Raw genomic sequence first — 52,815 nt, 5'->3', positions numbered from 1 at the left:
CGTCGCCGACCAGCGCGAACAGTGCCATGCTCAATCCTCAGACCGTAAGAGTGACGCGGCCCGGCGAGCCGAAGCCGCCAGCCGCATTGCCGGACGAGCCGTTGCCGCCGATGCCGGGGGCCGTGGAGCTGTTGCCGGCCGCGCTGTAGTTCACCGTCGGCGTGCCACCCGAGCCGGGCGAGGCACCGCCAAGGCCGCCAAGGTAGGCGGTGCTGGTGATCGGGTAGCCAAGGCCGCCGCCGTCACCGCTATCGTTGATGTCGCCACCGGAGGCGACGCCGCCGAGACCGCCGTTGATTCCGCCCGACCCTGATGTGGAAGCAATCCCGCCGGTGCCGCCGGTGGCGGCGCAGAGCGTCTGGCCCGCACCGAAGGTCGTGCCGTTGGCATCGACCACGGAACCGCTCGCGACCGTCACCGACGTCGTTCCACCAGCTAGGCCGTTCTGTGGCGAGCCGCCACCCGCGCCGCCGGCACCGCCGGCTCCGACGACGATCGTCAGGACGGTATCGGCCGTGGTCGTGGCGACCTTCTGTGCATTCCCGCCGCCGCCGCCGCCGGAGGCCGCCGCCATGTTGGTGCTGGCGCCGCCGCCACCGCCGCCGGAGCCGCGGCATTCCCGAACGAGGAAGGTTCGGCTGGCCGGGATCGACAGCGAATAGGAGCCCGGCGTGAGATACTGCTTCGGCCGGCCGCCGGGGATAAAGAGGCTGTTGATGTATGTCGCGCTGCCGGCCCCGACCTGGGACAACACGAGGCCGACCACCTGAAGCCGTGTGCCGTCGTCGGACAGGATGAGTTCCTGCCCGGCGAGATAGTCGCCCTGCTTGAGCGCCGCGCCGTCGCCGCGCACGACCGTGCGAGAAGGCAGCCCGTTGATTACGGCCTGGGTCGGGCCCGGGCAGGTCTGCGCGACCTTGATGCCGTACCAGTAGCGGCCATGCGCCGTGATCGTCGGGATGACGCTGGCGACGATGGTACCGGCCGCATTCGACGTGTCGTCGCCGGTGTGCCAGAGCGCGGTAGGGGGCGGGGCGCCGGCCGCAACCGCTGCCAGGATCGCCTTCCACAGCATGGCGTCGTCGGCATTGTCGAGCGTGATGCCCGACGCTTTGAGCGCGTAGCGAACTTGGGCCAGAAGCCCATTTTGAAAGACGGCCTGAAGCTGGGTGCCATCCCGGCTGGACTGGCTCGTGCATGGCGCGAACCACGTCTCGTTCTGGCCGAACACACGCGTTTCGGACGGGCGCGCAGTAACGGCGCCCGGCGCGGAGGCCGGACCCAGAAGGTCGATATTCGCCATTTACGAAACTCCAGTCGGCGCGCGGATCGCGGCTACCGATTGACCGGGATGAGGGTGCCGTCCTCAGTCGTCACGGGGATCATCGCCTCAGTACCCAGGACTTCCTGCGGGTACGTCAGGGCGTAGATCAGCTCGACGTGGGCCGGGACGATGCGCTCGAGAAGGCATTGCAGCGGGCCGATGTCGGGATCGCAGCCGAACACGGCGTTGAGCACGTTGCAGTCCATGACCAGCGGGCCGTTCGCCGAGGCGACATAGGCCGGACTATCGTTGAGGTAGACCCGGAACGTCAGTCGGCTGTGATAGACCTCGCCACCGGTGACGGCGCAGTCCATCCGCATGAGATCCATCAGGCCACCGCAATCGGTGATCTCGTTCGAACACTCGATGCGCCACCCGGCTCGGGCCGCGACGGCCTCATAATATTCGCACTGCGTGCCGCCCAGCGCCGCAACCTTGGCGCAGAGATCCGGGAAAGGATCGCAAGCGTCCGGCAGTCCATATTCGACCAGCCACTCGTCGTAGAGTTCATCGACGCTCTGGCACCAGAACTGCCGCCTGATGTCACAGATCCGTTGGTGCGCGAACTGGATGGGATGCGCGACAGCGCGCCAGAAGCCCCAAAGGATGGCGGCCGGGTTGTAAGCCGCCTCCCAAGCCTTGCCCCGTGGCAGCAAGGCCCGGAGCTCGGCATGGCAGTCGTCGAGGTCTGGACAGTACTCCGGGTCGAGCGTCGAGAGGCAATCGCTCATCGTCGCCTCAGGCGAAGGTCACGGTGCCGAGCACGGGGATGCAGCCGTTCGGCACGACGACATCGGACAGCGGCGCGAGCATGATGTGACGCTCCTCGCCCTCCGCCTCCGAAATCGCCTGATCAAACCACGATGCCGACATGGTCAGGGGCGTCGTCAGGAAAGGCAGCGACGGGTGTCCCTCGTCTGTCCCCGACACGCGACCGCGGCGCGCGATCATGTCGGCAATTTCTTGCTGCGCCGCCGCCTTCACCGCCCCTGTCGCCGGCAAGATGTCCTGCGCGGCGACATTGATCGGAAAAGGCGTAGCCGCGAGCACGAAGACCTCAGCGTCCGAGGGCGCGTAGAGCGCGACATGATCGGCGATACGGGCGATGTCGGCATCGAGCGGGATTCCATTCGGCCGGTCATCGTCCATCATTGGGTAGACCGCGACCGTGCCCCGGCCGGCCGGTCGGCGCGCGACGAAGACCCGGGTGACGCCTGGAACCTCGGAGGCCCACGTGACGTAATCGGCAGGCGCGCCGCCGTGGATCGGGTTTCGCTTGCGGAACAGGACGCGCGCCCGCAGCGACGTGTCGATGTCTTCTGGATCCGCGCCGCCAGTCAGGCCTGGAGACACGACGACAGCGCTCTCGATCGCGCCGGAGGTGTTGTCGCCCGGGTCTAGATCGGCGTCTGCGGCGGTGTTGCCAGCAAGGCCGGCCACCGCAGCGCTCACCGGGATGCTGAAGGTTTCGGTGCCGATTGTCGTGTAGGCAATGGCGGCCAGAAACAGTGCACCGTCCGAGCGGACAAACGTCGCCCCCTTGGCGATGGTCGAGGGTCCAGAGGTCACGATGGTGATCGTTCCCGCAGCTGGCGCCGCTGGCTTCTGCGCCAACCCGAACTCAATCGCATGCTGAAGGACGCCATCCAGCCCGGCCGTGTGTGCGTGGATGTCGGCCCTGACGATGTCGAGCCTCTTGAACAGGCTCGAGACCGCGCCGCCGACGACCTTCGCGGTGACGTAGAGATTGTTCGGCCAGATTGAGGCATCCGACCCCTTGAGCTCAGAGCGGAAGCCAAGTCGGGTCCGGCGAACCGTGTCGAGGAGCGACGGGATCGTGAACGTCACGCCAGCTGGCCCCAGAGATTAGCGAAGCGCTGCGAATACATGGTCGCCCCGTCCTTGCCGTAGAGGTCGACCAGAAGCTCGATCCGGCCCTGGGCTTCGTTCAGCGTAGCCGCGGTCACGACCTTCGCGACCGCCTGCTGCTGTGTCAGCGGAGAGAGTGCGTCAAAGGCGATGGTCTCGACCCATCGGCGGATGTCTTCGGTCGCCGGCGCGCGCTCAAAGAGCCAGAGCAGCGAGCCGAGGTCGGCCTCCGCAGCGGATGCATCGACATCAATTGCATCGCCCCACCAGCCTCTCGGGTCGCTGTCGGCGAGATAGCGGAGCGGGTGGTCTTCCGGGCAGCGCCGATCGGTGAAGAGCGCCAAGATGACGGCCGAGACGATCCCAGCCTTCGCTTGGAGGCCGCCTCGATTGTCCGTTTCATCCGGACCCGCGAGCGCCCAGTCGCCGCCCTGCTCGGTCCCGGTCGTAAAACTCGGGTCGGTCAGCCAAACCGTATCGGGAACGAGGTAGGGGTTGCCGGAGCAGCCCTCAGCCTCGCGGATGCGAATGTCGATCATGCACAGTCATTCTCCGCTCGGCAGTCAGACCGCATAGACCTTGGACGCGGCGCCCTCGGCGGTGTCGCCGTCGCTGTCCTTGTCGCCCTTACGGTGGACGAGCTCGCCGCCCTCCCCGCCGAGGTGGACCTCGCCGTTCAGAATGATCTTGGGGGCGGTGAAGGTGATCGTCCCGCTCGAGACGTGCCGGATGTTCTTCTCGACGAGCGAGATCGCGTTGCCGTGGGCATCGTAGAGGACGGTGTCCCCGCCCTTCATCTTACGGGGCCGGTGGTCCTTGTGCTCGCCCTGATGGAACTGCATCCGGTCCGAGCGACCGCCGAGCGCCGTGACGTAGCCCTCCGATCCGACCGGAGGGACGGTGGAGAGGCCGTGCCCCTGCTGGCGGTAGATCTTGAACTCTTCGCCCTTCAGGCCGGTCGCGGTGACGATCTGCTGGGTGCCGTCGTCCTCGACCTTCTTGACAGAAGCTCGCCGGACCATGGTGGCGACCGCGTCGTCCTGATCGAAAAAGGACATTAGCCGTCGCTCGCTGCGTCGCTACCCTGGCTCCAATCCGAGCCCGACTTGTTGCCCTTGCCGCCCTTGCCGCCGAAGGCGCGCGGATCGCAGAGGTCGAGCCGGGCCAACGACCCGGAGCCGCCGCTCTGGCTGTAGGACACCGATTTGATGATCATGTCCTGCGCGATGCTGAGCGAGGCGCTCTCGACCCAGACCAGATGGCCTGGCTCCCAAAGCATGCCGCCCTCGTCGCGAAACCCCTGCGTGGTGATCGAAGCGGTGAGCGCGTTGCCGGCAGCCTTGTCGCGCCGGGTCTCCGCCCGCTTCTTGATCTTCTTGTCGTCGGTGTCGTCGCGCTGAATCACGATAATGGGGCGGAAGCGATTGACGCCGCTGTCCTTGGCGATGGCCTCAAGCTCCAGCGCGCTCTTCCCGTGCCCAGCCGCGCGCTGGCCCTTCACGGTGTACTCGCTGTGCCGGTTCGACCAGTCGTGATCGGCATCGCCGACCTTGATGTTGCGGCCCTCAAACAACCCGCCGGCGTGACGCTTCTGCCCCGCCTTCGTGACCTTCATGCCGCCGTCGGCGGTGCCAGTGACCGTGCAGCCCTGCGCCCGCGCCATCTTCTCGAGGCAGCGAAATACGGTCTCACCCGGGGTCACCTGATAGGCCTCGACCTTCTCAAGCTGCTGGTCGGTGGTGATATCGACGTTGATCCCCTGAGAGACCTCCTTGGCGATCTTTACCGGGTCCTTCTTCTCGATCCGGCCGGTCTTGTGTTTGGCGCTGGAGTCGATGGCGTCCTGTGATTTCGAGCGGCCGGACACGCCGATCGTGTACGTGTCGGGTCCGAGCGACGGCTTGAAGTGGTCGACATAGCCCTTGAGCAGCAAATCGCCGTTGGTTCGGATCTCAAGGGCCGCGCCAGCCTTGAAGACCGCAGCGGTGCCGGCTTTTCCAAACTCGGCCGCGATGGTGAGGTCGAACGATCGGGCCGCCTGGTCGAAGGCGGCCGTGACGGACATGGATTCGAAGGCCGAGTAATTCGTCCCGCCAACCGAGACCGTCACGAATTCGTCCGACATCAGGCAGCCAAAGCCTCGAACACGAGGGGTAGACGGCTCGGAACCCGCACGGCGTTCCTGTCCACGAGCTCGCCGGCCCGCGTCGGATCTTCATACAGGCGATACGCCATCACGACCGCCGGCAGTCGGATCCGCGTCTCGACCGTCACGACCGGGGCGAGGGTCGTGATCACACTCGACAGGTAGCCGATGACGCTGTTGCGCAGCCCCTCCAGCGCATCGAACAGGTCCGCATCGCTGCCGCCGTTGCAGGCCTCGAGCTCCGCGTCGAAGTACTCCGCCGTGTCAGCTCGGGCTGTGACGCCTTCAGGCCGGGACGAGAAGGTGCGGCGTGCCATGGCTTCGGCGTAGGCGGTGAGCGCGGCCACTCGAAGCAGCCGAGACGTGGCGTTCGCATTTGCCGCGGCTCGGCGCCGGTTCAGTGAAGCAGTGGCCGGAAGCTCGGAGGATGCGGCCGCTTCGACCACGGCCAGAAATACTGGGGCCGCCACGGCGGCATCAAGCCCGTCTCCCAGTGCTCTTGCCGAGATCACAACGCTCTCGCCAGCCGCGGCAGGGGTGTCCTCAATCAGGGACGAGGCCGCATTTGCGGTGTCGGCCAAAGCCACGCGCTGGTCGAGCGAGACCGCAGGGTCGATCGGGTTGTCGGTTCGCACGACGTCCAGCGTCGCTACAGCTGTCTCGAAACCCGCGACGGCAGAGGTGACCACGTACTCGGGAGCGTCGAAAATTAGCGATGCCGCAAAAGCCGAGCCGATGACGGACTGAACCACGTCGGCTGCTACGAAGATCAGGTTGGCGAGGCTCGCCGCCGAAGCCAGCGCGGTCGCAAATCCTTCCTGCACGCACGAGAGTGTGTAGGCGATGTATCCCAGCTTATCCCGCTCGCGGCTTCGCTTGAAATCCTCGGCCCGGACCAGAATGGGGCCGTGGGTCGGCAGGACGAGAAGGCCAGCGCCGCGGCGCGTGCAGATCGCCGTGAGCGCCGCCGCCTCGCCTGCCGCCGACATAGAGGCAAGGTAGGCGGTGACCTCATACTTGCGCGCTTTGGCGCCCAGATCCTCAACGAAGGGATCGTCGCGACCAGGGAACTCGTGGATGACGAGCCGACGCCCACCGCCTTCCTCGTCGTTCATGACGTAGAACGGCACGCCTCGGAATGAGGCCGGCCACAGCGCTAGGCTCGGATCGCAACTACCTGCCATGCCCGATCCTCAGTCCCGCCCGCCCTTGCCGGCATCTGGGCTACTTTTGCCCGTAGAGCCGGGGCCATTCGTGCCGACCTGCGAGAGCTTGCCAGACAGGCTGGTCAGCTTCGCGTCGATCCCATTCATGCGGGCCGTGAAGTTCGGCGACTCGGTCACTGTGACGGTCGCGGTCAGTGTGCCGGTGCCGGTGACTTCGCCAGTGACGTTGACGGGAATGGGCGTGTCGATCGTCGCCTTGATGCTGTCGAGCGAAGGCATCCGCTTGTCGCCACTCCCAAAGCCGGGAAGCGTCTGCGTCCGCATGTCCGGCCCATTCAAGAAGCGGCTGATCGCACCGCGTGGCGCCTCGTACCTCGTCGGATATCCGGCGCCGGACGATGCGCCGTCTGGCATCTGCAGGGCTCGGCCGCCCGGGTTCTGATAGCCGAGAGCGCCGGCTGCAAAATCCGACGCCCTGCTCTTCTTTGCCAGATCAGCAAGCGCGCGGGCCGAATCCGCGATGGTGCCGAATGCCTGCGTGCTGGCCTGATCGGCCAGGGCGCCGGCCAAGATACCGCCAGCGAGGATGGCCGGGCCTGCAACGCCGCCCGCTGTTGCGCCGGCCGCGGCACCGCCCGTTGTTTTGGCGGCATCGCTCATCTTGCCGGCGACGTCGGGGAGGCTGCCGCCGCCCAGCTTCAAGGCCGCCGCCGTCAGCGCTGCGGCCGAGCCGTCGAGAGCGACGGCAGAGGTGCCGAGAGCCGCCGCTCCGCCGCCAGCGCCGAAGATCGCGCCCATGAACTTCATGGCGCCGTAGATGCCACCGCCCGCTGCGGCCGTGCCGCCCATCAAGCTCAAGATCTGCTGCGACGTCGAAGACAGGTTGGAGAACGCGTCGGCTACCGACGAGATGCCATCTGCGGCAAACTTCACGAGGCCGGCGTTGGCATTTCCAATGTTGAGGACGAGCGTTTCGAACGAGCCTTTGAGGTTATCGATCGCGCCGCCCAGCCCCTCCGTCATGTACTTAGCTTTGTCGCCCGAGAAGCTCGGCTCGTTCGTCACGGCGTCCAAGGCCGCTTTATCTTGGCCGAACTGATCCATGTGCTGAGACAGGATGCCGGCTTTGCCGCCGTGCTTGTCCGTGAAGAAGGCGTTGCGGAGCGCTGCCGTCATCTTTGGGTTGGTCAGGATCTCGCGGAGCAGCCCCTCTGTGTCGACGCTCTCGGCCGACAGCTTGTGGAAATCGCCGACCATTTTGGCTATCTTCTGCGAGTCCTGCGCTCGCGTTTTGCCGGACTTGGTCTTGCCGAAGCCCTCTTCGACGATCTCAGAAACCTGCTTGGTGAACTCATCTCGGTTCGAGACGACATCGCCATTCTCGAGCAGATCCCGCAATCGTCCGCGCTGATCCTCGGTGAACCCCTTCCCGAACCGGCGCTTGCTCAGCCCCTCCAGATTGTCGGCACTGAGACCGCCGGGCATCGTGGAGAATTTGTTGTAGTCGACGCCGGCGACAGCGAGGGCATCCATGCCCTTCTGCGTCGGGGACACCAGCTTCGATGCGGCGGCCCGGGCGAACGTTCCAATCTCATCGCCGCGCAGGCCGCTGCGCCGGCCGACCGAGCCGAGGGCACCGAGCGTCGTATCCGACAACCCAGTCTGCGTGCCGGTGGGGAACCCATATTTGATGAACTGCTGGGCATCCTCGTTATTCATGCCCCCGAGCTTGGACATCTTGACGATGAGGTTCGTCGCGCGGGTCGCCTCGGCGACCGCTTTCTCCTTCGTCGAGATGTCCTTGTTCGTAGCCTGCAGGAACGACCGGATACCCTCCGCCGACTCCTTCATGTCGGCTTCCATGATGACGGCGTAGTTGCGCGCCTGATCAACGATGGATGCGCCAACCTCGGCCTTCATCCGAGGGTCCTGGAACGGGAGGCTCTGCATCGTGGCGGTCTGAGCCTTCACGACGTCGAGGTTCGAAAATTTGGTCTCCTGGCCGATCCGCTTAGCCTGCGGAATGAGAAGCTTCTGCTGATCCGCCTCGCTCACATCCGAGACGATGTGCTGGTAGCGTACGGCGTAATCGAAATCGGCGGCCGAGTTCACGGCCTCCAGGCCGATCTGCTTGCCCTTGTGAGCCGCGAGGACGCCGGCCGTCGCACCGACACCGGTCAGGGCGTCACGTCGCGCTTGCGACCGAACGGCGGACTTCTCGGTCATCTCCTGTCGGCGGCGCTCTTCCACCGCCTGCCTCCGCAGCGCCGTCGTGGTCTTCTCGACCGACGACCGCAGAGCATTCTCGTGCGCGACGAGGTTCGTGACCGGCACGCCAAAATCGGCGAAGGCGCGCTTGGCATCGCGAACCGCTGCGGCCTGCCGCTCGATGGCCCCTGCGGCTTGCGCTACGGCCCGCTGAGCGGTTCGGCTCTGTGCCGTGAGCGACGACACCGCCCCGGCGTCACCGGCCTTCTTGGCCGCTGCCAGCGCTGCTGTCAGTCTCTCTGCCTGCTCGCGGACCCCGAAGAGCCCCATCTTTGAACCGGTGAGGCGGGATTGGGCGGCGTTGATCCGGCCGAGGGCCTCTAGCTGACGCTTCGTGCCGTCGAGAGATTTGTTGAGACCGTCCAGATTGGCGCCAACCTTGACGCCTTTTCCGAAATCCCTGAACTTCTTGCCGATCCCGTCGAGGACCTTGGAAAGGCGGTCCTCGGCCGAGATAATGGCCTTGGCTTCGATGATCCTCGCCATAGGGCAGCCCGGCTCCTACGCTACTTGCGCTTTGAGCGCGCGACGGCGCGGGCATGCCACCACAGCATCTCGTAGATGGTCAGGCTGCCGATGGCGTCAGGGCCGAACCGGCACGAGAACACTAGGTCTTCGGCGACGTCTTCGAGGCCGCGGTCGCCTGCGCGGCGCGGAGGAAAAAACCCATGATCGCTTCGCGCACTTTCTGCGCGTCGGCGAGCCCGACCTGCGATTGGACGAGGCTGTATTCCTTCGGCTCGACCAGGCAGACCTCAGCGTAATGCTCGATCGCCTCATGGTTCTCGACGAGGAAGCGCTCGCCGTCCTTCGACGTGTGGACGGTATAGGCGTCACCGACAGCCATCACGTCCCGCCACACGGGTGAGCGATAGACGAGCTTGGTGATCGGAGGGCCGTGGCCCTCGATCGGCTCTTCCAGTTCGATGGTGACGTTCTTTGACATCGTTGCTTTCAGCGCCAAATCACGGAGAGGACAGGAGTGCGGTGGAAATGCTTCAAGCTATTCGGGCGGCGACGGTCGCGATGATCGCGTCAGGGCAGGCATTCGCGGCCCCAAGCTGCGGCGGCCTCGTCAATCAGGACAACTTTTTGCTGGTGAGGCGAGACGAGTCCCGGTGCGGATGGCCATTCAAGGTCGAAATGGTTGGGATCGCATGCATCCCAAATTCTTTCCTGGGCCAAAACGCAGTCTATGCAGTCGCGAAGGGCGCATCGTATCCACTGAATGGCGTGGCTAAAACTTCCAATGCAATTAAGGGCTTCCGGGCAGGCAATATCAAAGAGATCGCAGAGAGCGATAACAAGGCGGCCTCTTGGATCGGGCCGGGCTTAGAAATGTGCGAACGCGGCGGGACGAACTTTCCGTCGGCGGGCGGCAACTGATGCGCCTCGCCATCGCCCTAATCTTCCTCGCGACTCCGGCTCTTGCCGATCCCGTCGTCGGTCGGGCATCGGTCATTGACGGGGACACCATCGAGATCCGAGGCCAACGCTTTCGCCTGCAGGGCGTCGACACGCCTGAAAGCGCTCAGCTTTGTCAGGACGGCAACGGGAAGGACTATCGCTGCGGTCAGAAGGCTTCGCTGGCCCTCGCCGACAAGATCGGCGCCGGCAACGTTTCGTGCGATCCCATCACGACCGACCGCTACGGCCGGACGGTTGCAGTTTGCTCACTCGGTGCCCTGGACCTGAATGGTTGGCTCGTCGAGCAGGGGTTCGGAATGGCCTACCGGAAATACTCCATCGCCTACGTCGGACAGGAAGGCGAAGCCAAAGCCGCGAAGCGCGGGATCTGGCAGGGCGCCTTCACCCCGCCATGGGACTGGCGCAAGGGCGAGCGGATCGGACCCGAGGGCCAGACCGTGAAGCCGCCGGTCCACACGGCCGGTGCCTGCGATATCAAAGGCAACATCAGCCGCGGCGGCGAGCGGATCTATCACCTGCCAGGAACGCGCAGCTACGAGAAGACCACCATTACGGAGACGTCAGGCGAGCGCATGTTCTGCTCAGAGGGCGAGGCGAAAGCCGCCGGGTGGCGGCCGCCGCGCGGCTAGCGCCTTAGCTAGATACCCTCTTGTAGGTGCCGCCGGCCCAGGTCACGCCGGAGATCTCGCCGGTCGAGGTGTTGTACTTCGGGCGGCCGACCAGGCGGGTGCCAGTGTAGAGGTGCTGTCGGCCGTGGTCTTCCTCGTCGATCGTGATGTTGACGACGCAGCTCCGCATCCGATCTGCCCACGAGCCCGAGCACGTCTCGGTGAAGGACGCGTCGCCGCCCACCGGCATGTTCGCGGAGGTGTAATAGGTCGACTTGTCCTGGTTGGACGCGGCCGTGACTTCCGAGTCGACGATGTCGAGGGAAATCTCGCCGCGGGCGATCAGCTTCTCGTTACCGAGGGTGATCGTGATGCGGCCTCCGAAGGAATTGCAGCAATCGGCACTCATGGGTCGTCTCCGCCGCTCAGCGCGGTTTCGTTAAGGGTGGGCGGAAAGCAGCCTTAGGCCGCCTGCTGGTACTGGAGGTACGTGGTCAGGTTCGCAGCGAAGACGCGAAGCTGGTTGACCACGTCGACCGGGAGGTAGGCGTTGAGCCGGGTCGCGTCGTTGGGGTCGCGCTCGACGATGACGAACTGTGCGAACAGGTCCGGCTTCTCGAGCACGCCGAGGCCGACGAGCGCCTGATAAGCGTGGATCAGCGTGAGCTTCACCGCGTTCGGGGTCGTGATGGACTGGAGGTTGCCGGGATTGTCGTCGGCCAGCGCCTGGCGGCTGTGGTTGGCTGAGACCGCGGCGCGGAAGAAGCGCACTGCGAACATCATCTGCGCCAGGGTTTCGATGTCCCGGAAGGTCGAGTCCGGCACGCCGTTGACGTCGACCTGCTCCGTGGTGACGACGCGGTCGACGATCACGCGGCCGTCGCCGGTCACGCGGGACGCCGAGATGCCGTCGATGTAGAGCGCCTGTCGATCGGGCTGGGACCACCACAGCGAGCGATCATCGGGCGGAAGGTCGCCGACCATTTCGAGCGTCTGAAGCGGGCGGGACAGCTCCGGAGCATCGGTGAGGTGCGCTGCCGCGATCCCGCCGAGCATGCCGGCGCGCGTCCAGACCGGAAACGGAGCAGACTGCGAGCCGAGGATTGAGACATGCCGATCGTTGCGGGAATTGCCCAGGGTCACGACCGCCGATAGCGTGCCGTAGACCGCCGCGATGGCGTGGCCGAACAGCATCTTCGCCGGCGACCAGCGGCCCGAGATGTCGTTCAGGAACAGCCGGATCGCGTCGAGAGAGGGCGTGTCCGTGTACGGGTGGGCGATCCAGTCGAACTCATCGTCGCCGAGGTTCGCGAGCGGCAGCGTGAGGGAGGGAGCGCCGGCACCGCCGGTCAGCGCTACGACCGTGGCCTTGCCGAGCAGGGCATTCACTTCCTTGAACGGCAGCGAGACGTCGAGGCCGTTCGAGGTCGTGCCGAAGTGCCGGGCCGTGAGGTTGATCTTGGCGGTGTTGGTGCCGTCGACAGCAGCGGTGAGTGCGACGCCGGCCGCGTTGATGGCGGTGATCAGGCTCGTTGCGACTTGCGCCGCCGTATCGCTGGAAAGCACCTGAACGGTGACGCGAACACCGCAGACACGCACGACGGCCACGGAGGTGACGGCTGGCGCAGAGGTAATGGTGATGGAGCCGACGGCCTGCGAGCCGGCCGGCTCGGCAAGCGGCAGGATCCAGATCGGCTGGAACGGCGCATTGGCGCGGGCGCCGCGATACATATCGACGAGCATAGACCCGAAGCCGGCGAGACCGATGAGTTCGCGCTCGCTCTGGATCGGGCCGTACGGGACACCGGCCGGGGCCGCGCCAGACGAAAGCTTCTGCCCGACCAGCAGAAGTCGGGACTGGCCCTGATAGGGCGACCCGCCAGAGTTCACCTCGAAGTAGGCGAACGGGACGAGCAGGTTGCCCGGAATTGCATTGAACGAAACGCCAGCGGCCATGGCTTAGGGCTCCTTGGAGACGGAGGGGTCGGCCTCGGGAGCCGGGTCGGGTTTGATGGAATTGTCGGACTGGGGCGCCTCAGGCGCGGGAGCCGAGAGGTGCTCCGCATTCGCGGGGACCTTGGGGGCGGGCTCCTTGGCCTTGGCCTGGCGCGACGCACGCCTAGCCTTCTTCGCAGCCGGCTCGGCTTCGGGCTCGTCGGCCGCCGTTTCCGCGGAGGGGTCGTCGGCCTCGAACACGTCCTTGTCGCGGATCCGGCGCGCCCAGTACTCGTCCATCGGGACGCTGGCGCCGGTCGCGGGGAGCGGAGCAAAGGCGCGCTCGGGCATGCGAACGAGAGCCGGCTTGCCGTCGATGCGGTGCGGCTTCACGAAACCCATCTGCATGGCGGTCTATCCTGAAGAGAGCGGAAGGTCGGCGGCCAAGTCGGGAACGCCGTCCGGCAGTCCGTCGGCCGAGAAGTCGAAGCCCATGCCGATGCGCTGGAGAGCGGGCATCGGGTCAGGTTCAGACATCGCATCTGCGAGCGCCGCGACGGCGGCTCCGGCATAGGACTCGGGATCAAGCGCCTTTGCGACGTCCGAGAGCGGCTTGGGCAGGCGATCGAACCCTGTCGCGCCAGCCTGGGGCATCGGGCAGAAATCGTGGATCTTGCACTTGAAGGTCAGCACCCGCACCGCGGCGCGGTCGCCGTTTTCATCGGTGGCCTGCCGGTGCGACTCGTAGCGCATCAGCTTGGCGGTCTTGCGGAAGGCTCTGGCGATCGTACTCGGCGCGTAGGCCAGCGCCATCCAGACTTGCCATTCCAGGAAGTCGAGTTGGGCCTCGAGTTGAGCGTCCGTCACCGGGTAGCCGATGACGAAGCCACCGTCGCCATCATCGCCTCGAGCCACCATGGCGCATTCGATGACGAGATCGGTCATGCGCCAGAAGGGCGGGCCGCCGGCTGGCGAAACACCGTCCTTGCCGTCGGTCGGATCACCCTCGTCGTTGTCGGTCTGGACGATCAGGATAGGCTGAGCGTCCGTGACGTCCTTCGGATCAATGAAGGTGATGCGGCTGTCGAAGACCCGGTTCTCAGCGATGGTTGCGGGCTTGGCCTTGGTGCCGCTGAGTGTGGCGACGGCCGCCAGTCGCAGCGCGGTTCGTGCGAGGGTCATCGCTCGACCGTCACCGGAAGCCAGATCCAGCCCACGTCGTCAGGCTCGACCCGAACGACGCGATAGCACTGGCCGTTCTTGAGTCGCTGCGCCCGATCGCCGGCTTTGGGCTGCCAGAGCAGATTGCGGTCGAAGGCGACTAGCACGAGCTCGGCCCCCACCATCTTCTGCGCCGCGTTGGTCGCGGTGCCGCGTGCTGCGGGGAAGTAGTCCTTGCCCTGCTCATGAACGATCAGCGTCACCGGGTAGGTGATGCGCCGAGGGTCACGTTGAGCCGGGGCATTCACGTCCTCGCCGCGCTCGGCGTGGACCGTCGCCGGCGTGATCAGGAAGGGCTCCCCGAACTCGCCGTAGACGTCGATCTGCGCGTCGGCCCATTCGTCGACGAACGCCGAAGGCACGGGCTACTTGTCCGCCGCCTTGACCGTGTCGGCCTTCTTGACCTCCTTGGCCTCGACAGGCGCGGGGTCTGCGCCCCACGACCCGCCGTGGATCTCGGGGCCGGCCTCACCCGCTTCCTCGACCACCTCGTAGGCGCCCGACTGAAGGGCGGCCTGGGCCTGCCCGAAATCCATATGGACGATGCCCTCGTCCTTTTTGCTGCCCTTCTCGCGAAGTCGCATGTCGGCCTCCGTCAGTTCGAGGTGGTGCCGCGAACCAGAAGGTTCGGGCGCTTGCAGAGCGGGAGCGGGTTGGACTCGGTGTGAATGTCCATGCCCTTGCCGAACTTCATGCGCTCCAGCGGAGCGACGAAGACCTGGGCGTCGAGCCCAGGGGCGGTGTTGACTTCGTCGACGAAGTCCGGCGGCGCCCACCAGTTGGTGAAGGTCTCGCTGGTGCCGATCGGGAAGAAGCGCACGTCGCCGTCGGGGACGAAGCGGGTCACCGTCGAGGTGCTACCATCGGCGTTCATGAACGTCGCCGAGCCGCGGTACTCCTCGATGGTCACGCCCTGGAACGTGAAGCCGCGGCGGACGTCGTCGCGCAGCGGGTTCTGGACCGACGAGAAGAACTTGAAAGCGTCCTTCACGCTGGCGTGAGCCACGTATTTGGCGAACCACGACGGAGAGGCGAGGCCGTAGACACCGGTCATGGTGTCGCCAAGGAGGTTGTCCTCCATGTAGCCATGCACGTTCCGGAGGACAGAACCGACGTCGGTGTTGGCCGTGCCGAGCGTGAAGTCGAAGACCTGCTCGGTGATGCCGAACTCGTTGAAGAGGTCGATCAGCACCGTGCCGTCGTAGTCGAGGATGCGGCCCTTGATGGCGCCCATCCGCAGGTTCTCGAGCGTGATGGCGTGCTTGCGGCGCATCGTGATCAGCTTGCGGTTGACCGCGCCAATCACGCTTTCCAGGCCCATGTTCGGGGCGCGGGCGAGCATGTTCTGCACGTCGAGCGCGAGGACGGAGTCGTCGTGCGGGATATGCGGAACGACGAAGCTCTTCAGCTTCTGCCGCTCGCGGGTGCCGACCGACGCCGGGCCGCCGCGGGGGCGGGTCGGGAGCAGGTTGAGCACGCCGTTGGCGATGTCGATGGCCACCGACACGGTGCTCACCGGCTCGTTGTTGAACAAGCCGAGTTCGTTGAGCCGGCCGTAGCTGTTCGGCACGATGTTGACGCTGTCCGTCAGGGAGACGGCGCTGAACGCTTGGTTGTTGAAGATGTCGAGGATCTCGGGCATCGGTTACGCTCCTTCGCGCACGACGATGCCGAGAGCGGCGAGCTGGCCATTGGCAGCCGCGCGCTTGGTCGCATCGTTGATGGTGGGTCCGTAGGTGATGCCGGCATGGCTGACGTCCGCATGGCGGGTCAGGATGACGGCTTTCTGGTCGGCGCTCGTCGCGTCGACGGTGAGGTTGTCGAGGGCGCCGATGATCAGGATGGCCGAAGCCGTCTGAGAGCCGTCGGAACCGGTCGCTGCCGCCGGCACGTACTTGCCGGTCGCCACGACCTTAGCGAGCACGGTGCCCGAGACGAGGACGCCGCTGCCGGAGGCGATCGTGGCGGTGTCGCGGGAGTGGTAGCTGGGGCTCTCGTACTTGAGCCAGTCCGCCACGTAGACGGGGTTGAGCAGAACACTTGCCATGATCAAGCTCCCTTCTTGAGCAGACCGCTGCGCTCGAGCTGAGCGCGCATGTTGGATTTCGTGGCCTCGGGGCCGGCCGCAGCCTGTCGCTGCGGAGCCTGATGCGAGGTGACGACGGTCTCCTCGTCCCGGGCGACCATCTTGTCGAAGAGGGTGGCGCGGGCCTGATCGAGGGTCTTGCCCTCGGCGAGCATGGTCGAGGCGAAGGCTTCCGGGATGTCCGGATTGGTCCGGCGCGCTAGAGCGACCATGTCCTTGACCTGGCCGGCCATCTGGATCCGGCCCTTGGCCTGCTCGACGGTCGCGCCCTCGGCGAGAAGGCTGGCCGTCATCTCCGGCAGGCCGCCATCGTGGCAGAGCTTGGCGATCTCGGAGGCCTGCGCCCTCGGCATCGCGGTCGCGAGTGCTTCGGCTCGGCCTGCGGCGCGGGCCTCGTCGATCTGCACGACATTGCTCGCAGGGCTTGCCTGCGGTTCCGCGGACGTGCCCGCGGGCTTGGTTTCAGAGCCAGCCACGGGGGCCTCCTCGGTGTGTTTCGGTTTGGGCGAAAGCGCGGCCTTTGGAGCCGACGCGGTAGGACGAGCGCGGTTGGTCCACGCGCGCCGATCGGCCAGGGCGACGAGGCGCTCGGGCGGATGCTGGTAGAGGCGGAAATCGAATGCGGTCGGCTCGGGGCCGTCCATGTCATCGCCGGCTTCGGCGTCGACGACCGTGGTTCCGCCGGATGCACCGCTCTCGGCGACACGGCCCTGGATGCGATCGGCGTAGCCAGCCTCGACCGCTTCCTCCGGCGACATCCAGAGCTCGGCCTTCATGTCGGCGCGGGCCTCGTCGGACGTCTTGCCAGACCGTTCGGCGTAGATACCGGCCATCGCGGTCGCGAGCGATGTCAGCGCACGGATCTGAAGCTCGTGGTCGACGACCGTGCCAAAGGTGAAGCCGGACGGGTCGTGGATCATCATGATCGCGCCGAGCGCCATCACGATCTCGTCGCCGGCCATCGCAATTACGGACGCGGCCGATGCCGCGACGCCCTCGACGATGATAGTCTTGCGACCGCGATGAGCACAGAGGGCGGCATGGATCGCCGCGCCTTCGGTGGCGATGCCGCCGCCGCTGTTGAGGCGAATGACGACATCCTGGTCGCGCCCGACTTGAGCCAACGCCAAAATGACGTCGGCCGAGTCGAAGCAGTCGTCCCAATAGAGGTTGCCGACCGTGCCGCTGAGCACGATCTCGCTCCCACTGACCAATACGGCCATGGTTGCTCCTGACTGTTTCGAAGGGGCGAGGGTTCAGGCCGCCTGCGCGGCCGGCTCGACGGGGTTGGGATCATCAACGGTGCCGCCGTCGAGCCTCAGCCCGAGATTGTCGGCGCGGTCCTGGTCGGCCTTGCGGCGCGCGTCGACCTCTTCAGGATCTTCACCGCGCGCTTCGATGACGTCCGTGCGCGACGTGACGCCCATGAGAATGTCGAGCTGGTCGGCTTTGCGGTCCTTGAGCGGGTCGACCCAGTCCCACTTCGGGGTCTGCCACTTCACCGTGGAGAGCGCGCGCTGCTGGCGGGCGAACTCGCTGGCCGTCAGACCCTTGATGGATCCAGCCAGGGCGGCGGTCGCAATCCAGCGCGCCCACACGGCGCGGCATAGCTGGAACACCAGCACCTGATGCTGAAACTGCGAGACCCTGCGCTTGAACTCGAGTTCGATTGAGCGCTGAGACGAGAAGTTGCCCTTGCTCGGATCGCCGGTCATGGCGGCGTAGGGGACGCCAGTGCCTGCCGCGATTGCCAGCTGCGAGCGGTACTGGAACGCCTCGTAAGACCCGCCGACGTCGGCCGGTTCAGAGAACGTGATCTTCTCGCCAGGGTTGAGGACCTGAAGCGTGCCGGGCTCCAGATCAGCGATGGTCTGCTCGACCGTCAGATGGGGCTGCTCGACGGCTGCGCCTGACGCTGTCGATCCGAATGCGCCGTAGGTCGTGGTCCCTGGCGTGACCGGCAGCGGGTCGCCGATTGCGTTCTTCTCAATGAAGCCCGCGAACATCGCAGCGACGCGCTTCCGGTCGATCTCGGCGTCGTCGTAGGAGTCCAGCAGATGCAACCGCACCATGACGGGTGTGAGCTGCGACTGACCGCGGATCTGGCCGCCCTCCAAGGGGCGGTAGATGTGCAGAACCTCGGAAGCCGGAACCCGAACTCGGTCGCCGCTTTCCTGCCCGTAGGCATAGGCTCCGTCGCCTGGTCGGACCTTTAGGAAGTGATAGGCGACGCGCTTGCCGATCCGGTCGAACTCGATGCCGTGCCGGATCTCGTTGCCGGTGTCCGAGCGCTCGACATTATAACAGAGCGGCAGCTGCTCGGCCTCAATGAGCTGAAGCTGCAGCGGAACGCTGAGCCCGTCCGTCGGGCGGCGCGGCCGAAACCGGATGAAGCACTCGCCGGCCACGAAGACGGCGCGGGCCGCAAGGGCCTGCATCCCGTAGAAATCCGTCAGGCCGTCCGTGTCGGCCTCATCGGTCCAGGTCAGCCACGCATTCTTGATGGCCGTCTTTAGCGCCTTGTCCTCCAGTATCGGCGAGGGCGTGATGCCGTCGCCGACGGTCGAGCCGACCCAGGTATCGCAGGCCGAAGAGGCCAGCGCATTGTCGCGAGCCAACTGGCGGGTGCGCGCCCGCAGAACTTCGCCGCCCTGCGCCTGCAGCGCGTTGATGGACGCGCGCTCCGGCATCCAGCCGCGGAGACGGCGCGTGAAGCGTGAGCCCTCGTAGCCGAAGCCCGGGGCGAAATAAGCGGTAGCAGCCGAGCGCGAGGCCCCGCCGAAGAGGCGCGAGAACAGGCCCACGCTCAGTAGCCTTTCAGGCCGATCATGCGGACCTGTCGGATCCGGCCGGTTGCCTGGGGCGAGACAACGTCATCCAACGATCCGACCTCGGCCAGCAGTTCGTCGCGACGCCGATAGAGCGAAGTCAGGTCGCGCTTGACCATGTGGCCGCCGGCGTCACGGATCTCGGTCGTGCCTCGCTCCAGCATCCGGTTGATGCTCTCGATCGCGGCGACCTTGTCGGCTCGGACCTCAGCGGCCGTCTTCACGGGATAGGCCATGCTCACCGTCCCATGTAGCTGGAGCGCCTGACCTGCCGTGTCGGGGCCGCGGCCTGGGGAGCCTGTGCTCCGGCGCGTTCCTTCAGGCGTCTGGCGCGATCCTCGAAATCGGGTTGTGGCAGCGCGTAGCGTGCCGCGAAGGCGTAGACCGTAGCGTCGAGCGCTTCAGCGGGCTCGTTTTTGATCCGCTCGAACCTGCGAACCGGCCGACCGCCGACCCGGCGAATGACACGACGCTCCGAACAGAGCTGCGCGAACCACGACAGGGGCAGGCTCTTGGAGAACCGGATCTGGTCTGGGTACCGGGCGAGCTTCGTGACGAGGATCTGCTTGATCTCGTCGACTCCGACGATCCAGAGACGCCCTTCGCCGCCGAGCGATCCTCCCGAAACCCGGCCCCGCGACCGGTCAATGACCTTTTGCCGGCCGCCGAGGCCCTTGATCGGCAGGACGTTTCGGCCGAGCCGAGGCCAGCAAAAAGCATAGACCGCCTCGACCGTCCCGCCGTCACCGGAGTCGACGCAGGCGCATTCGATCCCGAGCGAGCCGCCGAGCGGATGCGCCCAGCGCTGGAGCAGAAGCTCGTCGAGCTCGCGCCAGACCGCCCCGTCCATCGCATCGCCCCAGAGGACGAAGTGCGCCATGGCGAAGGCGTTGCCTTGCGCATCCCAACCGTAGACGGAAGCCTCCAAGCGATCGTGCTGGACGTCGACCCCAGCCGTAAGCAGCAGGACGGCTTCCGGAAACTTGAGCTCGCCGTGCTCGGGCGTCGCGGTGTTGAGCCCGAAGGCCTCGGCCCTGGTCGACGTCTCGTCGGCCGTGATCGGGTCGACGCTCTCGGACCAAGCCTCGCCGAGTAGGGTGTTGCGGAACGTCTTGAGACGGTCCGGATCGTCGTGAACATCTAGATACTCGGCCGCCAGTGCGGCCCACGATGCGTTGACGTGCGGCGAGATCAGCGCCGAGAGCGCAAAGCCGGCATGGCCTTCAACTTCGGGGCGAGTCGCCCGCCACCGGCCGTTGGCGACCATCTCCGCCTTGAAGCGCTCGGAGATCAGGACGCCGCAGTTCGGGCAAGCCCAAGCCGCTGTCTTCGGATGGTGCGCCGTGACGTTGCCGCCCGCGTCCCGATCCTTCTGCCAGTCGATCTGGCTCCATTTCGGTTCGGCGAACTCGCCGCACTCGACGCAGCAGATTTCGTATACCCGCCGGTCGCTCGCCTCATACTCGCGGCAGATGGTCGAGGTGTCGGCGTCGGTCGGGGTCGAGCCCCGGATAATTTTGCGGTTCGGGAACGAGAGGGTGCGCTTGATCGCGAGATCGAGCGCGTCGCCTTCGTTCGTGACCTCCATGGCATCTTCCTCGTCGATGAGGAGGATGCGAACGGTGTGAGCTCTCAGATTGCGCGGCGACCGCGCGGCGACGATCTTGAGCGATCCCCCCGGGAAGCGCCGGTGGCGGATCGTGTTGCGGCCGGTGTCGTCAGCTGCCGTGGATAGGATGCCGGCTACGGTGGGGCTGGCGTCGAAAATCGGCTCCAGGTCGGAGACGATGTAGTTTCTGCAGTCATCCTCGGTCGGGAGGAGCGTCAGGATCGGCGCCGGCTCGTTGGCGACGTAGCTCGCGGTCGCTCCAGTGAGCAGCGTTGTGTAGCCCACGCGCACGCACTTGCGGACCGTGACCCTCTCGATGGTCGGGTCCGTGATCGCGTCGGCAATCTCCCTTTGAAAAGGCCAGAGCCGGACCGGCCCAGGCTTTGCGGCCAGCCCCTCCGGCAGCCGCACGTTGCGTTCGATCCAGGTCGACAGCGGCAGCCGCGGCGGCGGCTTCAGCTTTGCGAGTGCGCCGCCGATCGTCTCGTCAAGCAGCATCGGTGCCGGCGGCCTCTGCCATGGCATCTCGCACGATCCGGTCGACGACCGAGATCTCGTGCTTGGTCATGTGGCTCAGTTCCAGCGCGACATCGCCTGGGATGGCGAGCAGCCGAGCGCGAAGCTTCACGATCTCGTCCGCCCAGCGCCGCCCGGCTTCCTCCGCCGGGATCAGCTTCTTCTTCGCCTCATCGTGAAGCGTGTCCCGCTGCCAGACCTTCACGATGGTCTCGGCTGTTCGGGCGTGGTTGAAAGTCAGCGGGTCGTCGGCCGAAACCACGATCCCCTCGGCCTTCAAGATCTCGCGGACCCGCGTCGTCGCCAGCAAGGCGTCCTGCGAGGCCTGGGCGACAACCTCAGCGGAGGGTCCGGCGTTCTGCGCTGATCGTTCTCCGTTCTCTGGCCCGTGAACGGGCGTGAACGCATCAGGTTGGCGGCTCGGATCGGTGTTGGAGGCGATGGCCGAGCGCACCGCATCGAGATCGAATTTGCCGTCGGCCCGCTTCGGAATGAGCCCTCGAGCCGCCAGTTTGTGCAGGCCCGATTTGGCCCGCCCCATCTGCCGCGCAAGCTCGCTGAGGCTAAGTCCTTCTCCCATGGCTCAAATTGCCGTTCGCCTCAAAAACCGGAGTTGCAGGGAGGCGAAAGCCGGGGTGTCCTGCCCGCAGTGGGCCGGGTAGCCAGGGAGGACCCAAATGCAACAGCGTTGCGGATATGTTTGCAACTGTGTTGCCCAAAAGTAACATCAGGTTGGTGTAGACCGACTTGCGCGCAACCTAGATGCCCCGCCGCTCCACCGCTTCTACGGCACCAGCTTCGGCCGCCGGGCGATCCGCAGACCGCTCACCTTCAGCCCTTCTCCGGGCTCACCCTCAACCCGAAACCAGAGGACCAGCCCAAGCGGGCGGAGGATGTCGTCAATCAGAAAGGCGAAGTGGATCGGGAGCTTCATGCAGGGTCTCGCCTTACCGCCCGCCGATGACCTGCAGCAACTCGTGCGCGAGCCGGCTGGCCAAGTCCGTGTCCACCGATCCGTAGAAAGCTTCGGCGCTCGCACCCGTGACCATCTCATCCGGGATGAAGAGTCCGGACCGCACGACATGGAAGCGATCCATGCTGGCGGTCTTGCTGCCGGCTCGTTCGAAGACCTGCCCGTTCCAGTTCGACTTCGTGACCCGCTTGGGCCACCAGCCTGCCTTCATGAAGGTGTGCGGGTAGATGGTCCGCTTGTTCCAGGGGGCCGCGCTGACGCCGGCCCTGGTCTCGCGCGCGCCGAAGTATTTCAGCCGGATGTTGCCGCCCTTGGACTGGATCACGTAGGCGAGGCCGCCGGCTCCGGCCTTGGTGATGCGCAGCGCCTTTCGGGTGGTGCTGATCTTGAGGCCCGTCTGCCCGGCAAGGGCGCGGACCATCTTGGTTCTAGCCTTGTCGCCCGTGTGGTTGATTGCTCGAGCGAGAGCGAGGGGCGCCTTGTTGCCGGCCGCTCCGATCAGATTGCCGATCTTCTCCAGCGCCGAAGCGTCGAGCGTGATCGAGAGGCCGCCGCTCATCGGGTCAGGCGAATCCTTGCGGCGGCGACACGGCCGGCGAGCGCGGAACGAACGTCTTGGACCGAGGTCCGCGCAACGAAGCCGGCCTGAGCAGCAGCAGAGCGTGCATCACCGTTGGCGATGGCCCTGGTGGCGGTGACGATGGCGGATCGACGTTCGGCGCAGCGGCAGCCCATGGCGATCAGAGCCCCGATTTTAGTGCGGCGCCGACCTTGAACGCGATGCGCTTGCCAGCGGGAATGTCGATCTCGGCGCCGGTGGCGGGATTGCGACCCTTGCGAGCCTTGGTCTCGTGGACACGGAACGAGCCCATCCCATGCAGGACGGCTTCACCCTTGGTCTGAAGCTCGGCGTGCATGACCTTGGGTAGGGCAGCGAGGATCTTCTCGGCGTCCGCTGCGGACAGGCCGGGCGCTTCGTGGACGAGAGCCTTGGCGAGGTCGGAACGGTTCATGGATCAGCCTAACGGATAGCGCTCGACCGTTCCGTTGATACGGAAGACGGTGGCGTGGAAGGGTGAGGACTTCGGGGCGGGCTCGGGCTCACAAGTGATCGGCTTCGGTGTCTCGTCCTTCGCCGCGCTCAGGCGCTGGCAGAAGGCGATGGTGTTGCGGACTGCGAGATCGTCGGAGGGGTGAGCGATCATGTCGGGCGCCCTGGTCAATAGCCCACGTGGAGGCGGGAGTGATCGCCGGTGGGGCGGGCGAAGCCGAGGCGGATGAGGAGACGGCGCCAGAGCATTAGGCGGGCTCGTAACTATCGGCGAAGATAGGTGCCGGGCATGGATAAATATCGCCTCGAACGCCTCGGATGATTGCGTCGCCGGGATGGGCTTGTCTGGCACCCATGCGAGTGCCGATCCATAAGGTTTCAGCGTCAAGCCAAGCGTGGCCTAATGCTGGCTGACCGGGCCACTTTTCGTGGCCGACATCACGGCTAATTCGCGGCATCCAGTCGGGCAGTTCGGTGCTGCGACCGTCCCACTGAAAAGCGTCTACGATCAGCGGACGCTTACGGAACTTCATCCCGCATCCTCGCTCTGAGACGGCTCCGACGCCGGAAGGTGGAGGGGTTAGGCCGAGTTTATCCGCCGGGCAGGTAAACTGGGCTAAACTCGCTAAGGCCCTCGCCGTCTCAGGGGTATCGAAGGGGCCGGGCTCGAAACCGACTAAGGCAATTTGTTTCCTCAGGCCTCCCGCCGTGTCGTCCGGTGGAACCGAAGAACACAACGATCAGCAGCCATTTTGCCGGGGTGTCCGCACAATCGGCGGGTGATCGCCCTATCCCCGTTGGTTAGCGTGTCCTTCCACGCCGCCCTTCGATCTCTGTCCCCTCTCCGGGAGAGGCGAGGGGGAATAAAGCGCGAGGCAGCCAGTCAGACCGGAGCCTCGCGAGCCCGCAGCACGCTACGGGTGGGTGATCAAAATTGGTATGGGGCGGACGCTACGCTCCGGCTCACCCCATCTCGCCAGTCGTCAGGCCGTGGTTCCGAGCGACGCGCGAGGTTCGCTCTGGCCTTCGACCGGTGCGCGTCAGGGCGGCGGTCACTGACGACAGGTCTCTGATCTCTTCCCCCGGCGCGAGACGCGGTGCGGGGTGGAATTTGGGGGCAACTCTCCCGTCGCCTCGGTTCAAGCTCGTAGGGAGCGATCCGAGGCAACGATGACTGGCTCTGGCGGGGTTTCACCCTCGTAGGCCCGACATGCGTCTGAGGCTTTGCCTCGTGTCCGCGCATGCGATCGTGACGCGAACTATAGAGCCGGACGGTTTCGCGTCAAGCGCGCCTGAGTGCGATATTCTCCGGTCTCATGGGCCTGTCGAGGTTTTCAACGTCAGACAATGCGAGCTCTACCAGCCTCATCGCTCCCATAACCTCGGTCATGACGCGCACCTTGTTCTTTTCGTTGTCATTGACGGCGATGGTTTCGCGGCCAGCAAAGATGCCGCTGAGGACCGAGATGCGCTCGCCGGCGGCAATCGGCTTCATGGCCTTCAGCCGCTCAATCTCCGCCTCGCACTTCTCGTGATACGCCACGAGCGCCGGGCGCTTCCGATCGTCGAACCAGCCCTCCCGCTCATCGTCCGCGAGCGGGATCAGCCCTCCCGGCTTGTTGTCTGCAGTCTGGATACGGAGAGGCATCGGCGCCGGCACGCCGCGGCTGCCGAGGATGCGGAGAATGCCAACGGCGGATTGCCCCCAGGCGTCACGCTCGAACACCGGAGACCAGTCCGGCTTAAGCGTCGGGTAGCGACCCAACGGGCCGTCCCTCCATTCGGGGCTGCTGAGATGGGCGAAGACGTAGCCGCGGAAGAGCGGAGATTGCAGCTCGGTATTGTAGAGGTCCTTGCCCTTGCGGCGCTTCTCCCAGTGCGTATTCGTCGGCACGTAGGTCGCGATGCCGTGGTCCGACAGACTGTCGGCGCAGCGGTATTCATTCTGCGGGACCGTCACGAGGCAGAACCAGCCAGACCCCGGCGCCTTCTCAATCACAGGCGGATTTCGCCGCTCCTCAAATGGGATCGGGATCTCTCCGTTCTTATCGACCTTCGGCTTGTGGTTGTCATTGTCCGCAACCTTGCCGCTGCGGGAGCCGTACATTTTCGCGCCCATGTTGTTTCCCTATATTGATCGACGAAGGGCGGCCTCAGAGACGCCCACATACCAGCGCCAACGCGGCGCCGCGGTCCAAGCCTTTGAGTTTCCGCTCTTCACGTAGCCGCGCACGATCTCGTCGGGGTCCGCACCAATGCTCCGGCAGTAGGACCGGGCCTCGTCTTCTGCGGATCGGTTCGTCAATTCGAACAAGGCTCTCGTCCTCAAGCTATGCGAATGTCGGGTCAATTACCGGATAGACGCCTCAATGCGCTTTACAATACGATCGACTTGATCGACGCGTTTTAGAATTTCAGAGCCCTTGGCTGAAAGGGCCTCAATTTCTTTTCGAAAATCCTCTTTGTCTAATGTGAGAGCTTTTGCAGCCTCGATTGCGAGTTTTAGTTCCTCGCTGAAATTGGGTCCGAAGTTCTCATCCCTGATTGTTGAGACCCAGGCTCGCGGAATGCCAAGGTCAGCAGCTACTCGCTCATCCGTCCAGCCAGCAGAGTAACCCAATCGTTCGTCGAGGTAGACCTCTTCAAGTTTAAGAAATATAAGCCGGCGATGCTCTCGCGTCATTTCCCGAGGTGCATCAGCTGTATGCGTCGATGACTTTAGAGCATCGGGCCAAGAGCCACGCTCGGTTTTAGCTTCGCCGATTCGCCCGCTTGCTGTACTGGCTTTATTCACATCGGCCTCCTTTGTTGTAACGGCGTGTATCTTATTTCGGCGCGCCTCCTGCTCTCGATTCAGGCAGGCGGGACAAAGGTCGTCTCGACCATCATGTCGCTTCCCGACCCGCCAACCTTTGTCCTCGAACTTTTTCGGGACCTGTTCTTGGGCAATACCCGAACCGAAGTTCATTCGCCCAAGGGCTTCGCCGCAGCCGCAGGATCCGCAAGTCAAGCGGTAGCGCTGGGCGACCTGTCCCTCGTCACGGACGGTGACTTCGGCGAAGTGACGCTGGCTCATGCGAGGGCGAACTCCTCGGCGAGGCGCGCGAGGCCCTTCGGCGTAATGCGGACCTGGGTGCAGGTGCGCTCGGTGCTGTCGCCGCGGGTGATGACCTTGACCTTGTGCTCGAGGAGGCCGGTCTGCACTCGGTTCTGGTAGCCGAGGTAATCGGTGCAGCCGGTACGCTGGTAGATCCAGGCGTTCGACCGGAGGAACGAGAACAGTAGCTTCGGCTGGATCTGCAGGTTCTTCGCGGCGTCCGTGATGCAGAGCGAACCGTCAGCCTCGGCGATGCGGGCGTAGGCGTCGACCTTGGGCGCCTGGGCAGCGATGGTGCCGGCCTGCGCCTCGAGCTGCGCAGCCTGATCCGCCGCGAGGCGTAGGGCCTCGACAAAGTTCGTCGGGACCGCCGGCGCAACAGCCTTGGCGCGCCGCTCGCACGCGAGGAAGTACCGACGCGTCGCCCGGCCGATCTCGTTGTTCTCGACCATGGCGATCTCCTTCGCCATCTCGATCGACAGGGCGTACTCGGTCCGAGCGCCTCGATTTCCCGCTCCCCCGTTTTGGGGAGCGGCCTCAATGGTCACAAAGTCGACGTGTGGCGTGAAGTCGAAGCGCGCGATGCGGTCCTTGATCCATGTTGCGAAGTCGCGGCCGACCTCCAGGGTTCGATGAAGCTCGCGCGCATCGACGGTCTGGATCCGGTCGGCGCCGATGACGCCTTCGCGGATAACGGGGAAGCGGCTAGTCGTGGTGTCGGTCATCTCGCTGTCTCCGGATTGCTGGGGTGGTCCGAAGGCGATGGGGCTGGTGCTGCCAGGCTGTGGCCCCATCGCCGGCTTCATTGAGGGCGTCTCGGCCCTCGCATAATGAAGGGCCGGCCGGTGGGGGCGGGACGGTGAACACCCGCGCCCGATGCGCCGGGCACCACGACCCATGCGGATTCCCCGGCCCGATCGGCGCCGGCTCGCCGCAGAACAGGTGCCGACCGCCTTCCTCGGCGCAGGGCCACTTGCACTGGCCGGTCGAGCGCATATCGGCGAGCGTCCAGCGGCCGGAGCGCGGGTCGGTCGAGGTGGGCGCGGGCGGCGGCGTAACGTTCGGCGGCGCGCGGAACGGCAGGGCTTCGACGGGAGCCGACACCGGCGTCCGAGCGGCCAGCGTGGCCTTCGGTACAGTCGGAGCCCTGGTGCCGCCGCCTTGACCCGACAGGCCCATCCTCGCCAGCTTGCGCAGGATGGCGCGCCGCGTGATGGCCTGGCCGGTCTGCTGGCTCAGCGTCGTGGCGATAGCCTCGGCCGTCTGGCCTTCGGTGGTCCAGAGCGCGCGCAACCGGCTGACGATCGCAGGATCACGCCAGACGCCCCTGCCCTCGACCGCGACGTCTGCGGGCTTCGCGACCTGTACGCCGCCGAGTCCGACCAGCCCGAGGCGATTGATCTTCGACATGACGGCGCTTCGGGTGACGCGCTGGCCTGCGGTCTCGCTCAGGGCACCGGCGATTTCTCCACCGGTAGAGCCGGAGGCCCAGAGCTTCTGGAGGCGATCGGTGGCGCCGGCTGACCAAATGTCGGGCTGGGCCGCGGCGCGTGGCGGCGCGGTTTCGGCTTCGGAGATCGCGGCGTGGTCGTGCATGGGCGCGGCCTTGGTGGCGAGGGTTGTTGCGGGCATCAGGCGGCGGCCTCCGAATCCTGCTGGGCGTCGACGTCTGTGGTCGCTTCCTCGGCCTCGCGGATCTCCCGGCGCGCCTGGCGCGAGGCGAGGTCGGACACGGCGGCCGGGCTGATGGTGGGCTTCGGCGGTTCCGGTGCAGCCTTGGCCGGCATCCGTGCGCGCGCCGTAGTCTCGGCCACGAACTCGGCGTGCCGCGCCGCGATCTTGGCTTGGTCCGCTTCTGTCGGGCTCGCGTAGACCTCGGCGTCGAGGATGAGGGCGATGCGGCCGCGCTCGGCCAGGGTGTCGGCGATTACCAGCCGGCACTCGTGCGCCACCTCGGCCGGCATCGGCGCGTAGGTCCGGTTGCCGAGGCGGCCATCCATGAACCGCTGGCACACCCGCTCGACGACCGGCTCGGGGAAGGGCCGCAGGATGGAGATGTACCCCTTGATCGCGTCGTCACCGGCGTTGTTGGCGATGACGAGGTTGCCGCGCATCAGCTCCACCGCACGGACGATGGCCGCGTCGCGTGATGGGCTCAGCCACCGGTCGATGTCCTCGACGCGCGCCTGCAGCACGTCGCGCTCTTCGTCAGTGGGGGCGAGGCGGGAAGCCAAGGCGCGGCGGCGCCAGTCGGAGCCGTCCTCCAGGCGGTTCGTGAAGGTCCGAACGAGCGTGTCCGTTCTGGGGTCTGCTGGCGCCAAAGTGCCCTTCGGCGTCAGCTTCGCTAGGGTCCTGGTCATGCCTGTCCTCCGAAAGCTCGAGGTGCGCTTGCCGGGCGCGGTCGAGGGCGCGTTGCTGGGGCGATTGCGGCGGTCCGCCAGGGGAAGCGCGGGCCTGCTGGCGCTCGCGCTCCCGGATCGGGCTGTTCAGCCAGGTGCGCCAAGCCGCCGGCCAGTCTGCGAAGGCGCTGTCGAGCTTGAGGTGGTAGTCACGGAACCGCTGCCACTGAGCACGGATCTCCGCACCGTCGAGCCCTGCGGACTCCGCATCTGCAAGCTGCCGGTCGCTCGGCTGCGTGTCTTCGCTGATAGTCGTCCGAGGCTTGCTGCCTTTGCGGCTCGCGGCACGAAGGGGTTTACCCCCTGAGTGTTCTACCTCTTCTCTAATCTTCTCTTCTCTGCTTCGCGGCGTTGAAGCAATTGCTTCGCCCCGATCGTTATCCAGCAATGGCTTAGCGCGGCTCGCTCCGCTAGCGGTCCCGCCTCGCTCGCCTGCCGCTCGACGAGCGCTCGATACTCGCTCGCGATCCGCTAGCTCTTCGGTCACCCTTCGGTTGACCAGCGCTCCGCCGGATGTGACCGCGATCTTGCCCAGGCCGATAAGCTGATTGACCAGCGTCACTGCCTTCGTGTTTCCGCAGCGGAAGATGCTCTGCAGGAAGCGGGTCGAGTTCGGGACCGGGCCGCCGGCGTCGTACATCGCGTGGCAGAGGCGCAGGTAGGCCGCCTCCTGCTCCAGGGTGAGTTCGACAGTACCCAGGTTCCAGGCGCGGAAGTCCATCTTGTAGAATTCGCCCTTCATGGCTGGGCTACTCCGCAGCCTGGAGGGTGCGGAATTCGACTGGAGCGTCGAACTTGCCGACCTCGTTGCCGAAGGCGTCCCAGCCGGGGCGTTTCTCGCGCGCGAACATCTCGAGGCGCGGGCCGGGGATGCGGGCCTCGATCTCGGCGTGCAGATTCGGCGGCTTCCGACTGTGCTCGCGCCGAGGCTCGATCATCACACCCGGAAACGGCCTGCCCTTGATGCTGTGCGGCGTGCCGGATTTGAGGATGATGACGTATTCGGCGTTGCCGGCGACCTCGAGGCCCGTGCCGCGGGCGATCGACGACCGGCAGAAGAACAGCGGCTCACCCGACGACCACAGCTTGACCCAGGGGAAGCACGACGAGTAGCGCAGCCGGTACGCCCTACAGATCTCGTCGACCCGGCACATGTGCGGGGCTGACATCCAGATGAAGACGCGGGCGCCGTCGGGGTGCAGCAGGTCGCGCACCGGCAGGGCCAGGATCTCGGGCCACGTCATGCGCGGATAGTGCTGCGGGCGGCTCTTCGTGCCAGCGACAAACTTCGTCGGCGGATCGATGAGGACGACGCGGTAGTGTCGCTGCGGGTAGCCTGAAAGGCTGCTCAAGCGCGCGCCCTCCATTGCCGTACCCCGGCGACGGTCGCCGCGACGATCTCTTCAGCGGTAAAGCCGATGCGGCCGGCGACAGCGCACTCGTTGCAGCCGGCTCGGACGCGCCTCTTCCAGTTCGCAATGCGCGGCGGTCCGTCCGGGAAGCAGCACGAGCACCACAGGCCATTCCCCACGAGGAATCGGTCAGGCATCGGCTCGACCTCCCGCCTTTGGGTCCAGACGCAGGGCCTGCTGCTTGGCCAGGACGCGGCAGACGTCGGCTTCGCTCAGGATCTCGCCGCCCATGGTCAGGGCGACGGTGATGTCGATGGAGTCGAAGCCGTCGGCCCAGAGATCGGCGATCTCCTGCTCAAGGGCGGGATCGGTGTCGGCGGGGATTCGTGCGGCGGCCATCATCGACGCAGCCCCGCAATCATGGTCTCGACCTGTCCGACGGTCAGGCTGAGCTGTGCGGCGATGTAGGCGGGCGCCTGACCAGCCTTGGTGCGGAGCACGATCTCAGCCGCGTCGCCGTCCTCGACCGGGAGGGCGGTCAGGACCATGCGGATCTGCACGGCCTCGGTGCCGGGGAAGGCTTTGACGTTGCGGACGAAGCTCTGGCTGTCGTCGGCAATGATGCCGGCCTCGACCGCCGCATCGAGGCAGGGCTTGATGCGGTTGTCGGTGTCGCCCTTGAAGGGCGGCATGAAGATCTCGACGTCGCAAAGGCCTGCGATCCGGCCGGGCCGCGGGTTGGCGATGCTGATCCGCAGGACGGCGTCCTGGCGCCAAGCCCGGTACTTCGGAGTCTTGATGCGACGGCCGGACACGAAGGCGAACAGGGCGTTCGTCGTCGGCGGCAGCGGGAAGCGGAGCTCGACCTGCGGCACAATCCGGCGCTGCGCGTAGACCGGGCGCTGCTCCGGGCGCCGGTGGAGCGCCTCGGTGGCCTTCTGGCGCTTCTGGGCTGAGGGGGAGAGAGCCTGCATGGCTCAGATCTCGCCCAGAGCCTGAAGGTACATTTCGAGGATCGCCTCCTCCTCTTGGATCTCGGCGCGGTCCTTCTTTCTGCGACGCAGGATCGCCCGCACCGCTTTCACGTCGAAGCCTCGACCGCGGAGCTCCTGGAAGACCTCCTTGATGTCGCCGCCAATCCCCGTCTTCTCTTCTTCGAGGCGCTCAAGGCGCTCGATGAACTGGCGCAGCTCGTCGGCGGCGACGGCCTCAGACGTCGACGTGGCGGCTTGCTGATTTGCGGTGTTCGTGGTCATGTACTGGCGCTCCTGGCAGAGTGTTCTGCTGTGGCCGCCCGGTGCCTCGCTTTGCGGATGAGGCCCGGGCGGTTTTCGTTTGGGGGTTAGGCGGCGAGAGAGTTGCCGGCCGTGTCGGGCGCCGGGCCGCGGCCGCCGGGCACACCGAGGCCGGCGGCCTTCGCGAGCGCCGAGCGGGCCGCCGAATAGTTCGGCGCGACCATCGGGTAGTCGGACGGCAGGCCGTAGCGCTGGCGGTAGGTGTGCGGGTCGAGGCCGTGCGTGCCCAGGTGCCGCTTCATCGACTTGTAGGGCTTGCCGTCGACGAAGCTGATCAGCGCGTCGGGCGTGATCGACTTGCGGATCTGGGCCGGGGTCGGCTTCTCGATTTCCGCGGCCGCCTGGTCGGCCTCGACCACCGGCCGGCCCAGGCCGAAGATCGCCGCGTGCGTGTCGCGGATCAGCGCCGGCAGATCCCGCTGGCTCACCGCGTTGTGCGAGACGTAGGCGGTGACGATGTCGACCGTCAGCGCGACGAGAGGATTGAAGCTGGTGCCGTCGTCCCGGTGGGCCTGGGGCTGAAGGCGATGGACCTCGGACATGGTCGATGCTCCGATTGTTGAAGGCGGGATCCGCCCGCCGGCGGAAGTTCAGGCGTGGGCGCTGACGACAGCGGGAAGCTCGGGCTCGCGCCGCGGCACGCGCGGCTCGTTCGGCTCTGCTTCGGCGGCGAGCTTCTTCGCGTCGTCGATGACGAGGGCGCCGCGCTCGCGCAGGTGTTCGAAAGCCGTGATCGAGAGCAGGTAGTCGACCGCGATCGGCGCGAGCTCGCCCGTGGTCGCGTTGACGGCGCAGGGGTCGGCGATGACCAGCGCAATGCCGCCGGGCACGGCCGCGAGCGCGATGGTGACGGAGCGGCCGTCGGCCGTGGGCAGACGCAGGCCGGAGCCCGTGAGTTCGGGTTCGCGGGTCAAGACGCGACCTCCGCGATGCAATCGAGGGCGACTGAGAGCGCGCCGGCCGCACCACCGGCGCCGGTGCGCGTCAGGGCAGCGCGGAGGTCGTCCGCCGGGCATCCGCTCTGCAGCGCGAGCGATGCAGCGATGGCGCAGTCGCGGGCGAAGACGTCCGTCTGCGAGTCGAGCTTGCCGCCATTGAGGAACACCTCAGCAAGGCGGCCGTCGGCAAAGCGGGAGAAGCCGGCCGTGTAGTGGATGTTGTCGTGGAAGAACTCGACGATGGTCGAGTCCCGGCGACCGGGAAGGCGCTCGCGATCGGTCATGGGCGTCGCTCCCGTGTGTCGGTGCGATCGTCCTCGTTGCGATCCCAGAGGCGCGGATCCCATTCCCGGGCGCGGTCGTCGCAGAACCGAGAGGCGGCGAGCACGGGCGTCGCGAAGTCGCCGATCCAGAGCAGGACGACGGCAGCGCCGCGGAGAGCCGAAGCCGTGAGGCGAGCGATGATGGCTGAAATCACGCGCGGCCCTCCCGGACATCGGTGAGCTGCTGGCGAATCGATGCGGCGTGGCGCTCGAGGCGCGACTGCCGGCAGATGCGCGCGGCTTCCTGGAGCGAGTCCGGTGAAGCGTCGGGCGAGATGAAGCAGAACAGCTCCGGCCCGTAGACCTCGATCAGGCGGTGGTAGGCGTTGCCCGAAGGCGAAGACGCGCCCTCCAGCCACTTGCTGACCGTCTTGTGTGAGATGCCGGTGTCGGCCTCGACACACGACGCCGTCTTCGTCGCATGGATCCCACGTAGAAACTCAGCAATCCGCACTGCGAAAGTTTGGGGTTCGATTACCCCAATGTTTCGCAAGAACACCCCAGATTTTCGCATGACCTTCTCCGATGCTGTGTGCATCGAAGGGGTGCGGCCCAGGAGACCTTTGGAGGTGAAGGACACGGCGGACATCTCAGCGGAGCCCGGAATTGTTGACGGGATACGCACGACGAACAGCAGCGCGACCGCCGGCTTGGCGGCAGGGGCGGACGCGCGAGAGAGACGACAGGTCGAAGCCCGACGGCGCTTGGCGGCGCTGATCCGGGATGGGGTGGTTTGGTACGGCGAGGTCCGAAAAGGCCGGAGCACTGAGGCTCCGGCAGTCAGGGGAGGAAACGCTCGAGTTGAGCGTGCCCAGGTGGGCCTCGGACGCGCCGAGATGGCGCGAATGGACAATGGCGGCGCTCATGGCGCGCACCAAGCGATCGCCAGGAAGGCGACCGGCGCAGCTGCGATAAAGGCGACCAGCGCCCCCGCGAGCAGCGATCGGGTCCGGCTCGACATGGTCATCGCGTGACCTCGCGAGCGAGAGTCGGCAGCTCGCCGCGGCTGGCCTTGTCGTGCGCCATGCCGATGACGCTCGCGACGATGGCGAGCCACAAGGCGATCGAGATGCCGAAGCCGATGGCGATGCCCTTGGCGGGCGAGAGAGAGTGAGAGCGGCCGATCATGCCGCCGCTCCCGCGGTCTCGGGTTGGGGCGCGCGCTTGGCGGCGATCCGGGCCGCGGCCTTGGCGACGATCCGAGTCCACTCGTCGCGATCAGGGCGGCTGATGTGCTCGGGCCAAGCCGGACCGTCCTCTGGCCAATGGGCTGAGAAGTACGCCAGCACCTCGTCGTACTTGCGGGCTGTGAAGGTCTTCGACGGGTCGGCAATGTTCTCGAAGAACCGGCCGTCCCAAGCCGCCAGCCGACCAAGCGTCGTCAAGCTCAGGTCCTTCTCGTCAGCGAAGGCCTGGGCAACGAGCAGAAGATGGGCAGCCAGTTCGCGTTCCATGACGAACAGTAATGTAGGATGAATCCTACTTCGTCAATGGGGTACATCCCACTCGCGTTGTCGGAGGCCATGTTGGACAAAACCTACATGGCTGCAACACTCGCTCAGCGCGTCCAGGCGCGCTTGGATCACCTCAATCTCGGCCCGGTCGAGGCCGCGACCAAGGGCGACCTCGAGCGCACTTACATCCGAGACATCGTCAAGCCGGACGGCAAGAAGACCGTCACTTCCCGGCTCATGCCGAAGCTTGCCGCTGTGCTGCAGACCACGGCCGCCTATCTCAATGGCGAGACGGAGGACCCCAGCCTTCCGTCAGAGGCGGCGCCGAGCACTAGGGAGCTGATCACCGTGCCGAAGGTCGGACGGGTCGAAGCCGGTGAATTTCGCGAGGTGCTCGAATTCGACGATTCCGAGCGAGACTTCCTCCTCGAGCAGGCTGACGACGAGTTCCCGCGCGCTCGGATGTTTGCTCTCGACGTCGTCGGCGACTCGATGAACCGCTCAGAGCCACCGATCCCACCTGGCGCCGTCATCATCTGCGTGGATTTTGACGACACCGGCCTGCCGCTGATGGACGGCATGATCGTAGCGCTCGAGCGCACAAGGAACGGCGGCCTGACCCGCGAGTGGTCGGTGAAGGAAGTCGTGACCTACGATGATCGCAACGAGTTCCAGCCGCGCTCGACGGCAACCCGGCACGAGACGATCGTCGTTTACGATGACCCGGCAGCGAATGACGGCGTCGAGGTGAAGGTCATGGGGATCGTCCGCAGGATCTCCACACCGGTGCCTCGCAATAAGCCACGCCGCCGATAGGCGTTTCTCGGTATCGTCCACAGGCTGCAAAAATTTCGGCGCGCCGGGTCGGGGAAAGGATTCGACACGCCCGCAAATGAGAACGAAACTAGAACAAACCTGCTTGGGGGGAGCGTTCGATGTTTCACGAGGTCTCGACGGTGCGTGCCGCCTTCACCCTTCGCCTGCGGTGCCACAACTGCCTCAAGATCACGTGCCGCGAGCTGATCTCGCCCGACGTCGAAGATGCCCCAACCGACATTGATGAGCTGCTGGAGAGCGCATGGCTGCGTCGGCAGACGTTTGCCTGCGGCCAATGCGATAACCCGATTGCGACGATGGTCAGCATCCGCCAGGACGATGACCTCGAGCCCATCGCGTAGGTTTAATCCCACTTAATCATTGACAGTAGGATAGAACCCACTTAGCCTACCTCCATCGCCGCTCACCGAGCCGATGGAGCCGCCCCGTGTCCAAGATCAGACAGCCCCACATCACAACCGACGAAGGCAATATCGTCCTTCTCCCCTTCAAGTTCGAAATTTGCTCGTGCTGCTCGGGGCACGGCAAGTCTTCCGCTTATCTCGGCGCCTACACGTCCGACGAGATGGCCGATCAGGGGCCGGACTTCTTCGACGAGTACATGGCCGGCACCTACGATCGCACCTGCGATGCGTGCGACGGCGACGGCAAGGCGATGGTGGCTGACTACAGCCGCATGACTGCCCAGCAGATCCAGACCCTGGAAGACGACGAGCGCTTCGACGCTGAAGACGCCGCCTACTCCGAGGCCGAGCGTCGGATGGGGTGCTGAGCCATGGCCACCCGGATCGATCTCACCGCTATCGCGATCGGCCTTCTCGGCCTCATGATCACCGTCGGCGGCCCCGCCGTCGCTGTCGCCTGCGCTCGTGCAAACGGGTGGCTGTGATGTTCTGCGATCGCAACCTCACCGTCACTGCCGTTGCCGAGCGCTATGCCTACGGGCAGAGCCGCAAGAGCAGCCGGGCTCGCATCGCGCGCCAGAACGTGGCCGCCAAGCGCGAGCGGAACGCACGGGCTCAAGCGGTCTTCTTCGCCGCTGACGACCACGCCGGCCTCGTCGCCCGCGGCCGCGGCCTTCTGGAGCGCGAGCCGGCCGACCCAGTCGTCACCGTCAACGTCGGCCGCGCCCTCGCGGTCCTCGACAAGGCCGAGACCTCCTGGAAGCGACCGGGCCACGTCGTCGTCTGGATCAACACCGGAGACGCGGTTCTGCTGGGCAACGTGCTCCGGCGGCTCAACGGGTTCGTGCTGGGCCTCGACCGCCTTGACGAGATCGCCGGGCGCGTCCCGCCCGCCGGCACGGCCATCGAATGCCTGACGCCTGAGCTGATCGCCGCGATCGAGGCGCTGGACGCTGCCGGTGAGGCGCGCGCTGCCGCCATCCTCCGCACTGCGATGCTCGCGAGCACCACGTGCCGGCTTCACGTCGCTCCGGGTGATGCCGGGTGGCTTGCTGATGTCCTGCGGACCGTCGGTGCCCCGGGTCGCCTCGTAGCCGCGCTGGCGCCGATCGCTGCAGCAGCAGAGGGGAGCGCCGCCTGATGCCCTGGTCCCTCACCCCAAGCCACCACGGTATCGAGTTCATTCTGGACGACGATGATCAGATCGTCGGTCAAGTCGAGATCGATGCACGGGGGATCGCTTGGCACGTCAGCGCGTGCCCGGTCCGGTTTCCTAAAGGTGCCGTGCTCCCGGCGCGATTCTTCGGGTGCCCCGAGGCCTGGATCCCGAAGCGCGGCGATCTCCTGCGCTTCCTCGGGGTCCCGCTGCCGGGCTTCGCTGCATGCGACGCAGAGCCGGAACGGAGGGCAGCATGAACTCCCCTGCCCTCGCTCTCGCCAGCTTCGTGTTCGTCGGCCTGTCGGTCGGCGCCATCGCGGCCATTCCGCTGATCGTCCTTGAGCTCGACCGGCGGGAGCAACGCGCACGCCGCGGCCGCGCCGCTGGCCATGAGGTGCCGTGATGGAACAGGCGCTCGTCACCATCCCCGCGCAGACAGCGCTGCAGGCCTTCACCACCGATCGGGCGATCGACCCGTTCCTCGCCAAGGTCCGCGAGCAGATCGACGGCTTCACGGCCGACGTCAGCACGCCGAAGGGCCGGAAGGAGATCGCCTCCTTTGCGTTCCGGATCGCGCAGACTAAGGCGCGCCTCGAGGACGTCGGTAAGGCGCTCGCCGACGAGCAGAAGGCGATTCCTAAGAAGATCGACGCGAGCCGGAAGCTCGTCCGCGACACGCTCGACGGCTGGCGCGACGAGGTGCGGGCGCCGCTCACGCGATGGGAGGAGGCCGAGGCCGCTCGCGTCGCCGGGCACCGGGCGAGCATCGCCAGCGTGGCCCAGGCGGCCACTCCGCACGCGACTGTTGCGCTGACCCGAGAGGCTATCGCCGAGGTCGAGGCCTTCGTGATTGGCCCGGCCTGCCAGGAATTCGAGGCCGAGTACGCCCGCACGAAGGACGAGACGCTGCGGTCGCTGCGCGCCCAGGTCGTCGACCTGGAGCGGCGTGAGGCGGAGCAGGTCGAGCTCGTCCGGCTGCGCGCCGAGGCGGACGCACAGGCGGCCAGCGAGCGCGACGAGCGGATCCGCGCCGAGGCGGCGGAGGCCGAGCGGACCAAAGCGGCGCGGGCCGCGGAGGAGGAGCGTCTTCGCGTCGAGCGTGAGGCTGAGGCTGAGCGGGCGCGGGTCGAGGCTGCAGCCAAGGCCGAGCGCGATGCCGCCGAGCGCCGCGAGCGCGCGCTGCAGCAGGAAGCCGAGGACGCCCGCCGCCGCGCCGCAGAGGCCGAGCGGCAAGCCGCCGAAACCGAGCGCCGCCTGAGAGACGAAGCCGAGGCGAAGGCCCGACAGGAAGCCGCCGCCGCAGCCGCGCGCGAGGCGAACAAGCGTCGCTGCGCCCGGATCAACAACGAAGCCGTGGCCGCGCTCGTCGCCGGCGGCGTCGATCCGGAGAACGCGCGCGCCGCCATCGTCTTGATCGCCCGCCGGGCGGTCCCCCTCGTCACGATCCAATACTGAGGTGCGCCGTGGCCAAGCCTGCCTTCACCCCCCCGAAGCCCGTGCTGTTCGGCCGGGCCGACAACGATCGCGTCTGGCTCGAATTTGAGACCGCAGACGGCCAGCACTGCTCCGTCACATGGCCCGGTGATCTTCGTGAGGCCGAGACGGTCACGCGCCTCTGGAACGCCCTGAAGCCCTGCGTCGAGGCTCTGATCGCCATACGCAGCGACGTCCGCGATCCGGATACCGACACCGCCATCTCCGGGGCATCCGGTGAGAAGCTGGATGAGGCGCTTGCTGCTGTCGGGGTGCGTCCGTGAGCAGGCGCGAGTTCGGCAAGCCGATTCAGCGCGCCGCGCTCGCCCGTGCCGGCTTCGTCTGCGAGGGCATCCTCGACACCGGATCTCGCTGCCTGACGCAGGTCGGCCACGGTCGCCCTGTCGAATTCGATCACATCCTGCCCGACTGGATGGGCGGCGAACCGAGCCTGGAGAATTGCTCCCCGCTCTGCCCGCCGTGTCACCGCGCGAAGACCGCACAGGACGCAGCCAATCGCGCGAAGACGAAGCGCCAAGCCGACGCCTTCGATGGGGTCAAAGACCCGCACCGGCAGAAGCTTCAGGGCCGCGGTTTTCGGCCGTCGCCGCCGCAGCGCTCGGCCACGCGGCGCATCGAGAAATTCCAAGGCACCATCATGGAGAGAGGCCGGTGATTCCCTTCGGACAGATCCATCCCGTCTGGGCAAGGCCCGGTGCCGAGGCCCGCCTCGTCGAGCTCTGGAGCCAGCGCCGCCTGAGCGGCCTCGAGATCAGCGGCGTGCTCAGCATCGAGTTCGGCCTGCCGATCTCGAAGAACGCCGTCCTCAACAAGATCCACCGGATGCGGAAATACGACCACAAGGCCGGTCAGCAGCATCGGCCGGCGCCGGCAAGCGTCGAGCCTGTGGTGATCACCCTCCCCCACGTCGGGGCAGCCTACGCCTACAGCGCCGGCCGCCTGATCCGCGATGGGGTCGCGCTGGAGGCTCGGGCATGAGCAGCACCCTCCCCACCACCGCACGTGATGGCGATCTGCGGGCGGCCGAACCCTGCATCAGCGCGCGTGACCCGTTCCCCGAGCGCCGCGGCGACTGGATGCAGACGTACACGGGCCGCCGCTTTTGGCCGCTGGACCCGCGACCGGAAGACGTGGCGATCGAGGACATCGCGCACGCCCTGTCGCTCCAGACCCGCTACGGCGGGCACTGTCTGCGGTTCTATTCAGTCGCCGAGCACAGCGTCCTCCTGGCTCGCAGCGCCACCCGAGAGAACGCGCTGTGGCTCCTGCTGCACGACGGCGCCGAAGCGTACCTCAACGACATGGTGCGCCCGTTGAAGCGGCACATGCCGGAGTACCGCGCGGCCGAAGATCGCGTTGCCTGGGCGATCTACGAGCGGTTCGGTCTCGACCCGGCGAACGAGCCTCGCGAGGTCAAGGATCTCGACAACCGCATCCTGATGGACGAGCGCGCGCAGATCATGCGCCCGACGGGCGACGCGTGGAACTACGGCGGCGCAACCGACCCGCTCGGCGTCACGATCGAAGGCTGGGCACCCCAGCTCGCTGAGCGAGCATTCTTGGGCATGTTCTCGCAGATAACTGGCCTCCCCCGCGAAGCCCCTCCCCCAGCACAAGATCCAGTCCCCGCGCTGGGGTTGCCGGCAGGAGAGGTCGAGGGGCTGCAGGCGCAGCTGGCTGAGTTTGATACCGCTTACGCATCCTGCGAGGGAGCGGAGTACGAGTCTCGCCCGTGGCAGTTGGCGCTTGAGGCGGCAGATCCGCTTGTTGAGTACCTCCGAACCCACACCCTCACCCCGCCAGCATCGGCGGCAGACAGCGAGGGGCTGCAGGTTAAGCGCGTCAGCCGCTTGGACGACTGCTGTTCGGCCTGCACCCCATGCTCGCATCAGAAGCGTGATCCATATTCGCTGTGTGCCGTCTGCGAGCAGGTGCACACCAATGCGCGAGAGGAAGAACGGCGGCACGCGCTTGCCAAAGACGCTTCGGAGCGCGCCAGCAAGAATGCCGGCGTCGCAGCCGAACTTCTCTACGCCCCGATCCTTTGGGCGATCCAAGATGCGACCACCCCGCCACCAGTCCCTCCGACACGGGAGGCGGGGCTGGAACCAGGGGAGCGACAGTATCGGGATTACCACGCGAACTGGGAAGCGTGGGCACACTTCGACGCAAAAACCAAAGCCCGATGGGCTGACGTTGAGGCTGTAAGCGCCCCCACCCCCGGCGAAACGCCCGGACAGGATGCGGTGGAGGCGACCGCCCTCTCGCAAGACAAGTTCACACTCGGCCGCAAGATGCGTGAGATCGTCTGCCGAGCCAACACATGGGAAGACGCGGCCGTTGAGTTCGCGGCCCTCGCCTCGCTCCGATCCACCCAGGCCGACACGGGCGGGGAGAGCCAGACACCGGCACCGGACGGGGGTGCCGTGGAGGCGCTGCGCAAGATCGCCAACCTCTCCCCGGAGCCTGACGATAAGGCGTGGCACAACGAATGGAATGAACCGGGCGGCTACCGCTATTTTGGCTCGGACGGGAAGGTTCACGAGACCGGCGTCGACACGTCCAATCACGGCGACATCGAAGCCTGGGCTCACGAGAAAGGGCTTCATGCCGCCGCAGTGATCGCCCGCGCAGCCCTCGCCGCCTTCGCGCAGGGGCCGGGTGCGGGGCAGGCGGGCTGGTTGCCGATCGCCAGCGCGCCGAAGGACGGGACGATCATCGGTGTAGCGGCCGGGTGCGCGGCGTGGAGCGAGAGCGCCCGGGGATGGGTGTCCAAGATGCCCGGCGCTGTGGATCGTCCCATCCAGTGGCCCGTGACCCACTACAAGAGTCTGGACCCGAACACCCTGCCCATCCTGCCGGTGTTTGCCAGTGACAGGTGGCGCTCGCCCCTGCCCGCCGCCCCGGCCACCGCCGCGAGCGAGGGGGACGTAGCATGACCAGCGTCGAAGATATTCTCGCCGCCATCCGCAAGCGCGGCGAAGTCCGCTGCCCGCACTGTCGGCATGAATTCAATATGTCGGAAGGCGAACTCTACATCGGCCGCACATCGTATCACGGCGAGGAAGAGCCCGTTCCGACTGACTGCCCGAAGTGCGAGGCGGAAGTCTATTTCAAGGAGCACGTCACGCGGACTTGGACGGTCGGCCGGACGCCTACGGAGGCGGAAGAGCTATGAGCACCACCCCCGCCCGCCCAGCCGGAACCGCTGAGATCCGCGAGGCGCTGGCCGCCTCGCCCACCAACCCGGAAGCGCTGCGTGAGGCACCCCCTCCGATCCCGGTCCGCGGCCTCTACTATCTGACCGAGTGCGAAAACTGCGGCTGGATCGGCTCATCCGAGCAGTGCGGAACGGACAGTGGGGCCGACGACTCCGATGTCTACTGTCCGGTCTGCGACAGCAGCGGATGCGAAGACGAGCCAAGCTGTGGCGACACCACAAGGCACGGCGAGGCGGTCTATCAGCGCATCGTCGCCTTAGAGGCCGAACGCGACGCCGCCCTGGCGGAACGGGATGAGGCGCGGGAGGAGCGCGACGCGCTTCTCGGCGCAGCCGGTTTCAAGCCCGGCTCGTTCCGCAGCGCTCTGACACGCAAGGTCATCCTGGATGATGTCGCCGGGATGCGCCCGGAGATGGTCAAGGCCCGTCGTTATGCAGAGCGTGCTCAGGGCGACGCCGACCTCTGGACCATGCGCATGCTGGACGAGTGGCCCGGCGACACGCTGCTGCTGCGCCTCTGGCGGCAGAAGAAGGAAGCCAAGGCCGAACGCGACGCCGCCACCGCCCAAGCCGATCGCACAGCAGGCGAGCTTGCGGCGGCAGAGGCGGAGAAGGTGCGGCTGAAGGCTGCGCTGAAGTTCTGCCTCGAAGAACTCGAATGGCAGATCGAACAGGCGAAGCATTGCGGCGACCCGAACCACGAATGCCCGATGCAGGACATCCACGGGCCGACTGACGGCCATCGCATCGCGAGAGACGCCGCCCGCGCCGCTCTCACCGAGGAGCCTCCCCATGTCGAATAAAAGCTTCAGCGACTGGATTCACGAACTCGATGTCGAGGTGATCCAAGGTGAATACGGCTACGAAGAGGGTGAATTCACGGTCTACCCCGACCACTGGAAACCGCTCTTCCGCGAAGACCTGACGCCGCAGCAGGCCTTCCGTCGCGCCCTTGATGCTTTCGGCGAGGCTAGGCGCCAAGAGGACGCAGATCGCAAAGCCAACTGGGAACGCATCCAGGCCGAAGACGCCGCCGCCATTAAGCTGGCTAGGGAGGCATCCCATGCCGAATAACCCGAGCCGAGACGTGCTGCTGGCGCTGCGCGAACGCGTGCTGGCGGCAAAGGGGGCGGACGTTCTGACATGCGCCCATTTGATCGCCGAGACCATTGCTCCAGCCGGCAGCTTCGTGAGCGTCGCGCCGGTCTCTGAAACGGTGCGTGTCTGTACGAGGCGAGGTGCTTTCACTGGCGCAGACATCGAATGGGCCGCGTGGCCTTCGTGGCGCTCCGGCTTCAAGGTCAACCCTCTGGAGACGTCGATCGTACTCTTTGAGCGAATGCTGCCGGGGTGGTCTCGCGAAAACGGAAAATCCGGCTTCGGCAATCCGGCCTGGTGCCGCGCCTGGAACCCCTCTCTGTCGCCCAGGGTGAACAACGAGGTCAGGTCGGACCACAACGGCGGGTCCGAGCCGCTGGCGATTTGCGCCGCCCTGCTAACCGCCCTCGCAGGAGGCCAGACCCATGGCTGAGCCGAGGGAAGTGGCGGACGAATTCGCCGAGCACGCACGGGCGCTCGTCCAAGAAACTCTGTCAGGCGGTCCGGGCAATCAGGCTGTCGGCACCGTCGGCCTTGCCGCGTTGCAGTGGATGTACGCTCGACGCGAACATATCGAAGCCGCCCTCCGATCCCCATGCCTGGACCGGGATGGCGAGCGGATGAGAGAGGCGGCTGCCGGCCTCTGCGATTATCGAGCCGAACGAGCCCGCATGGCCCTGAAGGGCGGCGTTGACGGGGCTGAGTTTAACCGAGCGGCGGAGGCTACGGCAAGCGCCCTGGCGACTGAGATCCGAGCCCTCGCGCACGAGGAGAAGATGGGATGCTTAGGGCCTCTGCGTGGTCTGACTCCAGAGGCGGGGCGTTGACATGATCAGCATCCTCGTTCAGCCCTTGATGCGCTCTGTCGATGACCCGAGCCGGAATAGCACCGCGCGGTGTTCCGACTCGGGCCATCGGAACAGCTTCGGCCTTTGCCAGCTTTTCCGATGGAGCGACCTCAATGAAGCACTATGTCGGCTTGGATGTTGCCCTGAAGACCACGCAAATCTGCGTGATGGATCAGGAGCAAAAGATCGTCGCCGAGGCGAAGATCGAGACGCACCCCGAAGCACTAAGCCAGTACCTCTTCAAGCTCGGCCTGAACTATCAGCGGGTCGGATTGGAGACCGGGAACCTTGCCCAGTGGTTGTACACGGGCATGGCGGAAGCTGGCCTACCGATCATCTGTGTGGATGCGCGGAAGATCAAAAGCTTCTTGAAGCTGCAAAAAGTCAACAAGAACGACCGGAACGATGCTCGCGGCATCGCCAAAGCGATGCATATCGGAACGGAGCATGCCGTTCATATGAAGACCATAGAGTCTCAGCGAATGCGTTCGCTTCTGGCCGCACGCAAAAGCATTCAGATCAAAATGAACGATCTGAAGATGTTTGTTCGCGGCAACATCCGCCAGTATGGCATGAAGATGGACAAGGTCTCTCTATCGATGTGGGAGGCACGCGTACGAGAACTGATTGCTGGGGACAACTTCCTCTGCATGGTGGTCGAGCCGATACTCGTTTGCATTCGTACGATGCGGCAACAGGTTGTTGTGCTCTCAAAGGAAATCAATCAGATCACGCGAGGCGATCCGACTTGTCGGCTTCTCATGACATGCCCCGGCGTCGGTCCGGTCGTGTCTCTGACGTTCAAGACATCGATCGATATCCCAGAGCGCTTCGCCAATTCTCAGACGGTGGGAGCCTACCTCGGCTTGACGCCGAAGCAGAACCAGTCCGGCGAGACGGACAAAAGGGGCAGGATTTCCAGGGCCGGGGACATCGCAATGCGCACTGCTCTGGTGGAAGCCGCGCATTCAATGCTGTCTCGTGGCCGGGCGTGCTGGCTCAAGGAGTGGGCACTGAAAATCAAGAAGAGGACGAACCTCTTCGTCGCGGCCATCGCGCTTGCCCGCAGGCTGGCCGTCATCCTGCACCGCATGTGGGTGGACAAAACCGAATTCTGTTGGGAGGCCGCGCCGAAAAGGGCTGTGGCCGCCTAACCGAACACACCTTCCGCCGCCGACAGCGGAAGACCGAGCGTCAGGAACCGAGGGTCGGGCGACCCATAGCCATCCCATGCGGCCAGACCGCGCTAATAAGCCGTGGGCGCCCACTTCACGAAACCCATCTTGTGGCGGCCTTCGTGCCGACCACGGAAGTGAGCACGAGTCCTGATCGTTCGATATTCTTCTTTCGGCAAAGAACAACCCAAGCATTGGGTGCGCGGTATGTAACATTCAGTTCCCCGCAAGGGGAGAAGGGCGCGACGCAGAAGATCAGCTTGGACTCAAATTCCGGGCTACAAGATTTGTGCGCGTCCTTCGAAAGCTCCGCTTCGGCGGAGGGAGGCGAGACGCAGCATCCTGCCTTGAGCGACAATCTCGTGGTAGAAGATTTGCGCTCGCCTCCTCAGGATCGCAGACGACATCGGCCAGTAAAGGACGCTTCGCGCCACTTCGTGGCTTCGTCCTTGACTGTCCGAGGTCTTACTGCGGGAGGGCTTTCATACGATCTGTTGGCAAGCCTGAGCGCATCGGGCGCTCTAATCTATGGAGCGCTGTGATGAGTTGCGACAGCAAGGCCGCATGCTGGGAAGAGCCTCATCTTTGCTCTTGGCCGAATTGTCGTAGCGCAGAGTCGCGAGAGCGTGACCGAGATAGGTCGGCAGCAGAGACGAGCGAGCGCTACGAGAAGGCAAGAGCCATCGCCGAAGCTGCCGCCAACCGTTGGGACCAGTTCGGAGACACGGCAGGCGTCCAGTGGCTCGCGGAACAAATACACCGGGTGATGTCGCCGCTTTCGCCGCAAGATGACCGCGATCTTTGCGAGTGCCGGATCGGCCAGTGCCGCTTCCTTACAGAGCGATGCCGGGAGGTCGAGTTATGACCGAAGTCGAGGAAATCCGCGCGCTCAGCACGGCCGAACTGCTGCGAAGGCTGGCGTCTTACACGAAGTGGATGGGCCTGCCCCACACCCAACCGCGCCTGCTCTCGGCAGAAGCCAGCAGACGAGCAGAGACCATGTCGGATGCGGACCGTGTCTGCCACGACGATCAGATGGCCGTCTGGTCTGGAGATGTCATCGGCCGCCTCGCTATGGGCGACTATCTTCGCGCCGACTTCGACTACGACGACACGCTCGCCCTCCACTCGGCCGTCGCCGATGAAATCCGCAGCATCGTTGAGAGCGCGCTCAGCCATCCAGAGCTTGCCGCCTCGCTCTCCCCGCAACAGCCCACGGATACGGGCGACCTGGATCGACCGGTCGCCTTATCCACAAGCCCTAACAAGTGAGGCAGGATGCTGAGCGAGAACCACAGGCGCATTCTAGTTGCGCTTGACGGATGCCACGATGACTTCGGTGATCCCGGCTTCCTCAGCTTCGACGGTATCGCGAGACGGGGAGAAATCGACCGATCGCTCGTGCGACGCAACGTTCGCCACCTCGCGCGGAAGGGCCTGACCAAATACGCGCGCGGCCTATGGACGGATGATGGCCCGGCTGGCGCTGGCTACGCGATCACCCCCGCAGGCCGATCCGCCCTCACCCCAGAGCAAGAGGGGCGCGATGGACATGGCTAAGGCGCGACCAGTTCCCAAGCGCGAGGACGTCACCGAGACCACGCCGTTGCGGCTCGACGCGGCGGTTGCCCTCGCCTTCCCGGCCGGCGGCATGACCGTGAACGGTTTGCGCACGGAAGCCGCCCGCGGCCGGCTTTCGATTGGCCGCGTCGCCGGCAAAGACTTCACCACGCTCGCCGATATCGAAAGGATGATCGAACGATGCCGGCTCGACGAAAGCCTGCGCGCCTCTGGCTCCGGCCGGAGCGTCGGCGGGACGGGAAACTCGTCGCCGCCGCGACGTGGCTCATCCTCGACGGAGGGAAGCACTACCCCACGGGATGCACTGAAGGCGAAGCTGACCGCGCTCAAGAACTCCTTGGGCAGCACATCACGCTCAAATACGAGCCGCAGCGTAAGCGGCGGGACATAGAGGAGATCGATGTGGCCGACGTGCTCGCGATCTACCTCAACGAAAAGCTCGGCATGGATAAGCCGGCGGCGGAGCAATTCGGGACTATTGATCCGATCGGGTGCAAGCGGTTCGTTTCGCGCATTGATCGGCTTGGCGATTTCTTCAGCGGCATGAAGCTGGCCGACGTGATCGGCGACACATGCAAGAGCTACGTCGTTTCGCGCGGTCGCACGGGCGGGGCCCGGCGCGATCTTCAAGACCTCAGCGCCGCAATCGGGCATCACAAGAGGCTCGGCCTGCACCGCGGCGACGTGGCGATCATGCTTCCGAAGCGTGGGGAGGGCCGGACGCGATGGCTCACTCGCGCGGAGGCCGCCCGGCTGCTCTGGGCCTGTTGGACCTATCGAGAGACGCAGACTCGGCACCGCGGCGCAGACACAGGCAGGAAGCTCGCGACCGATAAGCGCCCGCTGCGGCATCTAGCGCGCTTCATCTTGATCGGCCTCTACACCGGCACCCGAGCCGGCGCGATTGCCTCGGCTTCGTTCCACAAGGGCGAGCGGCGATCCTACCTCGATCTTGATGCCGGCGTTTACTACCGGCTCGCGCAGGGGAAGGCGAAGTCGAACAAGCGCCAGCCGCCAGTGCGCTTACCAGACCACATACTGGCGCATCTCCGCCGTTGGGCGAAGACGCCACGCAAGGACGGCTCTCTGCCCGAGTACGTCGTCGAGTGGCAGGGCAAGCCGGTCTCTAGCGTGAAGACGGGCTTCGCCCATGCTGTCGAGGTCGCCGGCCTGGAAGAAGACGCGACTCCGCATACCCTCCGGCACACAGCCGCGACGTGGCTGATGCAGGCCGGCGCCGACATCTGGGAAACCTCTGGCTTCTTAGGCATGACGCCGAAGGTGCTGATGGAGGTCTACGGGCATCATCACCCTGACTTCCAAAAAGGTCCGGCCAACGCGGTGAAGAACCGTCAACGCCCGGCGTCATTGCAAAAGGCAGCCAAAAAGCCGAGCGACGAAACCTCAGAAAAAGCACAGGAAGATAAGCCGAAATGACCGTTTCGTTGGTCAATTCGTTGGTTGTGTCTGGCAATCCGTGGTAACGTACAGCTTAAGCCGTTGATGGAATTGGTGGGCCCGGCAGGACTCGAACCTGCAACCAGACCGTTATGAGCGGTCGGCTCTAACCATTGAGCTACAGGCCCGGCAGGGCAACGGACCATGTCCTAGCCGCTGGCTGCGCGCGCGTCATCCCGGTTTTTCCCGGGCAGGGAACGGCCGATGCGCTTCGTGCGTCCGGCCGAGCCGTTCTCACTCCGAAAATACGTAGCCGTTGTTGATCTTCAGGCCGACCGGGCGGCCGGCGGCAAGGCGGGCGTTGTCGGAGGCTTCGACCACGAGGAGCTTGCCGTTGGGGCGGTCGATCTCGATGCGCTGGCGGCCCTGGGCGCGGTAGGAGGAGCGCACGAAGCCTTCGAGATGGGCCTCGTGGGCGTCGGCGAACTGGAGTTGCCAGGGGCGCACGTAGAGCTTGACCGGACCGACCAGCCCGTCGGGGGCGGGGACCGGCGTATCGCGGCCGTTGACGAGGACGCGGCCGCCCTGCGCGATCGCCTCGACCTCGATCGTGTCGCCCAAGAACTTCAGCACCGTCGGCGAGGCCGGGTGCTCCTGCACTTCGTCCGGCGTGCCGACCTGCTCGAGGCGCCCCTTGTCGAGCACGGCGACGCGGTCGGAGAGTTCGAGCGCCTCGTCCTGGTCGTGGGTCACGAAGATCGTGGTCTGGCCGGTGCGGTCGTGGATCTCGCGCAGCCAGCGGCGCAGGTCCTTGCGGACCTGGGCGTCGAGGGCGCCGAAGGGCTCGTCGAGCAGCAGCACGCGCGGCTCCACCGCCAGTGCTCGCGCGAGCGCGATGCGCTGGCGCTGGCCGCCGGAGAGCTGCGAAGGGTAGCGGTCGCCGAAATTCGACAGCTTGATCAGGTCGAGCAGGTCGCCGACCCGCTTCTTGATGTCGGCCTTGGCCGGGCGCTCGGCGCGCTTCCTGGCGTTGAGGCCGTAGGCGATGTTGTCGGCCACCGTCATGTGCTTGAACAGGGCGTAGTGCTGGAACACGAAGCCGACCGCGCGCTCCTGCACCGGCAGCCGCGTGGCGTCGTCGCCGCCGAAGATGATGCGGCCGGAATCCGGGCGGTCGAGCCCGGCGATGATGCGCAGCAGCGTCGTCTTGCCGGAGCCCGAGGGCCCGAGCAGGCCGAGCAGCTCGCCGGCGCGCACGTCCAGAGACAGCCCGTGGAGCACGGCCGCCGTGTCGAAGGTCTTCGAGACGCTCTCGACCCGGATCGCCGTGGAGTTGCTAGTGACGCCGTGCGCCCGCCGCGATGTCGTCGGCGTAGCGCCACTCGAGGACGGATTTGATGACGAGGGTGACAAGAGCGAGGCCGGCAAGGAGGGAGGCGACGGCGAAAGAGGCAACGAAGTTATACTCATTGTAGAGGATCTCCACGTGGAGCGGCAGCGTGTTGGTCAGGCCGCGAATATGGCCGGACACGACCGAGACGGCACCGAACTCGCCCATCGCGCGGGCATTGCAGAGCAGGACCGCGTAGAGCAGGCCCCAGCGGATGTTGGGCAGGGTCACGGTCCGGAAGGCGTGCCAGCCCGAGGCGCCGAGCGTCATCGCCGCCTCCTCCTCCGCCGTGCCCTGCTCCTGCATCAGCGGGATCAGCTGGCGGGCGACGAAGGGGAAGGTCACGAACACCGTGGCCAGCACGATGCCCGGCACCGCGAAGATCACCTGGATGTCGTGCTCGATCAGCCAGGGGCCGAGCAGACCCTGCGACCCGAAGACCAGCACGTAGATCAGACCGGAGACCACCGGCGAGACCGAGAATGGCAGGTCGATCAAGGTGACGAGCAGGTCTCGGCCCCAGAACTTGAATTTGGCGATGGCCCAGGCCGCCGACACACCGAAGACGACGTTGAACGGCACGGCGATCGCGGCCGTGATCAGGGTCAGCCGGATCGCGGCATGGGCGTCGGGCTCGGTGAAGGCGGTGAAATAGGCGGAGACGCCCTTGGCGAAGGCCTGGACGAACACCGTGACGAGCGGCAGCACCAGGAACAGGGCCAGGAAGGTGACGGCCACCGCGATCAGGGTCCAGCGCACCCAGCCTGTCTCGGTGACGACGCTCGCGGGCGGCCGGAGGCCGGATTCGGCGACCGGGAAGTCGGCGGGGGTGATCGCCTCAGACATAGCCGAATCTCCGCCGGCTCCAGGCCTGGATCAGATTGATGGCGAGCAGCACCGTGAACGAGATCGCGAGCATGATCGTCGCGATGGCGCAGGCGCCGGCATAGTCGAACTCCGACAGCTTGATCACGATCAGCAGCGGCGCGATCTCGGAGACGTAGGGGAGATTGCCGGCGATGAAGATGATCGAGCCATATTCGCCGACGCCGCGGGCGAAGGCGAGCGCGAAGCCGGTCAGCACGGCCGGGATCAGCGGCGGCAGCACCACCTTCGTCAGTGTGCCGAGCCGGGTGGAGCCGAGGATGGCCGAAGCCTCCTCGATCTCCCTGTCGATCTCGGCGATCAGCGGTTGCACGGTGCGTACGGCAAACGGCAGGCCGATGAAGACCATGGCGATGTAGATGCCGAGCGGCGTGTAGGCCGCCTCGATGCCGAACTTGGCCAGCTGCTCGCCGACGAGGCCGTTCGGTGCGTAGAGCGAGGCCAGCGCGATGCCCGCCACGGCGGTCGGCAGCGCGAAGGGCAGGTCGACGACGGCGTCGATGATCCGGCGGCCGGGGAAATCGTAGCGGGTCAGCACCCAGGCCACGATGCCACCGAAGATCGAGGCGGTGAGCGCCGCCAGCAGCGAGACGCCGAAGCTGACGCGCAGCGCACTCGCCACGCGCGGGTCGGTCGCGACGTCCCAGATGCCGGCGAAGCCGAGGCCCGAGGCCCGCACCACGAGGGCGGCGAGCGGGAGCAAGACGATCAGCGATAGGCAGGTCAGGGTGTAGCCGAGGGTGAGCCCGAAGCCGGGGATCACGCTGGGTTGGCGAAAGCGCCGCCTGGGTCGGGGAGAGGAACTCGCCATCGCGGGTTAGCGCCCGGCCTTGCCGAGCTGATCGAACAGCCCGCCATTGTCGAAGTTCTTCTTCTGGATGTCGTCCCAGCTGCCCTGGAGATCCTCGATCTTGAAGAGCTTGATCTCGGGCAGCAGCGCGAGATCCTCCTTCTTCGCGGCCTCGCGCTTGAGCGGGCGATAGTGGTGCTTGGCGAAGATCGCCTGGGCCGCGTCGGTGTAGAGGAACTGCAGGTAGGCCTCGGCCTGCTTACGGGTGCCTCGTCTGTCGACGTTCGCGTCCACGAGGGCGACCGGCGGCTCGGCGTAGATCGAGGTCGGCGGCACGACGATGTCGAACTTGTCGCGACCGAACTCGTCGAACACGAGATAGGCCTCGTTCTCCCAGGTCGGCAGCACGTCGCCAAGGCCGCGCTGGGCGAAGGTCACGGTGGAGCCGCGGGCGCCGGTGTCGAGGACGGGGACCTGCTTGTAGAGCTGGCCGACGAAGGCGTTGGCCTTCTCGACGTCCTTGCCGTTCTGCTCGTAGGCGTAGCCCCAGGCCGCCAGGAAGTTCCAGCGGCCGCCGGCGGAGGTCTTGGGGTTCGGGGTGATCACCTTGACGTCGGGCTTGGCGAGGTCGCCCCAGTCCTTGACGCCCTTCGGGTTGCCCTTGCGCACCAGGAACACCACGGTCGAGGTGTAGGGCAGCCCCTCGTTGGGGAGCTTCGTGCGCCAGTCGGGCGAGATCTTCTTCGAGATCCGGGCGATGGCGTCGATGTCGGAGGGAATGCCGAGCGTCACCACGTCGGCCGGGATGCCGTCGATCACCGTGCGCGCCTGAGCGCCCGAGCCGCCATGGGCCGCACGCACCGTGATCGTCTCGCCGGTCTTGGCCTTCCAGTCTTCGGCGAAGGCCGCGTTGATGTCCTTGTAGAGCTCGCGCGTCGGATCATAGGAGACGTTCAACAACTCGGACTGCGCGCAGGCGGGTGCGCTCCCGGCGAGCGCGATCGACGCGCCGAAGGCCGCGGCGAGAACGGTTTGCCCGAGGGAATTCGAGAGACGCATGGCGAAGTCCTGAAGAAGCCGGTCGACCGCGTCCGAAATGGCAATCGGCGCGCGAGATGAGGTTGTCGTTCCTTAAAACGAACGCTGTCAAGCCTGTCCGCCCCGCTATTTGTGCGCTGCGGCAGCCCCGGATGTCGGTCGGAATTCTCCTCGCCTCAAGGCAGCCACGGCAGAAGAGATCGATCTTCTGCCGTGGCCGCATAAAACAGCCATAACCATCTCCAAAGCGCCCGTTCGTTAAAACGGATATGTCGATGGATACGGCGTCGGGAGAAATAGAGCCGTGCGCCTCGGCGCGAGCCCCTTGCGGCGAAAGCGGCGCGGTTCAGTTCCGCAGCGGCTTCGCACCGATTTCCATCCGGAAGATCGTCGTCGGGAATCGCACCGCCGTCGTGCCGCCGTTGAAGCCTTTCGTCCGGTTCATCTGGGCGGCCGGGATCCAGAGACCGCCGTCGTCGTCGATCCACATCGCGTCGACCCAGACGAGGCGCGGGTCCTGAACCAGCGTGGTCGTCTCGCCGTCCGGTGCGATCTTGAGGATGCGGAGATTGTCCGTATCGCTCGCGTAGATGTTGCCGGCCGCGTCGATCGCGGTGCCGCCCGTCGCGACGGTGGCGGCATGGATGGCGACGTGTTTTGCCCGCTCCGCGTCGGTCGCCGCGGCATCGTCGAGCCATTGCGTCTCGATGCGGTAGAGGGGGCCGGTGCAGGGTTGGTAGTAGAAGGTCTTGCCGTCGGGCGAGACTTCGATCTGATCGGCGTGGACGGCGATGGGCTTGCCCTTCGGATCGAGCAGCACTTTGTTCTCGCCCGTCAGGGGCCGCTGCGCGATCGTCGAGACATGTCCGTCGAGGACGCGGCGGGTCTCGCCGCTGTCGAGGTCGAGCACGATCAGCCCCGGCTGGCCAGCATCGGTCAGGTAGACCTTGCGGCCGTTGAAGCGGAAATCGTCGACGAAGCTCTTTTCACGGCTTCCGGCTTCGAGCGGATAGACCCTGCGGACGGTGTTCGTCGCGAGATCGATCTGCACGAGCTTGGCCCCGCCCGGCAATGGCGCCTCGCCGAAGCCGGCAGCGCCCTTGTCGACCACCCAGAGGTCGCCGTCCGGCCCGATCCGGATCGCGTTGACGCCGACGAAGGCCTTGGCCGCGTCCTCGCCCGGCTTCCAGGCGTTCCAGGCCTCGTTCGGATAGGCGACGGGCTTGCCGTTCTTCCACTCGCCGAGTTCGATGCCCTTCGATTTCTCCTGCCGCTGGAACGGCGAGAAGATGCGGCCGTCCTTCGAACGGGTCACGCCGTTGAAGATGAGGTCGGCGGAGCGGAGCGCCGGCGTCAGCTGGGCGGCGGCGTTCGCCGTATCCTCCTGCGCGTGGCCCGGCTGAGTCAGGGTGAGGGACAGGAGGACGGCCGGCAGGATCGCTCGCATGAGGGCTCGGATCTGAAATGACAGAGATTGCGCCGCCGCGACACGGCTCTGCGGCGGATGGCGGGAGAACACCCGAACGCAGCAACGGTTTCCGCGATGGGCGAGGCGGCCCGTGGGGACGCTCCGGGGCTTAACCCTTCGTTCACCACGAATCGGCAAGCTTGG

At 65.9% G+C, this 52,815-nt stretch carries 70 protein-coding genes and 1 tRNA gene (1 of these 71 only partly in view); 21 read left to right on the top strand and 50 right to left on the bottom strand.

Features of this window, described 5'->3' with window-relative positions:
• From MFF07_RS05425 to MFF07_RS05380, 10 genes are all read right to left on the bottom strand, one after another.
• Positions 1 to 28: the start of a hypothetical protein gene (locus MFF07_RS05425; RefSeq protein WP_238230990.1), read on the bottom strand. 374 nt of this gene lie to the left of the window's left edge; 28 of the gene's 402 nt are visible here — the first part of the coding sequence; its start codon is at positions 26 to 28; the stop codon falls past the left edge of the window.
• Between the two features lie 9 nt (positions 29 to 37).
• The gene (locus MFF07_RS05420; RefSeq protein WP_238230988.1) at positions 38 to 1,303 is read right to left on the bottom strand and encodes a glycine-rich domain-containing protein; all 1,266 of its coding nucleotides are present in this window, start codon (positions 1,301 to 1,303) and stop codon (positions 38 to 40) included.
• Between the two features lie 32 nt (positions 1,304 to 1,335).
• Positions 1,336 to 2,055, bottom strand: coding sequence for a hypothetical protein (locus MFF07_RS05415; protein WP_238230986.1), 720 nt, complete (start codon positions 2,053 to 2,055; stop codon positions 1,336 to 1,338).
• Between the two features lie 7 nt (positions 2,056 to 2,062).
• On the bottom strand, positions 2,063 to 3,172 hold the full coding sequence (locus MFF07_RS05410) for a baseplate J/gp47 family protein (RefSeq protein ID WP_238230985.1): 1,110 nt from the start codon (positions 3,170 to 3,172) through the stop codon (positions 2,063 to 2,065).
• A complete protein-coding gene (locus tag MFF07_RS05405; protein WP_238230983.1) occupies positions 3,169 to 3,732 on the bottom strand; it encodes a phage GP46 family protein in 564 nt (187 codons plus the stop codon). The genes MFF07_RS05410 and MFF07_RS05405 overlap by 4 nt, the downstream gene beginning before the upstream one ends.
• A gap of 24 nt (positions 3,733 to 3,756) precedes the next feature.
• A complete protein-coding gene (locus MFF07_RS05400; protein WP_238230980.1) occupies positions 3,757 to 4,251 on the bottom strand; it encodes a phage baseplate assembly protein domain-containing protein in 495 nt (164 codons plus the stop codon).
• Positions 4,251 to 5,318: a phage baseplate assembly protein gene (locus tag MFF07_RS05395; protein ID WP_238230978.1), complete on the bottom strand. Its 1,068-nt coding sequence runs from the start codon at positions 5,316 to 5,318 to the stop codon at positions 4,251 to 4,253. The genes MFF07_RS05400 and MFF07_RS05395 overlap by 1 nt, the downstream gene beginning before the upstream one ends.
• Positions 5,318 to 6,523, bottom strand: coding sequence for a DNA circularization N-terminal domain-containing protein (locus MFF07_RS05390; RefSeq protein ID WP_283206811.1), 1,206 nt, complete (start codon positions 6,521 to 6,523; stop codon positions 5,318 to 5,320). The genes MFF07_RS05395 and MFF07_RS05390 overlap by 1 nt, the downstream gene beginning before the upstream one ends.
• Positions 6,524 to 6,532: 9 nt before the next feature.
• Positions 6,533 to 9,259 (bottom strand): phage tail tape measure protein, encoded by a 2,727-nt coding sequence (locus MFF07_RS05385; protein ID WP_238230973.1) that lies wholly within the window; start codon positions 9,257 to 9,259, stop codon positions 6,533 to 6,535.
• A 121-nt stretch (positions 9,260 to 9,380) separates the two neighbouring features.
• Positions 9,381 to 9,719: a hypothetical protein gene (locus MFF07_RS05380; RefSeq protein ID WP_238230971.1), complete on the bottom strand. Its 339-nt coding sequence runs from the start codon at positions 9,717 to 9,719 to the stop codon at positions 9,381 to 9,383.
• Between the two features lie 41 nt (positions 9,720 to 9,760).
• Here MFF07_RS05380 and MFF07_RS05375 point away from each other — a divergent pair, with 41 nt between their 5' ends.
• Both MFF07_RS05375 and MFF07_RS05370 read left to right on the top strand, forming a co-directional pair.
• Positions 9,761 to 10,159, top strand: coding sequence for a hypothetical protein (locus tag MFF07_RS05375; RefSeq protein ID WP_238230969.1), 399 nt, complete (start codon positions 9,761 to 9,763; stop codon positions 10,157 to 10,159).
• Positions 10,159 to 10,830, top strand: coding sequence for a thermonuclease family protein (locus MFF07_RS05370; RefSeq protein WP_238230968.1), 672 nt, complete (start codon positions 10,159 to 10,161; stop codon positions 10,828 to 10,830). Before MFF07_RS05375 ends, MFF07_RS05370 begins: the two co-directional genes overlap by 1 nt.
• Positions 10,831 to 10,834: 4 nt before the next feature.
• On the opposite strand, the gene MFF07_RS05365 is transcribed toward MFF07_RS05370, so the two are convergent.
• The 34 genes from MFF07_RS05365 to MFF07_RS05200 form a co-directional block, all read right to left on the bottom strand.
• The gene (locus MFF07_RS05365) at positions 10,835 to 11,218 is read right to left on the bottom strand and encodes a hypothetical protein (RefSeq protein WP_238230966.1); all 384 of its coding nucleotides are present in this window, start codon (positions 11,216 to 11,218) and stop codon (positions 10,835 to 10,837) included.
• A 53-nt stretch (positions 11,219 to 11,271) separates the two neighbouring features.
• Positions 11,272 to 12,765, bottom strand: coding sequence for a phage tail sheath subtilisin-like domain-containing protein (locus tag MFF07_RS05360; RefSeq protein WP_238230963.1), 1,494 nt, complete (start codon positions 12,763 to 12,765; stop codon positions 11,272 to 11,274).
• 3 nt (positions 12,766 to 12,768) lie between these two features.
• A complete protein-coding gene (locus tag MFF07_RS05355) occupies positions 12,769 to 13,152 on the bottom strand; it encodes a DUF2635 domain-containing protein (RefSeq protein WP_238230960.1) in 384 nt (127 codons plus the stop codon).
• A 6-nt stretch (positions 13,153 to 13,158) separates the two neighbouring features.
• Entirely contained in the window at positions 13,159 to 13,926 is a 768-nt protein-coding gene (locus tag MFF07_RS05350; protein ID WP_238230958.1) for a hypothetical protein, read from the bottom strand.
• Positions 13,923 to 14,327 carry a hypothetical protein gene (locus MFF07_RS05345; RefSeq protein ID WP_238230956.1) on the bottom strand — a complete coding sequence of 135 codons (405 nt, stop codon included), beginning with the start codon at positions 14,325 to 14,327 and terminating at the stop codon, positions 13,923 to 13,925. The genes MFF07_RS05350 and MFF07_RS05345 overlap by 4 nt, the downstream gene beginning before the upstream one ends.
• Positions 14,328 to 14,330: 3 nt before the next feature.
• Complete coding sequence (locus tag MFF07_RS05340) at positions 14,331 to 14,549, bottom strand: hypothetical protein (protein ID WP_238230954.1); 219 nt, start codon at positions 14,547 to 14,549, stop codon at positions 14,331 to 14,333.
• 11 nt (positions 14,550 to 14,560) lie between these two features.
• Positions 14,561 to 15,607 carry a major capsid protein gene (locus MFF07_RS05335; RefSeq protein ID WP_238230952.1) on the bottom strand — a complete coding sequence of 349 codons (1,047 nt, stop codon included), beginning with the start codon at positions 15,605 to 15,607 and terminating at the stop codon, positions 14,561 to 14,563.
• A gap of 3 nt (positions 15,608 to 15,610) precedes the next feature.
• On the bottom strand, positions 15,611 to 16,012 hold the full coding sequence (locus tag MFF07_RS05330) for a head decoration protein (protein WP_238230950.1): 402 nt from the start codon (positions 16,010 to 16,012) through the stop codon (positions 15,611 to 15,613).
• A 2-nt stretch (positions 16,013 to 16,014) separates the two neighbouring features.
• On the bottom strand, positions 16,015 to 17,274 hold the full coding sequence (locus tag MFF07_RS05325; protein WP_238230949.1) for a head maturation protease, ClpP-related: 1,260 nt from the start codon (positions 17,272 to 17,274) through the stop codon (positions 16,015 to 16,017).
• Positions 17,275 to 17,307: 33 nt separating this feature from the next.
• Positions 17,308 to 18,855 (bottom strand): phage portal protein, encoded by a 1,548-nt coding sequence (locus MFF07_RS05320; protein ID WP_238230948.1) that lies wholly within the window; start codon positions 18,853 to 18,855, stop codon positions 17,308 to 17,310.
• Between the two features lie 2 nt (positions 18,856 to 18,857).
• Entirely contained in the window at positions 18,858 to 19,115 is a 258-nt protein-coding gene (locus MFF07_RS05315) for a hypothetical protein (RefSeq protein WP_238230947.1), read from the bottom strand.
• 2 nt (positions 19,116 to 19,117) lie between these two features.
• Complete coding sequence (locus tag MFF07_RS05310; protein WP_238230946.1) at positions 19,118 to 20,986, bottom strand: phage terminase large subunit family protein; 1,869 nt, start codon at positions 20,984 to 20,986, stop codon at positions 19,118 to 19,120.
• A complete protein-coding gene (locus MFF07_RS05305) occupies positions 20,976 to 21,584 on the bottom strand; it encodes a hypothetical protein (RefSeq protein WP_238230945.1) in 609 nt (202 codons plus the stop codon). Before MFF07_RS05305 ends, MFF07_RS05310 begins: the two co-directional genes overlap by 11 nt.
• Positions 21,585 to 21,788: 204 nt before the next feature.
• On the bottom strand, positions 21,789 to 21,938 hold the full coding sequence (locus tag MFF07_RS05300; protein WP_238230943.1) for a hypothetical protein: 150 nt from the start codon (positions 21,936 to 21,938) through the stop codon (positions 21,789 to 21,791).
• 13 nt (positions 21,939 to 21,951) lie between these two features.
• Complete coding sequence (locus MFF07_RS05295; protein ID WP_238230941.1) at positions 21,952 to 22,536, bottom strand: phage tail protein; 585 nt, start codon at positions 22,534 to 22,536, stop codon at positions 21,952 to 21,954.
• Positions 22,537 to 22,717: 181 nt separating this feature from the next.
• Entirely contained in the window at positions 22,718 to 22,990 is a 273-nt protein-coding gene (locus MFF07_RS05290; protein WP_238230939.1) for an HU family DNA-binding protein, read from the bottom strand.
• 3 nt (positions 22,991 to 22,993) lie between these two features.
• Positions 22,994 to 23,182, bottom strand: a complete 189-nt coding sequence (locus MFF07_RS05285) for a hypothetical protein (protein WP_238230937.1) — start codon at positions 23,180 to 23,182, stop codon at positions 22,994 to 22,996.
• A 1,128-nt stretch (positions 23,183 to 24,310) separates the two neighbouring features.
• Positions 24,311 to 25,147, bottom strand: coding sequence for a transcription termination/antitermination protein NusG (gene nusG / locus MFF07_RS05280; RefSeq protein ID WP_238230935.1), 837 nt, complete (start codon positions 25,145 to 25,147; stop codon positions 24,311 to 24,313).
• Positions 25,148 to 25,378: 231 nt separating this feature from the next.
• Positions 25,379 to 26,104, bottom strand: a complete 726-nt coding sequence (locus MFF07_RS05275; protein ID WP_238230933.1) for a hypothetical protein — start codon at positions 26,102 to 26,104, stop codon at positions 25,379 to 25,381.
• Positions 26,101 to 26,850: a phage antirepressor KilAC domain-containing protein gene (locus MFF07_RS05270; protein WP_238230931.1), complete on the bottom strand. Its 750-nt coding sequence runs from the start codon at positions 26,848 to 26,850 to the stop codon at positions 26,101 to 26,103. The genes MFF07_RS05275 and MFF07_RS05270 overlap by 4 nt, the downstream gene beginning before the upstream one ends.
• The gene (locus tag MFF07_RS05265; protein ID WP_238230929.1) at positions 26,831 to 27,757 is read right to left on the bottom strand and encodes a GcrA family cell cycle regulator; all 927 of its coding nucleotides are present in this window, start codon (positions 27,755 to 27,757) and stop codon (positions 26,831 to 26,833) included. Before MFF07_RS05265 ends, MFF07_RS05270 begins: the two co-directional genes overlap by 20 nt.
• Positions 27,757 to 28,320, bottom strand: a complete 564-nt coding sequence (locus MFF07_RS05260; RefSeq protein ID WP_238230927.1) for a hypothetical protein — start codon at positions 28,318 to 28,320, stop codon at positions 27,757 to 27,759. The genes MFF07_RS05265 and MFF07_RS05260 overlap by 1 nt, the downstream gene beginning before the upstream one ends.
• A gap of 13 nt (positions 28,321 to 28,333) precedes the next feature.
• On the bottom strand, positions 28,334 to 29,266 hold the full coding sequence (locus tag MFF07_RS05255) for a DUF1376 domain-containing protein (RefSeq protein ID WP_238230925.1): 933 nt from the start codon (positions 29,264 to 29,266) through the stop codon (positions 28,334 to 28,336).
• Between the two features lie 7 nt (positions 29,267 to 29,273).
• Positions 29,274 to 29,876: an MT-A70 family methyltransferase gene (locus tag MFF07_RS05250; protein ID WP_238230922.1), complete on the bottom strand. Its 603-nt coding sequence runs from the start codon at positions 29,874 to 29,876 to the stop codon at positions 29,274 to 29,276.
• A 189-nt stretch (positions 29,877 to 30,065) separates the two neighbouring features.
• The gene (locus tag MFF07_RS05245) at positions 30,066 to 30,278 is read right to left on the bottom strand and encodes a hypothetical protein (RefSeq protein ID WP_238230919.1); all 213 of its coding nucleotides are present in this window, start codon (positions 30,276 to 30,278) and stop codon (positions 30,066 to 30,068) included.
• Positions 30,275 to 30,850 carry a RusA family crossover junction endodeoxyribonuclease gene (locus tag MFF07_RS05240; RefSeq protein WP_238230916.1) on the bottom strand — a complete coding sequence of 192 codons (576 nt, stop codon included), beginning with the start codon at positions 30,848 to 30,850 and terminating at the stop codon, positions 30,275 to 30,277. Before MFF07_RS05240 ends, MFF07_RS05245 begins: the two co-directional genes overlap by 4 nt.
• Positions 30,851 to 30,853: 3 nt before the next feature.
• Positions 30,854 to 31,132 (bottom strand): DUF2312 domain-containing protein, encoded by a 279-nt coding sequence (locus MFF07_RS05235; RefSeq protein ID WP_238230914.1) that lies wholly within the window; start codon positions 31,130 to 31,132, stop codon positions 30,854 to 30,856.
• A gap of 86 nt (positions 31,133 to 31,218) precedes the next feature.
• Positions 31,219 to 31,713, bottom strand: a complete 495-nt coding sequence (locus tag MFF07_RS05230) for a Ros/MucR family transcriptional regulator (protein WP_238230912.1) — start codon at positions 31,711 to 31,713, stop codon at positions 31,219 to 31,221.
• 48 nt (positions 31,714 to 31,761) lie between these two features.
• Positions 31,762 to 32,085 (bottom strand): hypothetical protein, encoded by a 324-nt coding sequence (locus MFF07_RS05225; protein ID WP_147814833.1) that lies wholly within the window; start codon positions 32,083 to 32,085, stop codon positions 31,762 to 31,764.
• A complete protein-coding gene (locus tag MFF07_RS05220) occupies positions 32,082 to 32,393 on the bottom strand; it encodes a TSCPD domain-containing protein (protein ID WP_238230910.1) in 312 nt (103 codons plus the stop codon). The genes MFF07_RS05225 and MFF07_RS05220 overlap by 4 nt, the downstream gene beginning before the upstream one ends.
• Positions 32,390 to 32,587, bottom strand: a complete 198-nt coding sequence (locus MFF07_RS05215) for a hypothetical protein (protein WP_238230908.1) — start codon at positions 32,585 to 32,587, stop codon at positions 32,390 to 32,392. The genes MFF07_RS05220 and MFF07_RS05215 overlap by 4 nt, the downstream gene beginning before the upstream one ends.
• On the bottom strand, positions 32,584 to 33,012 hold the full coding sequence (locus tag MFF07_RS05210) for a hypothetical protein (RefSeq protein ID WP_238230906.1): 429 nt from the start codon (positions 33,010 to 33,012) through the stop codon (positions 32,584 to 32,586). Before MFF07_RS05210 ends, MFF07_RS05215 begins: the two co-directional genes overlap by 4 nt.
• Before the next feature lie 383 nt (positions 33,013 to 33,395).
• Positions 33,396 to 33,560 carry a hypothetical protein gene (locus MFF07_RS05205; protein ID WP_238230904.1) on the bottom strand — a complete coding sequence of 55 codons (165 nt, stop codon included), beginning with the start codon at positions 33,558 to 33,560 and terminating at the stop codon, positions 33,396 to 33,398.
• A complete protein-coding gene (locus MFF07_RS05200; RefSeq protein ID WP_238230902.1) occupies positions 33,557 to 33,886 on the bottom strand; it encodes a hypothetical protein in 330 nt (109 codons plus the stop codon). The genes MFF07_RS05205 and MFF07_RS05200 overlap by 4 nt, the downstream gene beginning before the upstream one ends.
• Positions 33,887 to 33,955: 69 nt before the next feature.
• Here MFF07_RS05200 and MFF07_RS05195 point away from each other — a divergent pair, with 69 nt between their 5' ends.
• The 19 genes from MFF07_RS05195 (at position 33,956) to MFF07_RS05105 (ending at position 47,139) form a co-directional block, all read left to right on the top strand.
• The gene (locus tag MFF07_RS05195) at positions 33,956 to 34,702 is read left to right on the top strand and encodes a LexA family protein (protein ID WP_238230901.1); all 747 of its coding nucleotides are present in this window, start codon (positions 33,956 to 33,958) and stop codon (positions 34,700 to 34,702) included.
• Between the two features lie 119 nt (positions 34,703 to 34,821).
• Entirely contained in the window at positions 34,822 to 35,064 is a 243-nt protein-coding gene (locus MFF07_RS05190) for a hypothetical protein (protein WP_238230898.1), read from the top strand.
• Between the two features lie 86 nt (positions 35,065 to 35,150).
• A complete protein-coding gene (locus MFF07_RS05185; RefSeq protein ID WP_238230896.1) occupies positions 35,151 to 35,495 on the top strand; it encodes a hypothetical protein in 345 nt (114 codons plus the stop codon).
• A gap of 116 nt (positions 35,496 to 35,611) precedes the next feature.
• A complete protein-coding gene (locus tag MFF07_RS05180) occupies positions 35,612 to 36,268 on the top strand; it encodes a hypothetical protein (protein ID WP_238230894.1) in 657 nt (218 codons plus the stop codon).
• Positions 36,268 to 36,543, top strand: coding sequence for a hypothetical protein (locus MFF07_RS05175; RefSeq protein WP_238230892.1), 276 nt, complete (start codon positions 36,268 to 36,270; stop codon positions 36,541 to 36,543). Before MFF07_RS05180 ends, MFF07_RS05175 begins: the two co-directional genes overlap by 1 nt.
• Positions 36,540 to 36,689 carry a hypothetical protein gene (locus MFF07_RS05170; RefSeq protein WP_238230890.1) on the top strand — a complete coding sequence of 50 codons (150 nt, stop codon included), beginning with the start codon at positions 36,540 to 36,542 and terminating at the stop codon, positions 36,687 to 36,689. The genes MFF07_RS05175 and MFF07_RS05170 overlap by 4 nt, the downstream gene beginning before the upstream one ends.
• Positions 36,689 to 37,741, top strand: a complete 1,053-nt coding sequence (locus tag MFF07_RS05165) for a hypothetical protein (protein WP_238230888.1) — start codon at positions 36,689 to 36,691, stop codon at positions 37,739 to 37,741. Before MFF07_RS05170 ends, MFF07_RS05165 begins: the two co-directional genes overlap by 1 nt.
• An 8-nt stretch (positions 37,742 to 37,749) precedes the next feature.
• Positions 37,750 to 38,043 carry a hypothetical protein gene (locus tag MFF07_RS05160; RefSeq protein WP_238230886.1) on the top strand — a complete coding sequence of 98 codons (294 nt, stop codon included), beginning with the start codon at positions 37,750 to 37,752 and terminating at the stop codon, positions 38,041 to 38,043.
• Positions 38,040 to 38,435, top strand: a complete 396-nt coding sequence (locus MFF07_RS05155) for an HNH endonuclease (protein WP_238230883.1) — start codon at positions 38,040 to 38,042, stop codon at positions 38,433 to 38,435. Before MFF07_RS05160 ends, MFF07_RS05155 begins: the two co-directional genes overlap by 4 nt.
• Positions 38,432 to 38,758, top strand: a complete 327-nt coding sequence (locus MFF07_RS05150) for a hypothetical protein (RefSeq protein WP_238230881.1) — start codon at positions 38,432 to 38,434, stop codon at positions 38,756 to 38,758. The genes MFF07_RS05155 and MFF07_RS05150 overlap by 4 nt, the downstream gene beginning before the upstream one ends.
• Positions 38,755 to 40,719 carry a hypothetical protein gene (locus MFF07_RS05145; RefSeq protein ID WP_238230879.1) on the top strand — a complete coding sequence of 655 codons (1,965 nt, stop codon included), beginning with the start codon at positions 38,755 to 38,757 and terminating at the stop codon, positions 40,717 to 40,719. The genes MFF07_RS05150 and MFF07_RS05145 overlap by 4 nt, the downstream gene beginning before the upstream one ends.
• Positions 40,716 to 40,958, top strand: coding sequence for a hypothetical protein (locus MFF07_RS05140; RefSeq protein ID WP_238230877.1), 243 nt, complete (start codon positions 40,716 to 40,718; stop codon positions 40,956 to 40,958). The genes MFF07_RS05145 and MFF07_RS05140 overlap by 4 nt, the downstream gene beginning before the upstream one ends.
• A complete protein-coding gene (locus MFF07_RS05135) occupies positions 40,955 to 41,803 on the top strand; it encodes a hypothetical protein (protein ID WP_238230875.1) in 849 nt (282 codons plus the stop codon). Before MFF07_RS05140 ends, MFF07_RS05135 begins: the two co-directional genes overlap by 4 nt.
• The gene (locus tag MFF07_RS05130) at positions 41,793 to 42,074 is read left to right on the top strand and encodes a hypothetical protein (protein WP_238230872.1); all 282 of its coding nucleotides are present in this window, start codon (positions 41,793 to 41,795) and stop codon (positions 42,072 to 42,074) included. Before MFF07_RS05135 ends, MFF07_RS05130 begins: the two co-directional genes overlap by 11 nt.
• Positions 42,064 to 42,531: a hypothetical protein gene (locus MFF07_RS05125; RefSeq protein WP_238230870.1), complete on the top strand. Its 468-nt coding sequence runs from the start codon at positions 42,064 to 42,066 to the stop codon at positions 42,529 to 42,531. Before MFF07_RS05130 ends, MFF07_RS05125 begins: the two co-directional genes overlap by 11 nt.
• A 528-nt stretch (positions 42,532 to 43,059) precedes the next feature.
• Positions 43,060 to 44,100: an IS110 family RNA-guided transposase gene (locus MFF07_RS05120; RefSeq protein WP_238230869.1), complete on the top strand. Its 1,041-nt coding sequence runs from the start codon at positions 43,060 to 43,062 to the stop codon at positions 44,098 to 44,100.
• 882 nt (positions 44,101 to 44,982) lie between these two features.
• A complete protein-coding gene (locus tag MFF07_RS05115; protein ID WP_238230866.1) occupies positions 44,983 to 45,393 on the top strand; it encodes a hypothetical protein in 411 nt (136 codons plus the stop codon).
• Between the two features lie 274 nt (positions 45,394 to 45,667).
• Entirely contained in the window at positions 45,668 to 46,093 is a 426-nt protein-coding gene (locus tag MFF07_RS05110; protein WP_238230864.1) for an excisionase, read from the top strand.
• 11 nt (positions 46,094 to 46,104) lie between these two features.
• Positions 46,105 to 47,139, top strand: coding sequence for a site-specific integrase (locus tag MFF07_RS05105; protein ID WP_283206810.1), 1,035 nt, complete (start codon positions 46,105 to 46,107; stop codon positions 47,137 to 47,139).
• A 73-nt stretch (positions 47,140 to 47,212) separates the two neighbouring features.
• On the opposite strand, the gene MFF07_RS05100 is transcribed toward MFF07_RS05105, so the two are convergent.
• The 6 genes from MFF07_RS05100 to MFF07_RS05075 all read right to left on the bottom strand — a co-directional run bounded on the left by MFF07_RS05100 (position 47,213) and on the right by MFF07_RS05075 (position 52,650).
• Positions 47,213 to 47,288, bottom strand: a tRNA-Ile gene (locus MFF07_RS05100).
• Between the two features lie 106 nt (positions 47,289 to 47,394).
• The gene (locus MFF07_RS05095; protein WP_238230863.1) at positions 47,395 to 48,381 is read right to left on the bottom strand and encodes a sulfate/molybdate ABC transporter ATP-binding protein; all 987 of its coding nucleotides are present in this window, start codon (positions 48,379 to 48,381) and stop codon (positions 47,395 to 47,397) included.
• Between the two features lie 55 nt (positions 48,382 to 48,436).
• The gene (cysW, locus tag MFF07_RS05090; protein WP_147814875.1) at positions 48,437 to 49,336 is read right to left on the bottom strand and encodes a sulfate ABC transporter permease subunit CysW; all 900 of its coding nucleotides are present in this window, start codon (positions 49,334 to 49,336) and stop codon (positions 48,437 to 48,439) included.
• Positions 49,329 to 50,186 (bottom strand): sulfate ABC transporter permease subunit CysT, encoded by an 858-nt coding sequence (cysT, locus tag MFF07_RS05085; protein WP_147814877.1) that lies wholly within the window; start codon positions 50,184 to 50,186, stop codon positions 49,329 to 49,331. Before cysT ends, cysW begins: the two co-directional genes overlap by 8 nt.
• 6 nt (positions 50,187 to 50,192) lie before the next feature.
• Positions 50,193 to 51,224, bottom strand: a complete 1,032-nt coding sequence (locus tag MFF07_RS05080; protein WP_147814879.1) for a sulfate ABC transporter substrate-binding protein — start codon at positions 51,222 to 51,224, stop codon at positions 50,193 to 50,195.
• 325 nt (positions 51,225 to 51,549) lie between these two features.
• The gene (locus MFF07_RS05075) at positions 51,550 to 52,650 is read right to left on the bottom strand and encodes an SMP-30/gluconolactonase/LRE family protein (protein WP_147814881.1); all 1,101 of its coding nucleotides are present in this window, start codon (positions 52,648 to 52,650) and stop codon (positions 51,550 to 51,552) included.
• Positions 52,651 to 52,815 lie beyond the last annotated feature (165 nt).

Origin of the sequence: Methylobacterium thuringiense, assembly GCF_022179645.1 — a bacterium.
In the GTDB taxonomy this organism is placed as follows: Bacteria; Pseudomonadota; Alphaproteobacteria; order Rhizobiales; family Beijerinckiaceae; genus Methylobacterium; species Methylobacterium thuringiense.
This window is presented reverse-complemented; position numbering and strand designations above follow the sequence as displayed.

Excerpts from the sequence above, each read along its gene's own strand:
- MFF07_RS05420 (WP_238230988.1), bottom strand. The coding sequence starts at position 1,303 with ATGGCGAATATCGACCTTCTGGGTCCGGCCTCCGCGCCGGGCGCCGTT.
- MFF07_RS05415 (WP_238230986.1), bottom strand. The coding sequence starts at position 2,055 with ATGAGCGATTGCCTCTCGACGCTCGACCCGGAGTACTGTCCAGACCTC.
- MFF07_RS05405 (WP_238230983.1), bottom strand. The coding sequence starts at position 3,732 with ATGATCGACATTCGCATCCGCGAGGCTGAGGGCTGCTCCGGCAACCCC.
- MFF07_RS05400 (WP_238230980.1), bottom strand. The coding sequence starts at position 4,251 with ATGTCCTTTTTCGATCAGGACGACGCGGTCGCCACCATGGTCCGGCGA.
- MFF07_RS05395 (WP_238230978.1), bottom strand. The coding sequence starts at position 5,318 with ATGTCGGACGAATTCGTGACGGTCTCGGTTGGCGGGACGAATTACTCG.
- MFF07_RS05390 (WP_283206811.1), bottom strand. The coding sequence starts at position 6,523 with ATGGCAGGTAGTTGCGATCCGAGCCTAGCGCTGTGGCCGGCCTCATTC.
- MFF07_RS05385 (WP_238230973.1), bottom strand. The coding sequence starts at position 9,259 with ATGGCGAGGATCATCGAAGCCAAGGCCATTATCTCGGCCGAGGACCGC.
- MFF07_RS05380 (WP_238230971.1), bottom strand. The coding sequence starts at position 9,719 with ATGTCAAAGAACGTCACCATCGAACTGGAAGAGCCGATCGAGGGCCAC.
- MFF07_RS05370 (WP_238230968.1), top strand. The coding sequence starts at position 10,159 with ATGCGCCTCGCCATCGCCCTAATCTTCCTCGCGACTCCGGCTCTTGCC.
- MFF07_RS05365 (WP_238230966.1), bottom strand. The coding sequence starts at position 11,218 with ATGAGTGCCGATTGCTGCAATTCCTTCGGAGGCCGCATCACGATCACC.
- MFF07_RS05360 (WP_238230963.1), bottom strand. The coding sequence starts at position 12,765 with ATGGCCGCTGGCGTTTCGTTCAATGCAATTCCGGGCAACCTGCTCGTC.
- MFF07_RS05355 (WP_238230960.1), bottom strand. The coding sequence starts at position 13,152 with ATGCAGATGGGTTTCGTGAAGCCGCACCGCATCGACGGCAAGCCGGCT.
- MFF07_RS05350 (WP_238230958.1), bottom strand. The coding sequence starts at position 13,926 with ATGACCCTCGCACGAACCGCGCTGCGACTGGCGGCCGTCGCCACACTC.
- MFF07_RS05340 (WP_238230954.1), bottom strand. The coding sequence starts at position 14,549 with ATGCGACTTCGCGAGAAGGGCAGCAAAAAGGACGAGGGCATCGTCCAT.
- MFF07_RS05335 (WP_238230952.1), bottom strand. The coding sequence starts at position 15,607 with ATGCCCGAGATCCTCGACATCTTCAACAACCAAGCGTTCAGCGCCGTC.
- MFF07_RS05330 (WP_238230950.1), bottom strand. The coding sequence starts at position 16,012 with ATGGCAAGTGTTCTGCTCAACCCCGTCTACGTGGCGGACTGGCTCAAG.
- MFF07_RS05325 (WP_238230949.1), bottom strand. The coding sequence starts at position 17,274 with ATGGCCGTATTGGTCAGTGGGAGCGAGATCGTGCTCAGCGGCACGGTC.
- MFF07_RS05315 (WP_238230947.1), bottom strand. The coding sequence starts at position 19,115 with ATGGCCTATCCCGTGAAGACGGCCGCTGAGGTCCGAGCCGACAAGGTC.
- MFF07_RS05310 (WP_238230946.1), bottom strand. The coding sequence starts at position 20,986 with ATGCTGCTTGACGAGACGATCGGCGGCGCACTCGCAAAGCTGAAGCCG.
- MFF07_RS05305 (WP_238230945.1), bottom strand. The coding sequence starts at position 21,584 with ATGGGAGAAGGACTTAGCCTCAGCGAGCTTGCGCGGCAGATGGGGCGG.
- MFF07_RS05300 (WP_238230943.1), bottom strand. The coding sequence starts at position 21,938 with ATGAAGCTCCCGATCCACTTCGCCTTTCTGATTGACGACATCCTCCGC.
- MFF07_RS05295 (WP_238230941.1), bottom strand. The coding sequence starts at position 22,536 with ATGAGCGGCGGCCTCTCGATCACGCTCGACGCTTCGGCGCTGGAGAAG.
- MFF07_RS05290 (WP_238230939.1), bottom strand. The coding sequence starts at position 22,990 with ATGAACCGTTCCGACCTCGCCAAGGCTCTCGTCCACGAAGCGCCCGGC.
- MFF07_RS05285 (WP_238230937.1), bottom strand. The coding sequence starts at position 23,182 with ATGATCGCTCACCCCTCCGACGATCTCGCAGTCCGCAACACCATCGCC.
- nusG (WP_238230935.1), bottom strand. The coding sequence starts at position 25,147 with ATGGGCGCGAAAATGTACGGCTCCCGCAGCGGCAAGGTTGCGGACAAT.
- MFF07_RS05275 (WP_238230933.1), bottom strand. The coding sequence starts at position 26,104 with ATGAGCCAGCGTCACTTCGCCGAAGTCACCGTCCGTGACGAGGGACAG.
- MFF07_RS05270 (WP_238230931.1), bottom strand. The coding sequence starts at position 26,850 with ATGACCGACACCACGACTAGCCGCTTCCCCGTTATCCGCGAAGGCGTC.
- MFF07_RS05265 (WP_238230929.1), bottom strand. The coding sequence starts at position 27,757 with ATGCCCGCAACAACCCTCGCCACCAAGGCCGCGCCCATGCACGACCAC.
- MFF07_RS05255 (WP_238230925.1), bottom strand. The coding sequence starts at position 29,266 with ATGAAGGGCGAATTCTACAAGATGGACTTCCGCGCCTGGAACCTGGGT.
- MFF07_RS05245 (WP_238230919.1), bottom strand. The coding sequence starts at position 30,278 with ATGATGGCCGCCGCACGAATCCCCGCCGACACCGATCCCGCCCTTGAG.
- MFF07_RS05240 (WP_238230916.1), bottom strand. The coding sequence starts at position 30,850 with ATGCAGGCTCTCTCCCCCTCAGCCCAGAAGCGCCAGAAGGCCACCGAG.
- MFF07_RS05235 (WP_238230914.1), bottom strand. The coding sequence starts at position 31,132 with ATGACCACGAACACCGCAAATCAGCAAGCCGCCACGTCGACGTCTGAG.
- MFF07_RS05230 (WP_238230912.1), bottom strand. The coding sequence starts at position 31,713 with ATGTCCGAGGTCCATCGCCTTCAGCCCCAGGCCCACCGGGACGACGGC.
- MFF07_RS05220 (WP_238230910.1), bottom strand. The coding sequence starts at position 32,393 with ATGACCGATCGCGAGCGCCTTCCCGGTCGCCGGGACTCGACCATCGTC.
- MFF07_RS05205 (WP_238230904.1), bottom strand. The coding sequence starts at position 33,560 with ATGATCGGCCGCTCTCACTCTCTCTCGCCCGCCAAGGGCATCGCCATC.
- MFF07_RS05200 (WP_238230902.1), bottom strand. The coding sequence starts at position 33,886 with ATGGAACGCGAACTGGCTGCCCATCTTCTGCTCGTTGCCCAGGCCTTC.
- MFF07_RS05195 (WP_238230901.1), top strand. The coding sequence starts at position 33,956 with ATGTTGGACAAAACCTACATGGCTGCAACACTCGCTCAGCGCGTCCAG.
- MFF07_RS05190 (WP_238230898.1), top strand. The coding sequence starts at position 34,822 with ATGTTTCACGAGGTCTCGACGGTGCGTGCCGCCTTCACCCTTCGCCTG.
- MFF07_RS05180 (WP_238230894.1), top strand. The coding sequence starts at position 35,612 with ATGTTCTGCGATCGCAACCTCACCGTCACTGCCGTTGCCGAGCGCTAT.
- MFF07_RS05175 (WP_238230892.1), top strand. The coding sequence starts at position 36,268 with ATGCCCTGGTCCCTCACCCCAAGCCACCACGGTATCGAGTTCATTCTG.
- MFF07_RS05170 (WP_238230890.1), top strand. The coding sequence starts at position 36,540 with ATGAACTCCCCTGCCCTCGCTCTCGCCAGCTTCGTGTTCGTCGGCCTG.
- MFF07_RS05165 (WP_238230888.1), top strand. The coding sequence starts at position 36,689 with ATGGAACAGGCGCTCGTCACCATCCCCGCGCAGACAGCGCTGCAGGCC.
- MFF07_RS05145 (WP_238230879.1), top strand. The coding sequence starts at position 38,755 with ATGAGCAGCACCCTCCCCACCACCGCACGTGATGGCGATCTGCGGGCG.
- MFF07_RS05140 (WP_238230877.1), top strand. The coding sequence starts at position 40,716 with ATGACCAGCGTCGAAGATATTCTCGCCGCCATCCGCAAGCGCGGCGAA.
- MFF07_RS05135 (WP_238230875.1), top strand. The coding sequence starts at position 40,955 with ATGAGCACCACCCCCGCCCGCCCAGCCGGAACCGCTGAGATCCGCGAG.
- MFF07_RS05130 (WP_238230872.1), top strand. The coding sequence starts at position 41,793 with ATGTCGAATAAAAGCTTCAGCGACTGGATTCACGAACTCGATGTCGAG.
- MFF07_RS05125 (WP_238230870.1), top strand. The coding sequence starts at position 42,064 with ATGCCGAATAACCCGAGCCGAGACGTGCTGCTGGCGCTGCGCGAACGC.
- MFF07_RS05120 (WP_238230869.1), top strand. The coding sequence starts at position 43,060 with ATGAAGCACTATGTCGGCTTGGATGTTGCCCTGAAGACCACGCAAATC.
- MFF07_RS05115 (WP_238230866.1), top strand. The coding sequence starts at position 44,983 with ATGACCGAAGTCGAGGAAATCCGCGCGCTCAGCACGGCCGAACTGCTG.
- MFF07_RS05110 (WP_238230864.1), top strand. The coding sequence starts at position 45,668 with ATGGACATGGCTAAGGCGCGACCAGTTCCCAAGCGCGAGGACGTCACC.
- cysW (WP_147814875.1), bottom strand. The coding sequence starts at position 49,336 with ATGTCTGAGGCGATCACCCCCGCCGACTTCCCGGTCGCCGAATCCGGC.
- cysT (WP_147814877.1), bottom strand. The coding sequence starts at position 50,186 with ATGGCGAGTTCCTCTCCCCGACCCAGGCGGCGCTTTCGCCAACCCAGC.
- MFF07_RS05080 (WP_147814879.1), bottom strand. The coding sequence starts at position 51,224 with ATGCGTCTCTCGAATTCCCTCGGGCAAACCGTTCTCGCCGCGGCCTTC.
- MFF07_RS05075 (WP_147814881.1), bottom strand. The coding sequence starts at position 52,650 with ATGCGAGCGATCCTGCCGGCCGTCCTCCTGTCCCTCACCCTGACTCAG.